We start from the raw sequence: 57,179 nt of genomic DNA, 5'->3' as shown, positions 1-57,179 counted from the left end.
GTTCCACCAAACCTTCGAAATCACCAGAATCGCTGAAGGTGCCCACATGCAGCTCATAAATCAGACCTCCTGGCAGAATCCGGCCCGACCAGGCCGAGTCCTTCCACTTATAGGCACCCAGGTCAACGACCTCGGAGAAACCATGCGGACCATCCGGCTGCGACTGGGAACGCGGATCTGGCAGCGGTATTGTCCAGTCACCGACAGCAGGGGAGGAGCCGTCCCCCGATTCGTCGTCAGGCGCGCCGAATCCCGCATGTGCCCGCAGCGAAAATGCGTAGCGATCCCCCGGTGTACGAGCCACATCAGCTTCAAACCAACCAGAGTTGGCGCCGTAGCCATCGGTGGCGTCAGCGATTGGATGCATATCAAAAATCGCTGGCGCGTCAGGATTGCCCAACAGCAGACGGACTTCGGAAGCGTACGGGGCCCAGACTCGGTAGTTGCTCATGGGCACCATGGTAGGTCAGTCAGCGGATTGGCACAGGGGAACCGTTTTCGAACACCGCGTATTTGAGGTGAGTCCAAGGTGAAGTCGAGATAGTAGCGAGCGACGGTGATTGGGTGTGCACGAAGCCCATACGCAACAATGGACACTATGACCACCGAGCCATCCACTTCGACCGAAGCGACGCAGAAGCAGCGCGACATCGAGCTGATTGTCCCCGCCGGCGGTGACATCGTCACGAATGAAATCGAGATTAAGAAATCTCGCTTCATCACGTGGATCGCGCGTGCTGACGACGAAGACAGCGCCCGAGAGGTCATCAATTTGGCCAAGGCGGAGTACCCGGATGCTCGCCACCACTGCAGCGCATACATTCATGAGGTCGTCGGAGGGAATCGGGTGGAGCGATCCTCAGATGACGGTGAACCTGGCGGCACGGCAGGGCGCCCAATGCTCGATGTGCTCCAGGGCTCTGGAATGACGAATGTCACCGCCGTAGTGATCCGCTATTTTGGCGGCATCAAATTAGGCACGGGTGGGCTTGTGAGGGCCTATTCGGATTCGGTCTCAGAGTGTCTAGAAAAAGTCACGCGCATGCGGCGCGTGCAAAGAGCCTTGAGAGTAGTGAGTGTCTCCGCCGCAGATGCCGGTCGCATCGAAGCGGAATTGCGTGCTCGTGGTTATGAGATCGTGGAAACGCGGTGGGGCCAGAACGTGGAGTTTTCCATCGCGGTGACTGCCGATGGGATTGCCCAGCTTGACGGCGAAATGCAGGCGCTGACTAAGGGAGCTAGCGAGCCGTCTACGGACGGTGGCGAAATCTGGTGGGAGCTGCGCGCTTAACAGCCGCTAACCCTGGTTCGGGGATTCCTCGCCGTTGTGTGCGCCGCGATGGCGCTTGAGAATTTCCACCAGTTCGTCCTTATTTTCCGCAATCTTTTCTGGCCGACCGAAAACGCAGACTGCCGCGACAGTAGCACCGTCTTCCTCCACTGCGATAGAGACACCGTCAACGCCACCGCCTTCGGCAATACCCGGGGCAGCACAGACGCCGGTCTCTGCGATTTCCCCGGCCTGGCGGAGGAAATCATCCACATAGACCTGGTCTTCCGGCCGCGCGGAGTTCAGGTAGGACCACAGTTCGCGCTTTTCAAACCGACTCATCAAAACCCAACCTGCAGAGGTGCGCAACAGCGAGCGCGGCAGGAAGTTCTCCGTCAGGTACTGGTAGCGCATGGATTCACCGACGGTTTTGAGGTAGAAAAGCTTGCCACCAACCGGCAGTGCCAGCACGGTAATCAAGCCAGTTTCGTTGTGAATCGCCTCGAGCTCAGCCGTCGGAACGTTGACCATGCGACGACCGGCCATGACATTGAGCAGAAACGGCGCCATGCCGAGCGTGTAACGCTTGTTGGACTCGTCAAGGTAACCTGTCACAGTCAGACCGTTGACAAGGCCCTGCGTGGTACTGAGCGGATAGTTCAGCGTGTGGGCGATGTCAGTGAGGGTTAGACCTTCGTTAGAGCGCGCAACGAGTTCGAGGATCGCCGCAACGCGGTCGACCATGCGGTGGCGGGGGCGGACAGTTTCTGTCATAGGACTAACACTAGCAATCAACCTACGCCATTGTGTTAATTACCTACCCAAATAGGAATATCTAGCAGGTTTGCTATAGCTGTAGAAATTTTTCCCGAATTGTACGCCCTATCGACCTATGCGATGCGTCAGGGCGACCAGAACGCTCTAATATGTACTCCATGAGCTATCTTCAGCCCCAACCTCAGAACCCCATTGAGCTCCGTAAGAACGCGGTGCGAAAGTACTCCCGCAATGCCGTTGTGTGGGCAGGCAGCGGTGTCGTCGGCGGTGCAGTGCTCGGACTTCTAGCCGGAAGCATGTCCCTATTCCTCATCCTGGCAGTAGTCGGCCTGGTCGGTGGTTTTCTCAATTGGCAAAAGGTTCAGCGGATTGTGAACTACAAGGATCCGCAGTAAATGCCTGCTCAGCAGCAATTGTCTACCGAACCAGTGCGTATCGATGCCTGGATTTGGGCGGTCAGGTTGCTGAAAACTCGCTCATTGGCCGCAGATGCGTGCCGTGGCGGCCACGTCAAAGTCAACGGCGAAGCCGTGAAACCCTCAGTTCTGGTCGTCCCCGGGGACAGAGTGCGACTGTGGGCAAACCACCGCGAACACATTGTTGAGGTCACCAAGACGGTGAAGAAGCGGGTCGGAGCTCCGGTGGCCAGGCAGTGCTATATCGACCACTCTCCGCCACCGCCTCCGAAGGAGATTCTCGCATCGATGCCGACGCGCGACCGCGGTGCCGGGCGGCCTACGAAGCGCGATCGCCGTCAGCTCGATCGTCTTCGGGGACGTCGCTCATAGGCATCCCGGCCTCCGCTAGTTGCTGCAACCGTGCGCGCAAACGGGCTGGTCGACGCTTCGGGTTATGGCTGGTATCCGCAGTGGCCTTGATGTGCTTTTCACCGCGAGCCGCTAGTAATAGGTCATCGATAACACGCACATGACCTGGGTTAAAGCGGTACTTCATGGCCTTGCTTACCGCGCTGAGGCGCTGCGGATTAAGTAGCTCTCGCAGCTGCCCGACAGTGCGGATGCCATTGCGCTCCAGCAGTTCTTCTGCCCAGTCGTAATGCTCTGATTTCGATCGGGGCGCATCTGGAAGCAGCATCGTCAGCACGCCGGGTAGGGTTTCCTCAGTCACCACAATGTCATCGGCTGTGGTCTTTGCCGGAGCTGAGGGCTGTTTGCCCTCTCCCTGCGCGGAATCGTCCGGCGTGGATTCCTCCAGCACGGCAACGACTTGGTCGAACTGCTGATCCGCGAGCTCAATAAGGCCAGCGGCCAGCGCAAAAGCTCGATCAATCCGCGGGTCTGTCGCTCCCTCAGGGGCCTTATAGCGAATATCGTGCTCAAATTCCGCCCACGCATGCTGCAGCACAGTGCGCAGTTGCACCTCAAACTGCATATCCGCATATGGAGCTAGCTCTGACGGCGCCGCCGTCGACACCTTGCAGATCAAGTGCTGGGAGCCGTATCCCAACCGGCCGCTGATTCGTGTCTCCGCGGTTTTGTCAATCCTACGCAGCACAGTCAGCGAATCTCCCAGCGCATCCATGATCGCGGGAATCTCCGTCGAATGGTACGTGGTTACACGCACACCGATGATGTCGTGGATACCGTGCCACGGGTCAGGGTAGACGTAGTTGCCGTCCGCTTCACGACGCAGGGCCTTCTGCCGCAATGAGCGGAAAGACTTCACCCGCGCCGTGACATTGTCAAAGGCCAAACCGGCATCGGAGAGAATCTCTTTAATCGCATCGACAAAGTCCTGCGCGGCGGTGGGGTGCCGAGTTGCCCACGAGTCGTACTTCGACTGCAGTGCACGTGTAACCTCTCGATCCTCCGCCAACTGAGTCTTGCGGGTCTGGTCGCGGGAATCGTCGGGAAGCGAATCCTTCATTCGATTAGTCGTCATCGTCCTCGCGTACCAGCAGTGCTACTGGGAAGGAGCTGAACAGAGAAGCCACGGCGATGGTGCCGGACCAAGTATGGCCAGTGAAACGGTCGGTCCAGAATCCCTTGGGAAGTGTCACTGTAGTGTCGCCCCAACCGCCTTCGCGTTGCAGCCCCAGCGGACGGCGCGTCACCAGCGCGATAACATCTTCCGGCTCGCCCTTCGGTCCACGTGCTGCACCGACCAAATGACGCTCGCCGACACCCACGGCGAATACTGGCTGGTAGGCGCCGCCGACGAAGGACTCCGGGCGTTCCGCACGCAGCTTCACTCCGTGGTGAGTCACCATCAGCTTTGCGACGTCCGCATCGGCATCCGTAAAGTCCTCCGGCAGCTCAGCTGGGTGCTCTGGACTCTTAGTTACCGACGTGACCTCATCGCGAGCAACCTTATCCAGCGCCGCGACGCGCGCATCGTAGTCGACGAACCGGCGGTTGTCAGGATCAACCAGGGAGTCCTCTGTGAACTCCGTCCCCTGGTAGGTATCGGGGATGCCGGGGCCGACAAGCTGGAGGAGCTTGCGCGACAGTGACGTGGTCAGGGCAGCTGGCGCAATGGAGCGGACGAACTCTGTGATGGAGTCGGTCAGGGGGCCGTCGAGAAGCGCGTCAATCCAGCTGCGGATGCCGAGTTCGAACTCCTCGACCGGCTCCGTCCAGGAGGTGTGCACATCTGCCTCGCGGATGGCCTTAATGGCGTAGTCGTGGAGGCGTTCGCGCAGTTCATCGGTAATCACGCCGTCGGTCGGCCAGACTCCGATGATGTTCTGCAGCAGGAAGTAGCCGGTGGCATCGTCCGGGGCGGGGGTGATGGCCATCCAGTTGCGGACATTTTCAGCCCAGTCGCCGGAGACATCGGAGAGCTGGAGAATGCGGGCGCGGACATCTTCGCCGCGCTTGGTGTCGTGCGTGGACAGCGTGGTCATGGTTCGTGGCCAGAGGCGAGCACGTTCCGACTGCAACAGGTGGAACTCCGCCGCAGACATGCCGTAGCGACCGAGATCACCGCCGACTTCGTTTAGGCTGATCAGGCGGCAGGCACGGTAGAAGGTGGTGTCTTCGACACCCTTTGCCATGACCGCACCACAAACCTGAGCGAACCGCGTGGCGGCCTCACCACCGGCTACCAAACCTGCCGAAATGAGGTCGAGGGCAAAGACACGCGAGGGGAAACGCGCTGCCATTTCACCAATGACCGTGGAAGCCACTCGCGACAGGGAGACATAGTCCGAACGGTAGACAGGCATGGCAGCGACCAGCTTGCAGATGGTGTCGATAAGTACCTCATCGCTGACGCTGGTACCGCTGATAGACCAGTTATCGCGGCGCAGGGCACGTGCTAGACGACGGACTTCTGCAGCCAACTCGTGCGCTGCGACATCGTGTTTGAGAGCCTGCGCAGTTGCCTGCACGGCAGTTTTGTCCCAGGTTGAGCCGGACTGCTGCAGAGCCAACATACTCATGGCGTCTCGGGAGTCGCGGTTGACGAAGACATTGTCGAACTCACGCAGGGCGTCGTAACCCGTGGTGCCGTCAACCTGGAGCCTCGGATCCAGTGGCTCTTCGGCACCCAGAATCTTCTCGATAACCAGCCACTTGTCATCGCCGAGTAGACGGCGCAGCTCACTGAGGTATCCGAATGGGTTGCTGAGGCCATCCGGGTGGTCAATGCGGACACCGTCAATGATGTCCGCAGCTAGCAGCTCGCGGATGATGCGGTGTGTGTGCTCGAATACCACCGGGTTTTCCTGGCGGATGCCGGCCAGGCCGTTGACGCTGAAGAATCGACGGTAGCCAATGACCCCGTCCTTCCAGTACATCAGGCGATAGGCCTGGCGATCATGTACTTCCTGCGGGGTGCCGTCCTCGGTGCCGGGGCGCACCGGGAATGTGTTGTCGTAGTAACGCAGAAGTGGCTCGTCGCCAGAGGTGTCGAGCTCCAGCTTGTCGATATCCTCCGGGGATCCCAGAATCGGCAACCCCATCTTGCCGTTGGCACCGTTGTCCTCGTGCCAGTCGATATCGAAGTATGGCTCGAACTGAGAATCCTTGCCATAGGTCAGAACGTCCCACCACCAGGCATTGAGCTTGGGCTCCTCAACACCGAGGTGGTTCGGTACCAGGTCGATAATGATGCCCAGACCGGCCTTGTGCGCCACCTGCGCGAGCTTCTGCAGCTCTTCCATGCCGCCGAGCTCCGGGTTCACTGTCGTCGGATCGATGACATCGTAGCCATGGTTAGACTCCGGTACGGCGGTGAGGATAGGCGACAGATACAGGTGTGAAATTCCGAGGTCTGCCAAGTAGCCGACCTGTTCAGCCGCGTCAGCGAACGTGAAAGCGCGCCCGTTTGGGTCGGCCTTGGGGCCACGGAGTTGGAGACGGTAGGTGGACGTAATTGGTCGGCGACTCATGTTCCCCTTTATACCGCCCACCAGGAAAAGCTGCTGCCTGACCGCTGTGGCAGCAGCTAGCCCCAGAGTCTGCACCCGCCGTCCGAATGCGAATTTTTTCTCGTGAACGTGGCCTAGAAGGGTGGCATTCCGTCATCGCCCGGCAGGGAAGTGGAACCAAACATTGGAACCGACTCACTGGAGTTGTCCCCGGTGCTGGCGCTAGGTGTTCCTTCCGCAGTGTCTCCCGCTTCGGACGCGCCATCCTCTTCCGGATTCAGCCCGAGTGCGGTGAAGAGCTCCTTCTCAGTCCAGATCTGGATTTCCTGGCCTTCGGCCTGCAGCTGTCGAGCCCTCTTCTCCTTCGACGTCACCGAATCCCACGGACCGGCGACCAAAATGGTCGTTTTCTTCGTGACACCCTTATTGATATTCGCACCTGCAAAGGCAATCTTGTCCCACAGAAAGCCCTTGTCATACGGTGCAAAATCACCGGTCAGTGTCACCCGCTGCTGGTACAACAGGCCGCTTGGATCCGCGTCCGGATTCGGGTCTGGAATGGTGTCCGGTGTCTTGGCCGCATCCCATTTCGCATTGCGACGCGGCCGTCGTGACGGCGCGGAACTGCCGGACTGCGCACCAGCACCAGCACCAGTTCCCGCGTTGGTCCCGGCACCAGTGCTGGCGACACCAGCCGGGTCATAGCGCACCATCCGCACTCGTCCACTGCCAATCTGGCCCAAGCTCAGCGAGACCTTCTGGCTCAAATCAGCCACCGATGTTGCGCGCTGCTGCTCCATCAACCACAGCGCTACCTCAGCACATGCGACCGCATCGGCCGTCGCATCATGATGATTCTCCAGCGACGTCCCCGCGGCCTCCGCCAATGTCGGCAGCTTCAAGTTGGGCAGCCCCAACTGCATCTGCCGAGCCCACATATAAGTACACGCAAAATTCAACTTCGGTGCTGGAATGCCTTCCGCCCGGCACGCCCGCGACAGGGCTGTGAAATCAAACCGCGCATTGTGAGCAACTACGTCCAAATCCCCAACGACGTCAACAAACTTCGCCAGCTGCTCCGGAAATGACGGCTCACCGGCCACATCCGCCGCTGTGATGCCATGAATCGCGACATTGGCTTCATCAAAATACTCCAGCCCCTTTGGCGGACGGCACATCCAGGAATAACGATCCGTCACCTTCCCGCCACGCACGACCGCAACACCAAGCTGAATAATCGAGCCGGTGTCTTCGTTCGCTGTCTCTACATCGAACGCCGCAAACGGTGCGATGTCTGACACCGCAACCTCATCCCCAGTAGGAAGCGGTGCAAAAGGCACAGAGTGCTTTACGACGTCGCCCGCGCCCTCAACCACACTCACGCCTTCGGTGACCGCCGCGCGCTGTGCCACCCACGGCATCAACGTGGAAGTAAAAGCATCTGCTGAGTTGTAGAACTCAGGATTCTTGGCTATCTCCGCCACGAGGTCTGCCAGCAACTGCGCTGCTGCCTGACGATGAGGCATCACACGGGCCTTTGGTAAAGCTACCCCGAGGTCTACCGTGCCGGGGAAAAAGCGGTTGGCCGGAGTGTAGACACCGTTTTTACTTGCCGATGCGACCTCGGCAACGTCGGTAAGCGGGAGGGGCTTCGCGGGGGCGGTGCTGGCCGTGTTGATGGTGTGGGTAAGGCGGAGCCCATCTGCGGTAATAGTCACCGTGTCGCCGGTGAGCTCGAAGACGACGGCGGGCTCGGAGGATGGCGTGGTCGTAGTCATGCACTAGATGGTAGCGCCGATGGCGGATTGAGCCCCATAGAGGCTGTGGTACCTGCGGTTCTCGCCGAGTACACGTGGCTTCCGACAATGTGGAAATGCCCACAAAAATAGGAATATTTATGGAGCGTTCGGACAGTGGGGGTGTCTGTACCCCTGAAAACCACATGTTTTGGGGGGTTAAATGTCCGGATGCATTTTGAGCGGGCGCTCCTTATACTTTTCGACGAACGGCGGTAACTGGTCGTTCGAGCTTTCGAGCTCAAGCGAAGGGCAAAGCGGAAACAACGTATGCCAGTGAAGCGATGAAATAAGGAGTAAACATTTTGAGCACGCATCCTGTGCACCCTGGTTCTATCTTGAACGATAATTTCCTCGAGCCGCGACACCTCTCTATCTACCGACTGGCTCTTGCCATCGGCGTGCCAAGCTCAACTCTGGAGCGCTTTCGCACCGGCCGCACTGCGGTCACCACTGACCTCGCAAATCGACTGTCCGACTACTTTGACACCGAGCCGGAGTACTGGTTGAACTCTCAGGCGGAGTTCAATATGCGCGCATCTGCGTAAGAAGACTTCACGCCAGCTCGGCTCCCGCGGTGCTGTGTTGACCCAAACCCTGTTTTGAGTTGAACTCAGAGCCGAAAATCCCCTGTCAGTGGAAGAAAAGTCTTCCGCCGACAGGGGATTTTGTGTAGGAACCAACCCAGGCCCGGGCCCCTACACCCAACGCGGATGCGGCTAGTGCCGCTCGATCAGCACGATGGTAGAACGGGCTGGCACGCGGAGCTCGCCTTCTGGCTCAACGATGCGCTCGCGGGTCGGGCGACCCGTGATCTCTGTGGTGTCGATGATGACTTCCCAGCTGTGTGCGTATTCGGTGCCCGGAATTTGGAACATGATGTCCTCGTGGTGGGCGTTGAAGCACAGCAGGAAGGAGTCATCTTCAATCCTGTGACCTCGGCGATCAGGCTCAGTGATGGCATCGCCGTTGAGCCAGACCATCAACGACTTGCCGAAGTCGAAGTTCCAGTCATCGGTCGTCATGACACGACCCTCATAGGTCAGCCAGGCAATGTCACGATCGTCGGTTTCCGCACCGAGCGGGCCACCGCGCAGGAACCGGCGGCGTCGGAAGACTGGGTGCTCCGCACGCAGCTCAGTCAGGAACTGGGTGTATTCGACCAGTTCAGAGTTGGTACGCGTCTGATTCCAGTCGACCCAGGCCAAACGGTTGTCCTGGCAGTAGACGTTGTTGTTGCCCTTCTGGCCACGTCCCATTTCGTCACCGTGGCTAATCATCGGAGTGCCCTGGGACAGCAGGAGAGTGGTCAGGAAGTTACGACGCTGGCGGGCGCGCAGCGAAATGATGCGCTCGTCGTCGGTCGGGCCTTCCACACCGCAGTTCCACGAACGGTTGTGGGACTCGCCATCGCGGTTGTCCTCGCCGTTGGCCATATTGTGCTTCTCGTTGTAGCTGACCAAGTCGTTGAGGGTGAAACCGTCATGCGCGGTCACGAAGTTAATCGACGCAGTTGGGCGGCGGTCATTGTTTGCATACAGGTCCGAGGAGCCGGTGATACGTGAAGCGAACTCGCCGAGCGTGGATGGCTCACCGCGCCAGAAGTCGCGGATGGTGTCGCGGTACTTACCGTTCCATTCAGTCCACTGCGGTGGGAAGTTACCGACCTGGTAGCCACCTTCGCCGACATCCCACGGTTCTGCGATGAGCTTGACCTGGCTGACAATCGGATCCTGCTGCACCAAGTCAAAGAAGGCGGAGAGGCGATCCACATCGTGGAATTCTCGAGCCAGGGTGGATGCCAAATCGAAGCGGAAGCCGTCGACATGCATCTCGGAGACCCAGTAGCGCAGCGAATCCATAATCAGCTGCAGCGAGTGTGGGTGGCGCACATTCAGGGAGTTACCGGTGCCGGTGTAGTCCATGTAGTGCTGGCGATCGCCTTCGACCAGGCGGTAGTAGGCCTCGTTGTCGATGCCTCGGAAGCAGATGGTTGGGCCCATGTGGTTGCCCTCGGCGGTGTGGTTGTAGACCACGTCGAGGATGACCTCAATGCCGGCATCGTGAAATGCGCGCACCATGCCCTTGAACTCGCTGACTGCTCCGCCTGGCTTTTGGGAAGCCGAGTAGTCCTGGTGTGGTGCTAGGAAACCGAAGGTGTTGTAGCCCCAGTAGTTGCGCAGCCCCTTTTCGCGCAGGTGGTCGTCCTGGAGGAACTGGTGGACCGGCATCAGTTCGATAGCCGTGACACCAAGGTCCTTGAGGTAGTCAATAATTGCCGGATGCGCGAGACCGGCATAGGTACCACGTAGCTCCTCCGGGATATCCGGGTGAGTCATGGTCATACCCTTGACGTGGGCTTCGTAAATCACGGTCTCGTTGTACGGCGTGCGAGGTGCGCGGTCAGCGCCCCAGTCGAAGAATGGGTTGATGACCACGGAGGTCATGGTGTGTCCCAGGCTGTCCTCGGTGTTGCGCTTCGAGTGGTCATGAATGTCATAGTTGAACAGTGATGGGTGACCGTCGAATTCGCCGTCGAAAGCCTTGGCGTATGGGTCGACCAGCAGCTTGTTGGGGTCGCAACGCTTACCGTTGGCCGGATCGAATGGGCCGTGTACGCGGTAGGCGTAGCGCTGGCCCGGCATGATAGACGGGATGTAGCAGTGCCAGATATGCGCATCGACTTCTTCCAACTCAATGCGTGTTTCTTCGCCTTCGGCGCTAATCAGACAAAGCTCAACCTTTTCCGCAACGTCGGAAAAGAGTGCAAAGTTGGTGCCAGCGCCGTCGTAGGTAGATCCGAGCGGGTAAGGCTCACCCGGCCATACTTGATAATCGCCGACTGTATTTGCTTGGTTCATGTGACTACCTTAACCGTTTTGTAAAAAACATGAGCCTTTTTCGGTCCCGTGTGGGCGCGCCATCCGTCCCATCTGTCGAGCGCACTTCGCAAAAACGACCCCCAAGGAAAAATTCGAGTCGAACGGTTAAGAGCATAAACTTCGCGCGAAAATAAGTATTTAACCCTGCAAGTGGGCAATTTGACACTCTAAACGCACCTTGGCGGGCGCCGAATCACCAATATTCGCGGTCACCAACGCGCGAAGATTCCCAAAGGCCTTTACTTTTGGAGTTATGAGTCCACGAACCATTGGTGTAACGGAAGTAGCGTTCCGAGACGCTCATCAGAGCCTCATGGCAACGCGAATGGCTATGGAAGACATGGTCGATGTCTGTGAAGAAATGGACAAGGCCGGTTTTTGGAGTGTGGAGTGCTGGGGCGGCGCAACCTTTGACGCCTGCATCCGCTTCCTTAATGAAGATCCCTGGGAGCGCCTGCGGACATTCCGCAAGCTGATGCCGAATAGTCGCCTGCAGATGCTGCTGCGCGGCCAGAATCTTCTCGGTTACCGCCACTACGAGGACATGGTGGTTGACAAGTTCGTCGAGAAGTCCGCTGAAAACGGTATGGACGTATTCCGTGTTTTCGACGCGCTCAACGACCCACGCAATCTCGAGCACGCCATGCGCGCGGTCAAGAACGTCGACAAGCATGCGCAGGGCACGATCTGCTATACGACGTCTCCGCTTCACGACGTCGACGGGTACGTGAAGCTCGCTGGTCGTCTACTGGATATGGGGGCGGACTCCATTGCGTTGAAGGACATGGCAGCGCTGCTGAAACCCCAGCCGGCTTACGACATCATCCGCGGCATCAAGGAAACGTACGGCGAGGACACCCAGATTAACGTCCACTGTCACTCGACCACCGGTGTCACGATGGTGACTTTGATGAAGGCCATCGAAGCTGGTGCGGATGTCGTGGACACGGCAATTTCGTCGATGTCGCTGGGCCCGGGGCACAACCCGACCGAGTCGCTGGTGGAAATGTTGGAGGGAACCGACTACACCACCGACCTGAACATGGATAACCTCATCACCATTCGTGACCACTTCCGCAAGGTGCGTCCGAAGTACGCAGAGTTCGAGTCGAAAACCCTGGTCAATACCGACATTTTCATGTCGCAGATTCCTGGTGGCATGTTGTCGAACATGGAAAACCAGCTCAAGGCCCAGGGCGCGGGTGACCGCGTCGAAGAGGTCATGCGTGAAGTACCGATTGTCCGAAAGGACGCCGGTTACCCGCCGCTGGTGACTCCGAGCTCGCAGATCGTCGGCACGCAAGCTGTGTTTAACGTGCTGATGGGACGCTACAAGGTTATGACGGCTGAGTTCGCCGACCTCATGCTCGGCTATTACGGGCAGTGTCCTGGTGAGCGCAACCCAGAGCTGATTAAGCAGGCAGCGGAACAGACCAAGAAGGAAGAAATCACGGTTCGCCCGGCTGATCTCCTCGAACCAGAGTGGGACGACCTGGTCAAGCAGGCCAAGGAGCTCGACGGTTACAACGGCACCGCCGAGGACGTCCTGACCAACGCACTGTTCCCATCCGTCGCACCGGGATTCTTCACCACGCGCGGCGAAGGGCCGAAGAACGTCGGTAAGACTGCCGAACAGCTCAAGCGCGAGGCGGAGCAAGCCTCAGGTGCTGCCAATGCCATTCGCGAGCCAATTCGCTACAAGGTCACCGTTGGCGGTCGCTCACAGACCGTCCAGGTGGAACCCGCCTAGGAACATCGGGAGAAGAGATAGCAATGTCGCAAAGTTCAGCAAACCAGCCGAATTCGGCGGATGCCGTCGCGCCGGGCGTCGACGCCTCGATGGCGGAGCGCCTGGATTATTTGGATGCTCAGCGTCGCCGTGTTGAGGCCGGTGGCGGTGAAGCCCGCCAGGCCAAGCAGCACGAACGTGGGAAGATGACTGCCCGCGAGCGTATCGACAACTTCGTCGACGAGGGCACTTTCCGTGAAACCGGCATGTTCATGACTCACCGCACCACCGACTTCGGCATGGATACTGCCGACGCGCCTGCCGACGGTGTGGTCACCGGCACTGCCGCGGTTCTCGGCCGGGCAGTGCACGTGGCCTCCCAGGACTTCACGGTCATGGGTGGCTCCGCTGGTGAAACGCAGTCCCGCAAGGTTGCGGCCACCATGCGCGCTGCTGCCGACAACGGCACTCCGTTCGTGTTTATCAACGACTCCGGTGGTGCTCGCATTCAAGAGGGGATTGACTCTCTGTCGGGCTACGGCCAGGTCTTCTACAACAATGTCTGGCTTTCCGGTCTGGTGCCGCAGATTTCCATCATTGCAGGCCCATGTGCTGGAGGCGCTGCCTACTCGCCAGCGCTGACCGACTTCATTATTCAGACTCGCAAGGCACAGATGTTCATCACCGGCCCGGGCGTTATTAAGTCGGTGACCGGCGAGGAAGTCACCTCCGAGCAGCTCGGTGGCGCTGATGCGCACATGGCCAAGGCCGGCAATATTGACTTCGTTGCCGACGATGACGAGCAGGCCATCCTGATTGCGCAGAAGCTCTTAAGCTTCCTGCCACAGAACAACACGGAAGAGCCACCAATCGTGGATCCGGTATTCGACGCCGAGCCGGATCCAGAGCTCCGCGACATCGTCCCCGTCGATGGCAAGAAGGGCTACGACGTCCGCGAGGTCATAATCCGTATCGCCGACAATGGCGACTTCCTCGAGTGCCAGGCGGGTTTTGCCACCAACCTAGTCGTTGGTTTTGGTCGAGTTTTGGGTCGTACCGTGGGCTTTGTCGCCAACCAACCGAACGTGATGTCCGGTGTGCTGGACATCAATTCCTCGGACAAGGGCGCAAAGTTCATCCGCTTCTGCAATGCCTTTAACATCCCGCTGGTCACCCTGGTTGACGTTCCTGGCTTCATGCCGGGCGTCACCCAGGAGCATGGCGGCATCATCCGCCACGGCGCAAAGATGCTCTACGCATACTCCGCAGCGTCTGTGCCCAAGGTGACCGTCGTCATGCGTAAGGCCTACGGCGGTGCGTACCTGGCGATGTGCTCGAAGGACCTCGGCGCGGACTATGTATTCGCATGGCCGACCGCGGAAATTGCGGTGATGGGCGCAGAGGGTGCGGTCAACGTGGTCTTCCGAAAGGAAATTGCCGCCGCGGGCGACGAGGAAGAGCAGGCGCGCGTGCGCGACGAGCGTATCGCCGAATACAAGACACGCTTCTCGACGCCGTATGTCGCCGCCTCGCGCGGACTGGTCGACGACGTGATTGACCCGGCGGAAACCCGCCTGCGTGTGGCTGACGCACTGTCGGTTCTGCGTAACAAGCGCGAGGTTCGCCCGGCCAAGAAGCACGGATTGGGGCCACAGTAATGTCTGACGGCATCGGTGAGATTAAGGAGCTGCGAGCGCTCGTCGCTGAACTGACCGACCGGTTGGATGCGACCTCGACAAGCTTGCAGAAGGCCACGGCACGACTGAATCAGGCAGAGAGCGAGTTGGCTGAACTGCGCAAACGCGTGGACGCAGATATCCCCGAGGATACTGTCATCGCCATTTCGGCAGCGGTGTCTGCGTACCTGGGCAATCGCGGCAAGGTGAAGGCAATTCGATACAACCGCCATAAGACGTGGGCTGCGCAGGGACGCCAGATCCAGCAGCAGCACAACCTGCGTTAGTTGGAAATTTTCGATAACCGACTTAATTGAGTCTGACTCATTGACTTTTGTTACGTGAGGATTGTTGAGCCATGAAATTGAAAGTGACTGTCGGCGGCATTGCCTACGATGTCGACGTTGAAGTAGTTGAGGAGCCCAAGCGTCTTTCGCCCATCGTGTTGGGTGGATCGTCGAGCGCTTCCGTTGAGCCGGCCACCGCTAGTGTCTCGGGTGTCTCCGCCAATTCGGTGGTGGCGCCACTGGCAGGTTCGGTCAGTAAGATTTTGGTCGAGGAAGGCCAGAAGATTGAGGCTGGGGAGGTGCTGCTCATTCTCGAGGCAATGAAGATGGAAACCGAGATTACGGCCCCGGCTGCAGGCACCGTCGGCTCTATTCATGTTGAAGTCGGCGACGCAGTGCAGGGCGGCCAGGGACTCGTCTCGATTGATTAGCCGCATTAGCCGGGGTGTAAAGATTTTGGGGTGAAATCTTTCTAGCCCCGGTTGCTGGAAATACTTAAGGTTGCCTTAATATTTTCCTTATGAATGCCGTTCTTCTCGCCGTTTTGGTGATGCTAATCCTGGCGGTCTGCCGGGTACACGTTGTGCTAGCGCTGTTTATTGGCGCCTTAGTCGGTGGTCTTTCCGCCGGTATGGGGCTCGATGCCACAATGGTTGCCTTCCAGGAAGGCCTCTCTGGTGGTGCGAAGATTGCCCTGAGCTATGCCATGCTGGGTGCCTTTGCCATGGCAGTGGCATCCTCCGGGCTGCCCAAACTGCTGGCCGATTGGCTGATTGCCAAGATCGGCACGGAGGATGAAGGCGCTAAATCTAAGGCAGAGGCATGGACCAAGTGGGGCATGGTCGCCGGCATTTTGGCCATGGCGATCATGTCGCAGAACCTCATCCCAGTTCACATTGCGTTTATCCCGCTGATTATTCCGCCGCTGTTGCCGGTATTTAACCGCCTCAACATCGACCGTCGAATGATTACCAGTGTGATGACCTTCGGTTTGGTCACCACCTACATGTGGGTTCCGGTCGGATTCGGTTCTATCTTCCTGAACGACATCCTGCTGGGGAACATCGAGAATGCTGGCCTTGATGTTTCCAATATCAACATCATGATGACGATGGGCATCCCGGCTCTCGGCATGCTGGCCGGTCTGGCCATTGCCGTATTTTTCTCCTACCGGAAGCCACGGCATTACGAAGATCGGCCGATTGCCCAGTCCTCACACGCAGAAACCCAGTCTGACGAACCGGTGTCGAAGTACCGAGTTATCGTTGCTCTCGTTGCAATCGTGGTGACTTTCGTCGTCCAGATTGTGATGAATTCTATGGAGACCGATGCCGATCCGTTGCTGATTGGTGCACTCACTGGTCTGGCAATCTTCATGCTCACCGGCGCCGTGCGCTGGCGTGAGGCGGACGACGTGTTCACCGCCGGTATGAAGATGATGGCCCTGATTGGTTTCATCATGATTTCTGCACAGGGCTTCGCCTCGGTGATGTCGGAGTCCGGCCAGATCGAGCCGCTGGTGACCGCTACTGCAGAGCTGTTTGCGGGCAACAAGCCTGCCGCTGCATTCGCCATGCTGGTCGTTGGTCTGGTGGTCACGATGGGTATTGGTTCGTCCTTCTCGACGCTGCCGATTATCGCCATCATCTATGTGCCGTTGTGTGTATCGCTGGGCTTCTCGCCGATGGCTACCGTCGCCATCATTGGTACTGCAGGTGCTCTGGGCGATGCTGGTTCGCCGGCATCGGACTCGACGCTCGGCCCGACGATGGGTCTCAATGCCGACGGGCAGCACGACCACATTCGCGATTCGGTTATTCCGACCTTCCTGCACTTCAACCTGCCGCTGCTGGCAGCTGGTTGGGTAGCAGCTCTGGTGCTCTAGCGCCGGGGCGTGACCGTGAGCGTGATTGTTTCAGCGGGGCTTAGTGACCTGCAATTCCCTTAGTCCCCGCAACCCCCGCAATTCCGGCGATAAAGAGCTCGGTTCCCAGTGCAATGCGCTGGCGGCCGAGCTCTTTTGTCTGTGTAGCCGTATCTTCAGGGGAAGTCGCGACCTCAGCGTCCTTACCGGCGGTGTTCTCGCCACTGGCATCACCATTGTCGGAAACGCCCTTGGCGCCATTTAGATTAAGCGCGATGGCTGTCTGCTGGTCGACTGTCGCACCGAGAATGAAGTACACGAGGACAGACGCGGTATCACCCGCTGATGGGGTGCTGATGGAGGTTTCGGATGCATTCTCCAGGACGTCGGCAAGCAGTTGTTCGGGGCGAATCGTGGCGGTGCCCGTAGCGAGCGCGGCCGAGACGACCTCGGCGCCATCCCGATGAGCGGTGAGGCAGGAGTAGAGCAGCTCGGCGACGGCTTCGATGTCGGCACGCCAATCGCCTGTGGCGGAAAACTCTGTGCAGGGAGCCAAGATGCGGTCAGCGACGGCGCCCAGCAGTGCCTGCTTGGAAGGGTAGTGCCAGTACATTGCGCCAGCGGCGGTACCCAAGTGGCGAGTCAGGCGGCGGATCGTGAGATCGCCGAGTCCGTACTCGTTGAGAATGGTGAGAGCTGCGTCGACAATGATGTCCTTGGTCAATTGCACACTGCCTACCGTAGACGAAAGAAGAATCATCTGGAAGATGTCTCAAGGCTGAAATGGGGAGCGTAAATCCGCGACACGACGGGAATTGAACCCTGTTCGACATTCTGTAGCTGCGGTATTAAGTTTGATAACTGAACAACTTCTGAAACGGTGTTCAAGTTTTATCCCCAGCCTCAAGGAGCATCACCCCCATGACTCAACAGCAGCAGGACATTTTGGAACTCGCCCGAGAAAAGGTGCTCGGCCGCGGTGAGGGGCTGAACTATGAGGAGACCCTGGCAGTTCTGAACCTCGATGACGACAGCATCGAGGATCTGCTGGCACTGGCGCATGAGGTGCGCTTGAAGTGGTGCGGCGAAGAGGTCGAGGTTGAAGGCATTATCTCGCTGAAGACTGGCGGCTGCCCAGAGGACTGCCACTTCTGTTCGCAGTCGGGTCTGTTCGAGTCCCCGGTGCGTTCGGCATGGCTGGATATCCCGGCGCTGGTGGACGCCGCTAAGCAGACCGCAAAGTCGGGTGCGACTGAGTTCTGCATCGTTGCTGCAGTAAAGGGGCCGGACGAGCGACTGCTCAGCCAGATGGAACAGGCTGTCGCCGCCATTCAGGCAGAGGTGGACATTAATGTGGCCGCCTCTATGGGCATTCTGACGCAGGAGCAGGTGGATCGCCTGGCCAAGGCTGGTATTCACCGCTACAACCACAACCTCGAGACCGCCAAGAGCTACTTCCCGCAGGTCGTGACCACCCACACTTGGGAAGAACGTCATGACACCCTGCGTATGGTCGGCGAAGCCGGTATGGAGGTCTGCTGTGGCGGCATCCTGGGTATGGGAGAGACCCTTGAGCAGCGTGCCGAGTTCGCTCAGGACCTGGCGGAGCTCAACCCGACCGAGGTGCCGATGAACTTCCTCGACCCGCGTCCGGGCACTCCGTTCGCCGGTCGCGAGCCGATGCCAGCCAAGGACGCACTGCGTGCCATCGGTGCCTTCCGCTTGGCTCTGCCGAAGACCATCCTGCGTTTTGCTGGTGGTCGTGAGCTCACCCTGGGCGACCTGGGCGCAGAAAAGGGGCTGCTCGGCGGTATCAACGCTGTCATTGTCGGTAATTACCTGACCACGCTGGGCCGTCCGGCGGAGCAGGATCTGGACATGCTTGGCAAGGTACGACTTCCAATTAAGGCCCTCAATGCAACTGTCTAAGCCTCGGACATCTAGCCCGCGTGCGACGCGGGGTAAGAAAGTCGACTCCACGGAGCTGCTCCAGGCCATGGTGCTGGGAGACGATCCCAAGTTCGATCCTTTTACCGGCGCCGACCTCGAAGCTGGTGAAGTGCGCGAACGCTCCTATGGTGCAAAAGCTGGACTGGAGGCGCCTCGATTCTGCCAGCTCTGTGGGCGCCGGATGGTGGTGCAGGTGCGTCCGGACGGCTGGACTGCAAAGTGCTCGCGCCACGGCGAAGTGGACTCCGTTATGTTGGAGCAGCGATAAAAGGCGCTGGTTGTGCTAGTGCGCCATTCGGGCACGCTAGTACTGGATGTGCGCCGTGAGGTAAGTTAGTCAACTATGACCATGAAAAATACCCGAGTCCCGCACGTTGAAAAGCAGAGCGTGGCAATGGCCTCGGGTATTGTTCTCTTCTCCGTTGTAACGGGAACGATAGCCGGAGTGGCCTGGGCATTCCTGCGCCCCAAGCAGCAGGTGCAAATGCTCCCAGATAACCAACTGGCGATTATTCAGGAAACCGTTGACGCTGGTTTTATCGGGCTGCTCTGGTTTGTTGCTGTCACTGCCATCAGCGGCCTGGTGCTGGGAATTACTACCTTCCGAAACCGTGCCATCACGACTCCTGTGCAGATGCTCACGGCAATTGGATGGGCAGGTTTCTCCGCGTTGATGAGCGCAGCAGTGACGTACCTCGTCGGTCAGTCGGTTGCGGCATTGCTCCAGCCGGATCTGGCGGGAATGCAGCCGGGCGATAAGTTCTCGGTGATTCCAGACTTCAAAACCTATGTAGCACTGCTGGTCGCGCCACTGGTTGCCATGCTCGCACTGTGGTCCCGGGTGCTGTTCCAAACGGACTTCACGGAAGGCAACGAGAGCGCTGCAGACAATGCTGCGGACGCAGATTCGGTCACTAAGTGAGACGGTGAGGTTCTGCGCGGGAGCCGTCGTAAAGCACTAATTCCTACTGAACAGGGGTAGTTATTGGGAAATAGGCTTATACAAGCCTTACAATTTTGGGAAATAGGTTCGTCCTCGATGTCAGTATTCGCCCCGATTAGGGGCTTTTTCGATATTGTGTGGCGAGCTTAGGTCTCTTGCACTTGCCCGTTTGAGTCCGCTGCGAATGCCTCCGGGGACCGTTGCCGGTAACGGTGACGGCGTTTTCTCCGGTCGTAGCCACAGCCCATTGAAGTAAGGACGTAGTTTTCCGTGAATACCAGCCTTGCGGCCAATGCTTCCAGCCTGCCGCGCCTTGAATCGGATCTGTACGAATCGGTAGTCGATAAAGATGGCCGCTACGGTGGCGTAATTGCAGATGAGCGCTGGGCCCAGGAGATTAAGCGCCTCGCCCGCGAACGCAATGCCGTAATTCTTGCGCACAACTACCAGCTGCCGGAGATTCAGGATATTGCCGATTACACAGGCGACTCCCTCGGACTTTCCCGCATCGCTGCGGAAACCGATGCCGACGTCATCGTCTTCTGTGGTGTCCACTTCATGGCGGAAACCGCCAAAATTCTGAGCCCAGAGAAGACCGTCCTTATTCCGGACGAGCGCGCCGGCTGCTCCCTGGCGGACTCCATCACCGCAGATGAACTGGCCGAGTGGAAGGCAGAGAATCCCGGCGCACTGGTAGTCAGCTACGTCAACACCACGGCAGACGTAAAGGCTCTGACCGACATCTGCTGTACTTCCTCCAACGCCGTCGACGTGGTCAAGTCCATCCCGGAAGACCAGGAGATCCTGTTCAACCCGGATCAGTTCCTCGGCGCACACGTCCGCCGTGAGACCGGCCGCGACAAGATCAAGGTATGGGCTGGTGAGTGCCACGTCCACGCCAACATCAACGGTGAGGAACTCGCGCACCGCGCGGAAGAGAACGCCGATTCGCAGCTGTTCATTCACCCGGAGTGCGGTTGCGCGAACTCTGCGATTTACCTCGCAGGTGAAGGCACCATCGAGCCCGAGCGCGTGCAGATGCTCTCCACCGGCGAGATGCTGACCGAGGCGCAGAAGCTGAAGGAGAACAAGCCCAACGGCAAGGTGCTCGTGGCCACTGAGGTGGGCATGCTCCACCAGCTGCGCAAGGCCGCGCCGGATGTCGACTTTGAGCCGGTCAACGACCGCGCTTCCTGCTCGTACATGAAGCTCATCACTCCGGCGGCTCTGCTGCGCTGCCTCGTTGAGGGCACTGATGAAGTCGATGTCGAGCCGGATGTCGCCGACAAGGCACGCGCTTCTGTCGAGCGCATGATCGCCATCGGTAACCCAGGCGGAGGCGAGTAACACGTTTGGTCTGCGCCCATCATTCGACAGTTGGACACTGACGTGTGACTTCCTCGTCATCGGCGGGGGAGTCGCAGGGCTCAGTGCTGCGCGTCGGGCCCTTGAGCTCGGCCTCGACGTGCTGGTTATCGACAGCGTCGAGTGGCGCGTCGGTGCCCGCAAACAGCTACGTTTCGCCGATGCGGCCACGAATCTCGCACAGGGCGGGCTCGCGGTCGTCGGGCTTGACGACGACCCCAGCGGCCATGTGGCCAATGGGTTCGATGACACCACTGATTCCCACATCGCGGATACTCTCGATGCCGGTGCCGGCCACTGCGATGAAGGGGCCGTGGCTTCTATCATCCGTGCTGGCGCTGCGGCGACCGAGTGGCTGATAGGGCTAGGCGCTACATTCGACCCGGCGCGGGATAACCCGGCCGTATATTCCCGCACCAAAGAGGGCGGACACCACGCGCGGCGCATCATTCATGCCGGCGGTGACGCCACTGGTGCTGAAATCGAGCGCGCCCTAGAAGCCTCAGTTACCGGCGTGCGAGTACTACAAAACGCCACAGCGCGCCAGCTCATCGTTGGCAAAGACGGCCGCGTGCTGGGGGCGCTGGTAGCGGATCCCCGTGGGGGTGGAGCTATTCGAGCAGGCGCCACTCTGCTGGCTACCGGCGGCGTGGGCCATATTTACCGCGCGACCACGGCCCCCTCGGGTGCCCGCGGTGAGGCTATCGGCATGGCCTCCGATGCTGGCGCGGAGATTCGGGACATGGAGTTTATCCAGTTTCACCCGACGGTGCTCTATGACGAGCGCTCGGCATCAGATGGCACCGGCCGACGCCATCTCATCAGCGAGGCTGTCCGTGGTGAAGGAGCCATTCTCGTCGACTCCCGGGGCAACAGTGTGACCGCCGGCGTTGACCCTCGCGGGGACCTGGCTCCGCGCGATATCGTCTCGCGCGCCATCGCGACTCGCATGCGCGAGCTCGGCGAGGACCACGTCTTCCTCGACGCACGTCACATCGACAACTTCGCCGCCCGCTTTCCGACGATCACAGCGGGCCTGACCGCAGCGGAGATTGATCCGACCAAGGACCTCATTCCCGTGGCCCCGGCGGTCCACTACACCTGTGGTGGTATTGCCGTCGACCCATTCGGTGCAACTAGTGTGCCGGGCCTCTATGCGGCCGGCGAATGCTCCGCAACAGGGCTCCACGGTGCCAACAGGTTGGCCTCCAATTCGTTGCTGGAGGGCCTGGTCGTCGGCAAGCGGGTGGTCGAAAAAGTCGCTGAAACACACGCTGTGCCGGTCGGGGACGAGGAATTCGCAGCGGCCGTTGAAAGCCTGCCTCAGCCACGGTCAGAACTGGAACCACGGCAGCTTTTCCGGTTGCAGACGGCGATGCAGGAAGGCGCTGGTGTAACGCGTAATGAGCAGAGCTTGCGGCAGGCGTTGGCGGTTATCGATCGGCTCCCGCAATCGGTTCAGGTCGTGGCCGCAAGGAAAGTCGTCGAAGCAGCATTGGCACGACCATATACTTTGGGGTGCCACACTTGGTTTGAAAAGGATGGGGATTAGCTAACCATGACTCTTGAGAAGGACACTCTGCGCGGGGTGCTGAACGAAAACATCACCCGTGGCCTCATTCGGACGGCACTACAGGAAGACATGAGCTTCGGGCCGGATGTGACCTCGCTGTCGACAGTCTCGGCATCTGCGCAGGCACTCGCCCGCCTGGTGGCCCGGCAAGAGGGCGTTATCGCGGCAATCGATGCGGTGGAGTGGACGCTGCAGGAGGTCATCTCGGGTGAGTTCACCGTCGAAAAGCACGTTGAAGATGGCACCCTGGTGCGTCCTGGCACAGTGCTGGCAACGATTTCTGCGCCGACTCGGGGGTTGCTGACTGCTGAGCGGACAATGCTGAATATCCTCACGCACGCCAGTGGTGTAGCTACTGCGACGCGCCAGTGGGCTGACGCGATTATCGGCACCGGTGCGCGGGTGCGCGATTCCCGAAAGACGCTGCCGGGGCTGCGCAACCTGGAAAAGTATGCTGTGACCTGCGGCGGCGGAATTAACCACCGCTACGCTTTGGGCGATGAAGCACTGATTAAGGACAATCACGTGGTGGCTGTCGGTTCCGTGTCCGGTGCGTTGAAGAGGGTGCGGGATCAGTACCCGGAGCTGCCGTGTGAGGTGGAAGTCGATACCCTCGCACAGCTCGATGAGATCCTGCCGATGAAGCCGGACATCGTCATGCTGGACAACTTCGAGGTCTGGGAGACCCAGATTGCGGTGCAGCGCCGCTCGCAGATTTCTCCGGCCACGCAGCTTGAGTCCTCTGGTGGACTGACCATCGATGTGGCTCGTGAGTACGCGTCCTGTGGTGTCGATTACCTGGCTGTGGGCGCGCTAACCCACTCGGCCAAGGTGTTCGATGTCGGACTCGACTTCGACGAGCAGTAGCTGAATCAGCCCCCGGTATCGCTTCGCAGCTTCGCCTACAAGCGACGGGCGATTTCCGCGCCAATCTCGCTTAGTGCCGACCCCCAGCGCTCCCGCGATTGCTCATCACAGGTTTCCTGTGCGCGGTAAAGCGCCTTCTCTGCAGCAGCGACATCGCCCAAATGCAGGTGGCACTGTGCAATTTGTGCAAGCAGAGGCACGGCCTGGATATTGAGGTTATCGGACTGGAAAAGTCCCGCCGCCAACTCCAGGTGATCAATGGCGCGCCCTTGATGTCCTCGACGAATCTCTGCCTGGCCGTTCAAGGTGTGCCACATCGCCCAGCGCAAGTGGCGCGGAGGGGTGTCCGCAGTCGGCTCGAAGCCGTCTTTCTCCAGGTTATCCAGCAAATCCAACCAGTCCGCGGCCTTGTCCATCAGCTTCGGTGCAGAGCCACGGATGGGGCGCCCCAGACTGTCGGTCTGCGGAGCATCCGCCTCGTCGCCGAGCTCCTCGAACCCCTGCATCAGAGTTAGGGCTGCTTCCCAGAGGTTGTTTTCCTCAGCCAATGCCGTGGCGGCGTCGAAAAGCTGCTGCGGGCTAGAAGTCGCGGAATCACCAGAAGTAGTCATGACCTAACACTCTACTTTGTGCCACCGCCAGCACCGAAGTGGGCGGGGCGCTAGTATTCGTCGTCAAGCGATTGAATGATGATGACGTCAAGGGCATCGAGAACAGGATGGCCTTCCCACACGTCGCGGGGCAGAAGCTCTTCGACGCGCCGGGCGTAGGCGGCGGCACCGTCGGAATCACCCGCGTCGAGACGGTATCGAACCCCCGCCAGCAGCGCGCGGGCGGCTTCCTCGCCATCGCCGGACTGCAGGTAGCCCTTCGCGGCGGCTTCCACATGGTTGATGGCCAAAGTGTCGCGGCCAGCGGAGTAGAAGACGTAGGCGGCATCGTCGTGCCAGTCGGCGAGTGACCAGTCGTCGGAGATGAGCTTCTGAGAACGCAGCAGAAGGTCCTCAGCCTCGTTGAGCGTGTGGTCAATGACGGCGGAAGCGTCCTCGGAGACGATCTCGGCGGTGAATTCGGAGCCCTCTTCGGAAATGACCAGGTCAATGACATGAATGATGGAACGTGCAGCCTGGCGGTAGGCCTTGGCAGCGCCCTTGGTATCGCCGTTGCGTTCAAGGTGCTCGCCGTGTTCGATGAGCAGCTTTGCCGCCTGGCGGGGATTATTGCCGAGACCCGCGGCTGCGGAGGCAATAGAAAAAGCCGCGTCGGTGCGTTCTTCATCGGCGGTAAATGCTGACCAGTGCGCAACTGGTTCGGCAAAGCGCAGCGCCTCGTCAACCTCGTCGGCGTCGAGGAGACTGCGGGCCAGAACGAGCTGGATATCCATGGTGATGGGGTTGACCGGAATGCCTTCGGCGCTGGCGAGCGCGCGGCGGGCAATTGCGGCGGATTCCGCGAAATCGCCGTGGGCGTTGAGAAGCGCACAGAGCAGACGCACGCTGCGAAGCACCGCGACCGTGAGTCCTGCATCGAGACCAGCCTGCACGATTGGGCGTAGCTGGCGGATTGCCTCCGCTTCCTCACCAGCTTCCAGAGAGAGGAAAGCCAGGAATTGGCGAGCTTCAATCGTCGTGGTGACGGGTTCCGACTGAGGGGCTGCCGCGACGCTGGCTGCGATGCGGGCGGCCCTGCGCAGCTCACCACGGCTGTGCGCGAGCTGCGCCTCCAATAGCTTGCGGTCATCAAAACTGCTTCGCTTTGGTGCCCAGCGTGCGGACCATTCAGAGAGTTGACCGGCGATTTCCGCCCGGCGCGCCAGCGATGCTGCGGCACCAGCAACAGCCGCGCTGACCAGGTAGTAATAGGCCTCCCCGGGCTGTGGAGTGGTGGCGACGATGTCCTTAGTAAGCCTGATCAGCTCGGGGATTTCGGAGTCCTCGGGGCGCCGGCCGGTGATGGCATCACCTGGGTTGGCGTCGATGAAGGCCTCTGCCTCGGCGAATGCTCCGTAGGAGCGTGCGTGCAAGATCGCGGGGCGGATGTTGGCCTCAGTTGCCCAGCGCAGCCACTCGGCGCGTGCAGCAGCGGCTTCTTCTACTAATTCCAGTTGGTCGGCGACTGCGTGCCTGAGTGCGTGGAATTCGCCAACGACATCGGGGGAGTTGGTAGGCGCGTCGGCTAACCAGTGCGTGTGGGCGAACTTGGTGACAGCGCGCCAACTGGTGACGTGGTCGAGCGTGGCACCGGCCCTGCGGGAAATAACCAGCAGCTCCGGAAGTGAGTCCGGTAATGCCTTTAGCGGATTGGGCAGGGGAGGAAAGTCCAGGGGTTCGGACGAGTTCTCCGTTGCTGATGCGTTTTCTGAATTCCCTGACGCGTAGTCGGCCGCGATGCCGGTATCCCAATCGCCAACTTGAATTCCAGACTCAGAGTTTTCTTCTTCCCACCAGACCATTGGACTATCTTCGCCCGTGGCATCGGGAAGATGCAAAAACTGCTTTGTTTTTCAGACCTGTGCAGTCGGGTGCGCTGTTAAGCCGGGTTTGAAAAGCTACGCATTAGTCCACGAACTTCATCGCGCACCGGGTGATCCGGGCCGACTAGGTCGCCGATGCGAACCGCGAACCGGCGGGCGCGTTCCTCATTGTTATCACTAGCAGCAGCACGCACCGCGATGGTCAGTGTGCGGGCGGCGTCGGCAGGGGCGTGGGCTTCTAAGAAAAGCTCGGCAGCTTCGTCGGCGTACTTGTACACGCCGTCGTTGTCCCACACAGACCAGCACAACAGCGCCTGTGCTTCATGCCACTTGGCCGATTCCCAGGACCCAACCACGTAGCCACGTGAGCGTTCCATCAGGTGGTCAGTCAGTTCACTTGTAGCGCCCACGTTACTGAGTGATAGTGCGGCATCCATCAGAGTTTCCGCAGGCGAAATCGGGGACGAGTATCCGGCACGAATATCGGCCAGTGCGTCGAAGAGTACTGCGGCATGCTCAGTATTGCCTTCTTGGACTGCCGATTCCGCCGCAATGGCACAGGAAAAATCAGTACGTGCGGAATCCTGGGTAGGCTCAGACCACTTTGCAACCGACTCCGCTTCCTGGCCGGCATGGTGGAAATCTCCGAGCTCGTACAGTGCCGTTGCCTTCAGCAGCGCGATTTCCATGGTGACTTCACAGTTGGGGTAGTCTGCCGACACATCCTGGGCGCGCTGAGTTAGCTTCAGCATCTCCCCGGCATCGGGCTTGTTGTGTGCCACCTCGAAGTTGATGTCTGCCATCTCACGAACCGCGAGAATATAGTCAGTGTCCAGTCTGTGCTGGTCCGCGACTGCCACGTTGTTTGACAGCATTCGGAACGCGGTATCGCTATTACCTGTCTCTATCGAGTACCGTGCCAAATTCTGCCTCAGCTCAAGGCCCGCGATTACGGAGCGGTTACCGATTGCATTGAGCTGTGAGGCGCAAAGTCGCGCTGCGTCGACGACTTTCCCGGCTCGGTGCAGCAGTGATGCCTCCGTCAGAGTCTTCGCCAGCGCAATCGACTCAAACTTATCCTCATTTGGCAGTGCACGAATCATCTCGTGCAGCTCCCGTGCCAAGTCCTCGCGGTTGACCTTTCGCAGGGCGCTTGCAATCCGAATCAGCGCGTCAGTCAGTGCCGCCCGCTTCTTCCACTGGCGTGGGCTAAACGGCTCCTCCGCTTCTTCGCTTGCCGACGATTCCTGCGGCCGCGGCCCATCCGCATCCGTGGTCACCGCGCTGTGACTGCTGGTTGGGGCATCCAGATCGTCGGCAAGCACGAGTGCCCGGTACGAGGTGATCTCCCTGCTCATGCGTGCGATGAGTGGGATTTCGGTCTCTGCGGCAGCAGAGGTGGGGCCATCGGCGATAAAGGTGGTGTAGCGGCGGGCTTCATCCGCCGCTAGCCGTGCCCGGGCGCGCCAGTACTCCGGGACGTTGTCGTTATCGGATGCCCATACCATCCAGTTCAGGGCGGCATCGTGCGCAGCCGTCATCATGCCGAGCGATTCGGTGACCTCGCGGACTATGCGGTAAAACGCGCCGACGTGTTCGGTAACGCCGTGGGCTTCCGGGTCAGAAAAGAGCTGTGGGTTGTAGAAATGATGCGCGAAAACTGATTCCAGTTGGCGCGTGGCCAGGGAATTGTCGGCTGCGGTCGCGTCTGCATAGGCTGCGACGAGCTCCGGCAAATCCGGGCTGTTTCCTTCCTGGTTCAACAGCTGACCTTTCTACGACTGGTTACTACTTTCCTTAACACTGTAATGGGTCACTGTGGCGGAGCTAACTTGCGCCACAGTATGAGGGGTTAAATGGGGCAATCGGTATGAACCTAACGTGAGAAAGATATGCTTAGTTCATACTCAAGGGTGCCTTTAAGGGCGAATAGTAGCGAAAACCGTGGATAAAGTCTTTGGCTTTGACCCAGATTTTCAATACTTTGTTGTCATTTCTTTGTCACTCTGAAGTGCTCACGTATGAATCCATCGTGCGAATAGGCGGTTACTAATTAATTATGTTGTCCACTATTGATCTTCGCGGTCAGACTCCCACCACCGCCACTCTGCGTCGAGTGTTGCCGCGTGGTGCGGCAGACGTTGATTCGATGATTCCCACGGTCAAGCCCGTTGTCGATGACGTGGCAGTCCGTGGTGTGGAAGCGGCGATGGAGTACTCCGAGAAGTTTGACCGTATTCGTCCGGCATCCATGCGCGTTCCAGCGGAGGTTATCGATGCCGCGGAAGCTGCGCTGGAAGACGATGTCCGCTCTGCTCTGCAGGAGTCCATCGGGCGCGTGCGCGCGTTCCACGCTGCTCAGAAGCCGAATGATAAGACTGTTGAAATTCTGCCCGGCGGCATTGTCCGCGAGAAGTGGATTCCGGTTTCGCGCGTCGGTCTTTACGTCCCCGGGGGCAACGCCGTCTACCCGTCGTCCGTATTGATGAACGTCATCCCAGCTCAGGAAGCTGGTGTGGAGTCCCTCGTCGTCGCCTCTCCGCCGCAGGCCGACAACGACGGCTGGCCGCACCCGACCATCCTGGCTGCCTGCAAGCTGCTTGGCGTGACCGAGGTGTGGGCCGTCGGTGGTGCACAGGCCGTCGCACTGCTCGCATACGGCGATGAAAACGAGAGCCTCGAGCCGGTCGACATGGTCACCGGTCCGGGCAACATCTTCGTTACCGCCGCCAAACGCCTGTGCCGCTCGGTCGTCGGTATCGACGCCGAAGCTGGCCCGACCGAAATTGCCATTCTCGCAGATAACACCGCTGATCCTGTCTCCGTCGCCTACGACCTGATTTCCCAGGCTGAGCACGACGTCATGGCCGCCAGCGTGCTTATCACCGACGACGCCGATTTCGCCGCCACCGTCGACCGCGAGGTCGAAAACCGCTACGAGGTCACCATGAACGCCGACCGCGTTCGCGAGGCGCTCACCGGCGATCAGTCTGGCATCGTGCTTGTCGACGACATGAATATCGGCATCCAGGTTGCAGATGCCTACGCCGCTGAGCACCTGGAGATCCACACCGAAAACGCGCAGGCCGATGCCGAACGCATTACCAATGCCGGCGCAATCTTCATCGGTCGCTTCTCGCCGGTGCCACTGGGCGATTACTCGGCCGGCTCTAACCACGTGTTGCCGACCTCCGGCACCGCCCGCCACGCCTCGGGCCTGTCAACGCACACCTTCCTCAAGTCGGTCCACATGATTGACTACAACGAGGCCGCGTTGAAGGAAGTTGCCGACAGCGTAGTAGTCCTGGCCAACGAAGAACGACTGCCAGCGCACGGCGAGGCCATCCGTGCCCGCTTTGAGACGCTTCTCGGCTCTGAGGACAATGGCGCAGAAAAGGGGAACAACTAATGAGCAACCAGCCTGAGAATCAGCCACAGCCGTCGGTAGCCAAGTTGGCGCTGGCAGATTTGCCACTGCGCGACGAACTGCGCGGCGAGGAAGCCTACGGTGCCCCGCAGCTCGACGTCGATGTTCGCCTGAACACCAACGAAAACCCGTACCCGCCATCCGATGACCTCATCGCCGACCTGGTGGCGCAAGTGGAGAAGGTCGCCTCTGACCTCAACCGCTACCCGGACCGTGACGCAGTAGCACTGCGCAGCGCACTCGCCGATTATGTCACCCGCCAGACCGGCGTGGACATCACCGTCGACCAGGTATGGGCCGCCAACGGCTCCAATGAGATTCTCCAGCAGCTGCTGCAGGCATTTGGCGGGCCGGGGCGCAGCGCAATGGGCTTTGTGCCCAGCTACTCGATGCACCCGATCCTCTCGTCCGGCACGCAGACGGAGTTCATCGGCATCGCCCGCGACCCGGAGACCTTCGACATCGACATGGATAGTGCGCTCGCGGCCATTGCCGAGCACCGTCCTGACGTCATCTTCATCACGACTCCGAACAACCCGACTGGCAATCTGACCACGCTCGCTGACCTGCGCCGCATTATTGAAGCCGCGCCGGGCATCGTCATTGTCGATGAGGCCTACGCCGAGTTCACTGAGGAGCCGTCGGCGACAACGCTGCTGGCTGAGTTCCCGTCGAAGCTGGTTGTCTCCCGTACGATGAGCAAGGCTTTCGACTTCGCCGGAGGCCGCCTCGGCTACTTCGTTGCTAACCCGGCATTTATTGATGCTGTGATGCTCGTACGTCTGCCATACCACCTGTCGACGTTGACGCAGGCCGCTGCCACGGTTGCACTTCGCCACTCGGATGCGACGCTGTCGACCGTCGCAAAGCTTGCCGACGAGCGTGATCGCGTCGTAGCCGCCCTGAACAGCTATGGCTACGACGTGATTGACTCGTACTCCAACTTCGTATTCTTCGGTCGTTTCGCCGATGCCGCGACGGCATGGCAGAGCTTCTTGGATGAGGGAGTACTCATCCGCGATGTTGGCGTGCCCGGTCGTCTCCGTGCCACTATTGGTCTGCCCAGCGAAAATGATGCGCTGCTGGCGGCGGCCAAGAAATTGGCAGCGACCGCGCTGGCTTAAGCGAAATGCTGCCGGTACATCCCACTACAAGGAGAGATCTGACTTATGCACTTCAGTGATAAGGACCATCTGGAGGCAGAGCGCACTGAGCGCGTTGGCCGTGTCGAGCGCGCCACCCGCGAATCGAGCATCGTCTGCTCGGTGAATCTCGATGGCACCGGCAAGACCGATATTTCGACCGGTCTGCCGTTCTTCGACCACATGTTGACCGCTTTCGGCTCCCACGGCAGCTTCGACCTGACTGTGCACGCCAACGGCGACACCGAGGTCGATGCGCACCACACGGTGGAGGATACCGGCATTGTGATGGGGCAGGCCTTCGCCCAGGCGTTGGGGGACAAGTCTGGTATTCGTCGCTTTGGTGACTGCTATATCCCGATGGATGAAACGCTGGCACACGCAGTGGTTGATGTGTCTGGTCGCCCGTACTTCGTTGGCACTGGCGAACCAGAGCAGATGTTGACTGCCGTCATTGGTGGTCACTACGCAACGGTTATCAACGAGCATTTCTTTGAGTCCTTCGCCCTAAATGCCCGTATTGCGCTGCATGTTCGCTGTCTCTACGGGCGCGATCCGCACCACATCACCGAGGCTGAGTACAAGGCTGTGGCCCGTGCCCTGCGTGCTGCCGTCGAGGACGACCCGCGCGTCCACGGTGTGCCGTCGACCAAGGGCACTCTGTAGGTCGCAGCTGAAGTAGACGGCCACTGTAGGAAACCGGAAAATCCGCCTTAGCTGGCATTTTAGGGGAATCGATGGTAACAACGTCTGTAGACGTGCTTTTAGCGCAGGTGTCTACCGCATCGACGCTGAGCACTTATTTTTTGTTCATTGTCGCTGGTCTGCTGGTGGGCGGAACATGGTCACTCTATAAATCCGGATCGAGGGTCGGAACAATTGTCCTTGGTCTCTTATCTGTGATCGCGCTCGCCGGCGCAATTTTGTGGTTGATAGGAGTGATGGAGTAAATGGCGTCCCGGGTGATGGACCGCAGGCAGTTGGACGAACTGGACAGCATGTGGAAAGCGCCCGGACTAGTACCTACGCTAGTCGCCGTGATGGCCGCCTTCGGTGGCTGGTCACTCCTCATGCCTGTCATTCCGCAGGCAATTCTTGACGATGGCGGTGGAACCTCGCTCGCCGGTGCCTACACCGGTGTTTTTATGGCCGCTACCGTTCTCACACAGACGCAGACTCCACGTATGTGTCGCCGTCTTGGCTACGGCATGACCATGCTGATTTCAGGTCTGTTTCTGGGCTTGCCGACGATTCTGCACATCTTTGGCACCGATGCTGCTTTGGTGCTCATCATTGCGGTTCTCCGCGGTATGGGCTTCGGTGCGTTGACTGTCGCCGAGTCCGCATTGATTGCCGAGCTAGTGCCAATGAAATTTCTGGGTAAGGCCTCTGGCGTTCTCGGTGTGGCAGTTGGTTTATCTGAGCTCATTTTCTTGCCACTAGGACTAATCATTGCGGACAAGACGGGTTCTTACACCCCTGTTTATGTCCTGGGCGCCGTCATCTCGCTTGTCGGTTCGTTGATGGCACTCTTTATCCCGAAGATTAAGCCAGCGCCGAAGGAGGGCAAGGGCGGCAAGGAAGACGTCGGCGATCCTGTGCCCGGATCTGCAGCAACTCAGCCGAGCCCCGTTGAGCACGTTGCCACATGGAAGCTGGTGGCCATTCCCGCGCTCGCAATTTGCACGATTGCGATGGGCTTTGGTGGTATTTCCGCATTCCTTGCCCCGGCAGCTCGCGAAATTGATCTGGTCTCCGGTGCGGTTGTGGCTGGCCTGTCGCTGTCTGTTCTCGGTGGCGCGCAGATGGTGTTCCGTTATTTCGCAGGAATCTACGCCGACCGGAAGTCGGAGGCTGGAATTCTGCTGATTCCGGCATTGATCAGTGGTTTTATTGGCCTGCTGATGATGTCCGGCGTGGTTCTCTTTGATTTGTCGGCCTGGCTGCTGCTGGTTGCGGCCGTTTTCTACGGCGCGGGCTTCGGCATAGTGCAAAATGAGGCTCTGCTGCTGATGTTTGCCCGCCTGCCGCGTGACCGTACTGCTGAGGCCAGTGCCTTCTGGAACATGTCCTTTGACTCGGGCACTGGTATCGGCTCGTTCGTTCTGGGAGCCGTAGCTGCGGCCGCACTCCGTCCGTACCCGGCTGTCTTTGCCTTTGCGGCAGCTCTGCTGGCAGTTGGTCTCATTGGTGCGGTGCTCGACCGAATCATCGGAAAGCACCGCGTGGCGGAGTACCAGAACACCCGCGCTACGCTGCGTCGTCTGGGAGATGCCGTCAAGCGTCGTACGCCGGAGGCCGCTGTGCGTGTTGCCCGCCCGGCAAAGAATGCAGTGACGCGTTTGACGGTTCGGGACCGCAAGAAGAAGTAACTACATACAAAGAGACGTTTGAAAAAGACTGGCTGCGCAAGTTCTTGCGCAGCCAGTCTTTTTGGTTAATAAATGCACCCCCGGTGTGGGGTCAGCCGTGCCTGTTTACGCGACGGCGACGTCCATCTCGGTGAAGAGAGCCCGCAGGCGGGTTTCGATATCGTCGATAAGCGACTGGAGCTCATCGTCTGTGAGACTGTCCGGATCTGCGACATCCCATTCCACGTAGCGGTCGCCGGAGACTGCTGGTGTCTCGTCGATGCCCATGAGTACGACAACGTCGGCGCGGTGGGAAACGCGGGGAGTAATCGCCTTTTGGGTGAGGCGTGAGGTGTCCACGCCACGGTCGTGAAGAGCCGCGACGACGCGAGGGTTCAGGCCATCCTCTGGATTGAGGCCGATAGTGCGGATAAAGACTTCGTCACCAACCAGGTGGTAGGCCAGGGCAGTGGCAATCTGGCTACGGCCGGAACCGCGGCTATCGGCAAAGAGAATCTCTTGGCGCGGGGCGAAGTCCTTGCATCCGCTCGCGGCCTTGATGCGTTCGGTGGCCTCGCGTTCGGCGAGGACGGGGAGGAAGTTAGTCACCTTCGCAGAGCTGGACAGCTCTGCAATGACATCGTCGAGGATGGAATCGATAGTCGCAGCATCGCAGGCTGCACCGTAGAGCCGGTGAAGGTCCTCGCGGACAATGGCAAATGATTTACTAAGAACGGATGCGGTAGTCATAGCGTCGGAGCCTCTCTGTGAAAAGTAATCAGGAGTATTAGGGATAAATCAATAACTTAGTTAACCTGTTGTTAACCTTGAGTTTACCAAGGTATTCGGTAGTTGTATACCAGCACTTTTTCCTGTCCAGGCAGTTTTCTTGGGGTAAGTGGCAAACATCGATTCCCAGCGCCTTAAAATGTCCAACTATGGAACAAGTCTCACCTTCGACGAAGACCCCGACCGTTGCCATCCTTGATTACGGCTCCGGTAATTTGCGTTCAGCTGAGCGCGCTGTGGCCACCACGGGTGCCGAGGTTATTGTGACCGCCGATCCGAAGACCGTGATGGAGGCCGATGGTCTGCTCGTTCCCGGCGTCGGCGCCTATGTCGCATGCATGGAGGGTTTGCATCGAGTACAAGGGCCGCGCCTGATCGGCTCTCGACTCGCAGGTGGTCGACCAGTGATGGGAATCTGCGTCGGTATGCAGGTGCTCTTTGACCGCGGCGTCGAGTACGCCGACGGCATCCACGCAGCGGAGACCGACGCATCCGCAGCTGTCACCGGCACCCCGGGTTGTGGTGAATGGCCCGGTACTGTCGAGCGTCTCGAGGCGTCGATTCTGCCGCACATGGGCTGGAACACGGTTGAAGTACCGGAAGGCTCAAAGATGTTTAAGGGACTGGAAGATCAGCGTTTTTACTTCGTCCACTCCTACGGTGTGCGCAAGTGGGACCTTAATACGGATTCTCGCATCGCTCCGCCGCTGGTGACGTGGTCTGCCCACGAATCCGATCGGTTTATCGCAGCCGTGGAAAACGGTCCGCTGTGGGCCACGCAGTTCCACCCTGAGAAGTCTGGTGAAGCAGGGTTGAAGCTGCTGCAGAACTGGGTGGACACGCTGTAGTTGCCCAATCGGTAGTATTTGCCCTAACCGCACTACCTGGTAGGTGACGGAGTTTCGCCACCTAGACCACCTATACTGAGATAACTAGCAACAAGCATCGTTGTGACAATCGCCACAACGCCCAAAAGTCGAAGAGAGTAGAGCCCCCATGAGTTTGACCCTGCTGCCCGCTGTAGACGTAGCCGATGGCCAGGCTGTGCGCCTTGTTCAGGGTGCTGCTGGAACCGAGACTTCCTATGGTGCACCGCTGGAAGCTGCCATGAATTGGCAGAACGCAGGCGCTGAGTGGATCCACCTGGTCGACCTCGATGCCGCGTTCGGTCGCGGTTCGAACTACGACCTGCTTGCCGACGTGGTGGGCAAGCTCGACGTGAAGGTGGAGCTCTCCGGCGGTATCCGTGACAACGCTTCGCTCGAGGCTGCGCTGGCCACCGGCTGTGCCCGCGTCAATATTGGCACCGCCGCACTGGAGAATCCGGAGTGGTGCCGCGAGGTTATCGCCAACTACGGCGACCGTGTAGCCATTGGTCTGGATGTTCTTAACGAAGAGGGGCAGTGGCGCCTGCGCGGCCGCGGCTGGGTCTCCGACGGCGGTGACCTCTGGGAGGTGCTGGAGCGCCTGGATGCTCAGGGTGCATCCCGTTTCGTGGTGACTGACGTCTCCAAGGACGGCACCCTGCAGGGGCCGAATGTGGAACTGCTGCGCGAGGTCGCCGCTGCTACCGATGCTCCAATCGTCGCTTCTGGCGGTGTCAGCAGCCTGGACGACATTGCAGCTATTGCCACACTGGTCGATGAGGGCGTTGACTCCGCAATTGTGGGTAAGGCGCTCTACGCAGGGCGTTTCACCCTGGAAGAGGCCCTGGCAGTAGCTCGCGGCTAAAGAGAACACTTTCGTGGCCGGGCCGGGGAGACGTCGTCAAGCGAAAGCGTTAACGAGCAAACGGCACCCCGGCTGAGACGGCGGATGAAGGATTTAGAAAGTATGGATGCCCTGGAACCGCGGGCGATGCTCGCTATTGCTGAAGCGGCGCTCGATGAGGTCGAAGGCCTGTTCACGCAGCAGGTGGGCGCGGACCCGGTTGTCATGAAGCCGCGCGGAGATTTCGCGACGGAGACTGACCTGGAAATTGAGCGTCGTCTGCGCAAGCTCCTCACGCAGTATTCTGGGCTGCCCGTCTACGGCGAGGAATTCGGTGGCAAAGTCCCCGAGGAACATACCGCCTGGGTCATCGATCCGATTGACGGCACCACGAACTATTCCAACGGTTTTCCGCTGTGTGCCATGCTGCTCACACTCATGCATGAGGGGGAGCCGGTGGTTGGTATTACCTCCATGCCTCTGCTACGCCGGCGTATTACCGCAGCTAAAGGTAGCGGCACGTTCGTCAACGGCCGTCGCGTCAACATCGACGCCGAGGCCGGCCGCCCGGTTTCGATTGCCTTCGGGTCCGTCATCGCGAGTACCGACGGCACACTCCCGCGCAAGTGGCGTCAACTGCTGCTGTCAAAGGTGGGCGAACGCTATCCGACGATCCGAATTACTGGCTCTGTCGGAGTGGACTTGGGTTCCACCGCGATGGGGGCATTCGGCGGCACCGTGACTTTCTCACCGCATGTGTGGGATAACGCAGCTGGTGTACTTCAGATTTCCGAAGCCGGTGGCGTGGTCACAGACTTGGCGGGCAATCCTTGGCGGCATGATTCCGTAGGCGTGCTGGCGGGAACTCGCGATGTTCATGCCACGCTGCGGTCGATTATTGACCAACTGGGTCGTCCGGAGACTTTCCGGAGCTAAACCGTGGGCGACGTCCCGAGCTGGGTGGTTGCGCAAACCGTCGATCCACAACTTTGAGCTAACACGAGGAGAACTTAAAAACTATGTCTCTGGCAGTACGCGTGATTCCTTGCCTGGATGTCAACAATGGGCGGGTCGTCAAGGGGGTTAACTTTGAGAATCTCCGTGATGCCGGCGATCCGGTGGAGCTGGCTCGCCGCTATGGCGAGGAGGGCGCTGATGAGCTGACCTTCCTGGATGTCACGGCTTCCAAGGATGGCCGTGGCACCATGCTCGACGTGGTGCGTCGCACCGCAAGTGAGGTCTTCATTCCGCTGACGGTCGGCGGTGGCGTGCGCAGCGTCGAGGATGTCGATCAGCTGCTCCGCGCCGGAGCTGACAAGGTCAGTGTCAATACCGCTGCGATCGCACGTCCAGAACTGCTCAGCGAGCTGTCGCGCCGCTTCGGTGCGCAGTGTGTCGTCCTGTCGGTGGATGCCCGCCGCGTTCCCGAGGGAGGCACGCCGCAGCCGTCGGGCTTCGAGGTGACGACGCACGGTGGTTCACGCTCGGCCGGGATTGACGCCGTCGAGTGGGCACGCCGTGGCGAGGAGCTCGGGGTCGGCGAGATTCTGCTGAACTCCATGGATGGCGACGGCACCAAGGATGGCTTCGACCTGGAGCTGCTGGAGAGAGTCCGCGCTGCCGTCGACGTCCCGGTGATCGCCTCTGGCGGTGCGGGCAAGGCAGAGCACTTCCCCCCGGCAGTGCGCGCCGGTGCCAACGCGGTTTTGGCCGCATCCATTTTCCACTTCGGCGAGGTCAGCATTGCTGAGGTTAAGGAAGAGATGGCCCGCGAGGGGATCGAGGTGCGCCAGTGACTGGTCTAGCCCCGGGCGCTGCAGCTCACGGCGCCGGAGACGATCCGCGTGAGTACACGCTCCCAGCAGATATCGCGAACATCGCCAAGTTCAACGCTGACGGCTTGATTCCGGCCATTGTGCAGGAAGAATCCACTGGTCGCGTGCTCATGATGGCATGGATGGATTCCCACGCGCTGGCGTACACCATCGCTACCAAGCGCGGCACTTACTGGTCGCGCTCCCGGTCCGAGTACTGGATTAAGGGGCTTACTAGTGGCCATTTCCAGACCGTGACATCGCTGGCGTTGGACTGTGATGGCGATACCGTGCTGATGCAGGTAGTGCAGGACGGCGCGGCATGCCACACTGGCTCGCATAGCTGCTTTGACGTGCATCCCGTGTTCGAGGGCTAATCAGTCGATCCGGGTTGCCGAGGTGGGGATTTCGTCGTCAAGCGCGCCCACCTCCGGTGAAGTCCGGGGTTAAGTGATGTGCAATCCGGGGTGCGTGGCACAATAGCGGCTATGACTCGTATCACCATGACCACGCGTGAGCGCTTTCGTGAACTGGCTGCACACCATCGGGTCGTGCCCGTGGTTCGCAAGGTTTTGGCGGACGGCGAAACGGCGCTGTCGGCCTACCGCAAGCTCGCGGCCGATCGTCCCGGCACTTTCTTGCTGGAGTCCTCCGATGTGGGGCAGTCGTGGTCGCGCTGGTCATTTATCGGTTGCGGCAGTCGTGCTGCGCTGACGGTGGATGATGCGGGGGAGGCAACCTGGATTGGTAATGCGCCGTCGGGTGCGCCAGAGGGCGGAAATCCGTTGGATGCTCTGCGTCGCACGCTGGAGCTGCTGCACACGGAGCTTCCGCTTGCCGACGATGCCTCGGTACCCAAGCTCACCTCTGGTCTCGTTGGCTACTTCGGGCATGACATTGTCCGCTACATCGAGCCACAGCTGCCGGATACCACTGACAATGATTTGCAGATTCCGGAGCTCATGCAGCTGCTGGTGGAGGATCTGGCTGCTTTTGACCACCACGAGGGCGTGCTGTGGCTGATTTCCAATGCTGTCAACTGGGACGGCTCGGATGAGCGGATTGACCAGGCGTATGACACCGCCTGTGACCGTGTCAATGCGATGGTGGAGCGGTTGTCAGAGCCTTCTGATCTGCGTCCGGCGGAAATTAGCTTCCCAGAGCCGGTGATTCGTCGCCAGCGCGCCGCCGACGACCACATGGATCGTATTGAGCGTTGTAAGGACCACATCCGAGCTGGTGATGCGTTCCAGATTGTGCTCTCGCAGCGGTTCGAGATGGACACGCAGGCGTCAGCTTTTGATATCTACCGCATCCTGCGGGTTTCCAATCCGTCGCCCTACATGTTCCTGGTCAACGTTCCAACCAAGGACTTCTCCGCTACCGCTTTTCAAATTGTCGGTTCCTCCCCGGAATCACTCGTGGCAGTTCAGGGCAGTGAGGTCATCACCAATCCCATCGCGGGCACACGTCCGCGCGGTGCCACGGTGGAGCAGGACAATGCGCTGGAAGCTGATTTGCTGGCAGACGAGAAGGAAAATAGTGAGCATCTGATGCTCGTTGATCTTGGCCGCAATGACCTCGGACGTGTCTGCCGCCCGGGCAGTGTAGTTGTGCACGACTTCCGTCATATTGAGCGCTACAGTCACGTTATGCATCTGGTCTCTACGGTCACCGGCGAGCTTTCCAGCGACGCCACTGCCGTCGACGCGTTCGCGGCCACCTTCCCAGCGGGAACGCTGTCGGGTGCGCCGAAGCCTTCCGCGCTGAGCATTATCGACAAGTTCGAAGACACGCGTCGGGGTGTTTACGGCGGCACTGTTGGATACTTTGACTTCCGGGGCAATACCGATCAGGCAATTGCCATCCGCACAGGTGTGAAGAAGGGCGATACGGTCTATGTTCAGGCTGGCGGCGGAATTGTCAGTGACTCTGACCCGGTGGCAGAGGATGAGGAGACCCGCAACAAGGCCGCGGCCGTGCTGCGAGCTGTCGCGGCAGCTGAGACACTAGTCCCAGCGGAAAGGAGCTAGGTTTTCGATGAAGTCGACAACGATGCTCTCCGGTGGCCTCATTGGTGTGGCCGCAGCGGGAATGTGGTTGTGCAGCCGAAGTGCGTGGCTGACGGTCGATACTGTTGATGACAAGTCCGGTCCAGCGACCACAGATTTGGTGGGCGCAGTCTGGGCTCCAGAGTTGACGTCGATTGCGCTGGCAATGGTGGCTGCACTGTTTGCCACCACCATTTTGGGCTCACTGGGGCGCCGTATTGTCGGTGGCCTCGCGGCGCTGCTCGCAGTTGCGGCGTCGTGGACTCCGATGACTCTGCTTGCCAGCGGAGAAGACGGGGTGGATTCCCAGCGGGCACTGGATTTGTTGACGTCGGGAAGCGCCTCACAGCGCGCCAGTGATGCGGTGACTGTGGCAGACTGGGCGCAGATCTCAGCGATTGAAGTGCATGCGATGGGGCCATCCCTGGCCTTGCTGTGCTGCGCATTGGCGCTGGTCGGGGCGGTATTGTTGGTGCGTCGACCGGGTACTGTGAAGAAGCAGAAGTCCAGCGCGTATGAGACCCCGGAGGTACGCCGTCAGCGTATCGCCGAGGACCTGGAGGAAGACCCACAGTCGGGTCGAGTTCTGTGGGATGCTTTGGATGCCGGTGTAGATCCTACGGATCTGGATAAGGAGTAAGGCCGTGGCTAACGTTCTGGACAAGATTATTGAGGGCGTGCGGGAAGATCTCGCTGCTCGGGAAGCCAAGATTTCCTACGGTGAAATCAAGGAGCTCTCGCTGAAGGCGCCGTCGCCAATTGATGCCGTGGCGGCACTGGCTAAGCCCGGGGTGCAGGTGATTGCAGAGGTCAAGCGTGCCTCTCCGTCGAAGGGAGAGCTGGCTGACATCCCTTCGCCGGAAGTTTTGGCCGCAGAGTACGAGCAGGGTGGCGCGGCTGTCATTTCCTGTCTGACTGAGGAGCGACGCTTCCGCGGTTCGCTCGCCGACCTCGATGCCGTGCGCCGCGCGGTGAACATTCCGGTGCTCCGCAAGGACTTCATCGTCACTCCGTACCAGGTCCATGAGGCCCGCGCACACGGTGCCGACCTGGTGCTGCTGATGTGCTCCGCTTTGGATCAGCCGACGCTGGAGTCCCTGCTGGATCGCACCGAGTCGCTTGGCATGAACGCTCTGGTTGAGGCGCACACCGCAGAAGAGGTCGAGCGTGCCGAGGCCGCTGGTGCCAAGATCCTCGGCATCAACGCTCGCAATCTAAAGACGCTCGACGTGGACCTCTCCGTGTACGAACGTCTTGCGCCGATGCTGCCGGATCATGTTGTGAAGGTGGCGGAGTCCGGTGTTAAGGGGCCGGAGGAACTGCGCTACTACGCCTCTCACGGTGCCGACGCGGTGCTGGTGGGCGAGGGCCTGGTTACTGCGGGCAAGCCGGGTGAGGCTTGCCGACGTCTCGTTGCCGCCGGTGTCCACCCGACTCTCCGCAGCGAGTAGTGGTGGTCCGCGGTTGCGATAAGCAGCTGCATCGCACCGCGAACTCCGCCTCTTTGGTTGCCAGCCACACCTGTTGTGTTGGCACGCCACAGTTTCTTAGGCCTTATGTCCCCGCAACGGGTGGGGATAGTCCACAATAGATAACTGTGAGTGACCAAGATTTCAAGAATCATGATGCCCGCGGTGACCGCCTGCCCACGATGGGTGAGGTAATCGCGGAGACAACGAACCACGAGTCAGATGCCATTGGGCACTGGGGTAAGTGGGGCGGCCAGTTTGTGCCGGAGGCGCTGATGGCCGTTATCGGTGAGGTCACCGATGGCTACGCGAAGGCCCGCGTTGATCAGGATTTTCTCGATGAGCTTGACCGGCTGCAGCGTACTTATGTCGGACGTCCCTCGCCGCTGTACTATGCGGAGAAGTTCTCCGCTGATATCGGCGCTGACGTCTGGCTTAAGCGCGAGGATTTGAACCACACCGGTAGCCACAAGATTAATAACGTCTTGGGTCAGGTTCTGCTTGCTAAGCGCATGGGTAAGAAGAACATTATTGCCGAGACCGGTGCCGGCCAGCACGGTGTCGCAACCGCGACTGCCTGTGCGCTGCTCGGCCTTAACTGCCGTATCTACATGGGCAAGGTCGACGCAATCCGCCAGCGCCTTAATATCGCTCGCATGCGTTTGCTTGGTGCCGAGGTTATCGAGGTCGAGATTGGCTCGAAGACTCTCAAAGACGCAATCAATGAGGCCATGCGTTTTTGGGTTTCACACGCCGATGACACCTACTACTGCTTCGGCACTGCAGCCGGTCCGCACCCGTTCCCAACAATGGTGCGCGACTTCCAGCGCATCATCAGCGCCGAGGCACGCCAGCAGATCCTCGCGGAAACCGGCTCGCTTCCCGACGCTGTCGTGGCCTGTGTCGGCGGCGGTTCTAATGCAATCGGCGCGTTCCACCACTTCATCGATGATGAATCGGTTCGCCTGATTGGCGCTGAAGCTGGCGGTGACGGTGTTGAGACCGGTCGCCATGCAGCACCGATTTCGGCCGCCGGTAATCCGGGTGTGTTCCAGGGCTCCTTCGCCGCCCTGATGCAGAACGAGGATGGCCAGATTACGGAGTCCCACTCGATTTCCGCCGGTCTGGATTACCCGGGCGTGGGGCCAGAGCACTCGTACCTGGCTGATATTGATCGCGCGTCCTACCTGCCGGTGACCGATACCCAGGCGATGCAGGCATTCCAGGATCTGACTCGGATGGAGGGCATCCTGCCCGCTATCGAGTCCGCACACGCGGTGGCTGCCGCCCGACTCATCAGCGGTGATCTAAATGAAGAGCTGGGCCGTAAGCCGCTGATTATCGTCAATGTTTCCGGTCGCGGTGACAAGGATGTCGACACCGCTGCTAAGTGGTTTGATCTGATGGAGGAGTCCTAAATGAGTCTGAGTGACGTCTTTGACAAGGTCCGTGAGGACAACCGCGCAGCATTTATCGGCTATTACCCAGCGGGTTTCCCGACCACCGATAAGTCGATTGAGAACATCAAGGCGATTGTCGACGCTGGCGCCGACATCATCGAGGTTGGCCTGCCTTTCTCCGACCCGATGATGGATGGCCCAACCATTCAGGATGCCGCCAACGTGGCTCTGGATGCGGGCTTCCGCACCCGTGAGATTATGCGCGTGGTCCGCGAAGTCACCGAGCACGGCGGTACCTGTGTGGTTATGAGCTACTGGAACCCGATTCTCCAGTATGGTCCGGAGCGTTTCGCCGAGGACTTGGCCGCCGCTGGTGGTCGTGGCACCATTATCCCGGATCTCATCCCGGAGGAGGCCGGCCAATGGCAGCGTGCAGCTGAGGCCAATGGTCTGTCCAACATCATGTTGGTGGCCCCGTCATCGACCAACGAGCGTCTGCAGCTAACTGCCACTGCGTCGACCGGCTTCGTCTACGCCACCAGCCACATGGGTGTCACAGGTGCCCAGGCCAGCGTCGACTCGGCCGCAGGCAAGTTGGTTGCCCGCACGCGCGAGGTCACCGATACACCGGTGTGCGTCGGTTTGGGGGTCTCCAATGGAGAACAGGCCGCGGAGATTGCCGAGTTTGCAGATGGCGTAATCGTTGGCTCGGCACTGATCAAGGCCGCGATGAAGAGCACCGATGACCTGGTAACGCTCGCCCGTGAACTCGCCGCGGGCGTACGAGGAGAGAGCTAGCGCATTTATGAGTTCCACCCTTGTTCTCGCCGAGACTGCAACCACGTATCTGGCCAACATTCCCTCTCCGCCGCAGGGGGTGTGGCAGTTAGGGCCGCTACCACTGCGCGGTTACGCGATTTCCATCTTGATTGGCGTACTCGTCGGCATTTACTGGATGCAGCGCCGCTACGCGGCCAGGGGTGGAGACCCGGAGTTGGTCCTCGACATTGCCATTGCGGTCATTCCTGCGGGCATTATCGGCGGCCGTCTCTACCACGTCGCCACCGACTGGGAGAAGTACTTCGGCCCCGGCGCCAATCCCGCCGATGCACTGAAAATCACCAATGGTGGCCTCGGCATCTGGGGAGCGGTGGCGCTGGGGGTGCTGGCCGCGTGGGCGGTCGCCAAGTGGCGGAAGGTACCGTTTGTGCCAGTTCTTGACGCGGCCGCACCCGCAATCATCCTTGGACAGGCGATTGGGCGTCTGGGCAATTGGTTCAACCAGGAACTCTACGGTGGCCCAACGTCACTTCCGTGGGGCCTGGAAATCTACCAACGAGTTGATGAGTTTGGACGGGTTGCCCCTGTCACCGGAACGTCGACAGGCGAAGTGCTGGCCGTGGTGCATCCAACGTTTCTCTACGAGATGGTGTGGAACGTCCTCGCCTGTCTGGTCATTGTGTGGGCGGACCGAAAGTTCAAGATGGGCGGAGGACGCGTCTTTGCGCTCTATGTCGCGGCCTACACTTTGGGGCGTTTCTTCATTGAACTCATGCGCGTCGATGACGCAACGCTGATATTCGGTGTGCGTATTAATAACATCACGTCGCTCGTGGTCTTTTTCTGCGCTGTCATTGCTTTGTGGATTCTGCGGTCCAAGAGCCGCGAAACCGCAGCTGAAGTCAGGGGAGAGCGCGAGGCTGCTGAAGCTCACAGTGCTTCCAACTGACGCATAGCCCGTTAAGGGACTAGGCTGGAGGCCGTGCTTAGACGAACGAAGATTGTATGTACCCTCGGTCCAGCAGTTGCTTCGCTGGAGGGGATTACCGGGCTGGTCAACGCCGGCATGGATGTTGCCCGCCTGAATTTCTCTCACGGTGAGCATGAGGACCACGCTCAGAACTACCACTGGGTGCGTGAAGCATCCGACGCTACGGGACATGCCGTCGGTATTCTCGCCGACTTGCAGGGACCAAAGATTCGCCTCGGTCGTTTTAAGGAAGGCTCGACGTATTGGGCTGACGGCGAGATTGTCCGCATCACCGTCGACGATGTCGAAGGCACGCACGACCGCGTCTCCACCACGTACAAGAATCTCGCTGACGATGCCCGTCCGGGCGATCGCCTGCTTGTCGACGATGGCAAGGTGGGCCTGGAGTGCATCGAGGTAGATGGCAACGATGTGGTGTGCCGTGTCATCGAGGGCGGTCCGGTCTCGAACAACAAGGGTGTTTCCCTGCCGGGGATGAACATCTCGGTGCCGGCTCTGTCAGAGAAGGATATCGCCGACCTGCGCTTCGCTCTGAAGCTGGGAGTCGACTTCATCGCGCTGTCCTTCGTCCGTTCGCCTTCCGACGTCGAACTGGTCCATGCGGTCATGGATGAGGTTGGCCGTCGTGTCCCGATTATCGCCAAGCTGGAGAAGCCAGAGGCAGTCGAGTCTCTCGAGGCCATCATCCTGGCTTTCGATGCCGTGATGGTCGCCCGTGGTGACCTTGGTGTTGAGGTGCCGTTGGAAGATGTTCCGCTGGTTCAGAAGCGCGCTATTCAGATTGCCCGCGAGAACGCCAAGCCGGTCATCGTCGCCACCCAGATGCTCGACTCCATGATTTCGAACTCGCGCCCGACTCGTGCGGAGGCCTCCGACGTGGCCAACGCTGTGCTCGATGGCGCAGATGCCGTGATGCTCTCGGGTGAGACCTCGGTTGGTAAGTACCCGCAGTCCACGGTTAAGACCATGGCTCGCATCGTCACCGCCGCTGAGCGCGAGGGGGAAGTTCCTGCGCTGACCCACATGCCTCGCACGAAGCGTGGTGTGATTTCCTACGCAGCTCGCGATATCGGTGAGCGCTTGAATGCCCGCGCTATGGTTGCTTTCACCACCTCGGGTGATACCGCTCGCCGTGTGGCACGCTTGCACTCTCGCCTGCCGCTGCTGGTATTCACTCCGAATCAGCAGGTTCGTTCGCAGCTTGCGCTGACGTGGGGTGCGGAGACCTTCTTGGTGCGCGAGGTTAACAGCACGGATGAGATCATGCAGGTCATCGATGAGCAGCTCTTGACCATGGAAAACTACAACGCTGGCGACACGCTGGTCGTTGTTGCTGGTACCCCTCCAGGAAATGAGGGCAATACCAACATGATTCACGTCCACGTTATTGGCGAGGACGCTCGCTAGCTCTCTGGCGCGTTAGGAAAAGCCGGTAAGCCCTTTTGGGGCTTACCGGCTTTTTGCTTGGAGCCTTTCGACCTGGGGGGTTAAGTAGCAAAACTGACAACCCGAAAACTGAGCTGTCTTTTTTGGCGCGGTGCGCGGTGGCAAGCGGCCGGCACGCAGCCCTTACTTTGCCAAGTAGGACAGTACGGCGGCAGCGGCGGCAGAAGTCGCGGAGGTAGCCGTCGGCTCGAAGTCCGGCAGGAATGTCGGCATGTGATTCGACGGTACGTCTTCGACCACGCGGTCGGCAGCAACGGCGGCTTCCCACGTATCCCGAGGTGTGGCGCCAACAGTCCAGTAGACATATGGGCAGTTCAGCCCACGCGGCAGGTCTGAGAAGTCCTCCGACGCGGTCCACGGCACAGCATCGGTGGAATCGTCGCCGAGCACAGCGTCCATGACCGGGCGAATCGTGGCAAACGCCTCCGGATCATTGTCAGTGACTTCGCCGTGATCGGAGTACTCAATCACAGGCTCAACCTCAGTGCCGGAAGCCAGGCACTCGCCACGAACAACGCGCTCAATGCCCGCAACGAGCTTCGCGCGCACATCGTTGGAGTAGTAGCGAATATTCAGCACAATCTTGGCCTGGCCGGGGATTGTGTTATTCGAATTGCCGGACTGCAGCGTGCCGACGGACAAAACACCAAACTCGTGGGGAGGAATCTCGCGCCCCACAATTCCTTGCAAGCGCAGAACGATTGCGGCAGCCAAGTACGTCGGGTCAATGGCGTTGTGCGGCATAGATCCATGTGCGGAGCGACCTGTCAGCGTGATGCTAATGGTGTCACAGCCAGCAAGTGCCGGGCCGGGCATGGTCATTACCTGACCTGCGGGGCCGGGAACAATGTGCTGGCCGAAGCACACATCTGGGGTGGGGATGAGGTCTGCCAGGCCGTCGTCAATCATAGCCTGTGCACCACAGGCTAGTTCCTCGGCGGGCTGGAACAGGGCAATGAAAGTACCCGACCACTCAGACTTAGTTGCTGCCATCAGGCTAGCCAGACCAAGACCGGCCGTCATGTGCATGTCATGGCCACAGGCGTGCATGACGGCGGTGGCAGAACCATCGCGGGCGGTACCGGTGGCAGAGGAAGCGAAATCCACACCTGTTTCCTCGAACACCGGAAGCGCATCGATATCAGCGCGGAACAGCACGGTAGGGCCGGGGCCATTTTCCATGACACCAACGAGGCCGTGACCACCGATTCCCTCATACACCGTGTAAGTGCCCATGTCGCGAAGAGCACCGGCCAGATACGCGGCAGTTTTCTCCTCCGCCTGAGATAGCTCCGGGTGCTGGTGCAGGTAACGGTAGATTTCCCACTGCCTGTCCAATGGCACTCGATGAGTGGCGATGAGGTCGCGAATGCGGCTCAGTCGTGCTTCATTGTTGCTCACCTGGATTAAGACTCCTAACTTCTCTCTACTCTGTGCCAGAGAACTACAGTCGCGACCCGTCTTCGACGAGCGGGTTGTACTTCAGCGAGTTTGGCTGGCACTGGCACTCGGTCGCAATGTGAATGCTGTCCGAAATCTTTCCGGTCTCCCGTAAACGGTACATCTCCGGGACAACGCGGTCGCGCAGATCCCATGGGGAGATGGTGTTCAGATAAATCTTGGTGCCACCTTCAAAACCGGCCAAATTTGAGGTGCGCCACTTAATCATTACGCGCCACGGCATGCGGGCATCCAAATCGACAGGGCGGTGGTGCCATTCCTCGTTACACGGAATGGTGGGCCCGGCAGCGGCATGACATGCGTGAATCAGGTCCGACATTGCGTCTATCTCAGCCCGGGTTTGCAGCCACGGTTCGCAGACATCCGACTTCGAGAAGATCTCCAGCGTCGGGTAGCGGTGTCCGAATCCTGCGAAAGCCACCGCGTGCTCGTTTTCCGCAATAACCAGGTTGTGGCGGGCCGCATAGTCCACTGCGTATTCGTTGTAGATATTCGGGTTCTTGCGCACCGCCTGCACTTCGCGCTTGAGCTGCTCGCCGTGCTCATCGATGGCCACAAGCTGCTTGTGCAAGTGATCGAAGCTTGCGCCTGCCGGTTTCAGCCAGTTTTGGAAAGCGGCCACATAACGCACGTAGCGGTTCCGTCGGTACAGGTCAGCAATCGACTCGACGGTAAACGCAATGAGTGCGCGGTGCTCGGCAACGCTCAATGTGCCAGAAGAAGCCAGCTGGTTATCGTGGGTAGCGGCGTCGACAAAGTGGCGACGGGCAACAATCACATCGTGGCCGCCGGCGAAATAGCTTGGGGCGCGGCGCAGCAATTCCTCGTCGGAAAGCGCGTTGATTTCCTCTTCACTGCGTCCAGCGGCGCGGTATCGCGTGCGAATGATGTTGAGCACGTGCTCGCGGCCCTTCGGGTCATCGAGGTAGGCCTCCATGCGTTGCTGAGTTTCGCGGTCGGGCTCGAAGCCGTAGTTTTCCGACCAATAGTCATAGGAGACGATCTCGAACAGGTTGGGCACGCGACGGAACTCCGCAGTGGTGTCGAAGAGCTGGTCGGGCAGTACTCCGGTCACCGTGCTGTAGCCGCCGAATACCGATTCGTCGAGGACAACACGGGCCTTCTCAGGCGGGGTTTGCAGCAGGTTGTTCCAGCCAAAGGAGTCGCGGGATCCAAAATCCTCCTCGCTCAATGGCTGCGGATCCGTGTGCTTAATTCCCAACGGCCGATTGCCACGACCTGGGACTGTCCACACCTGGGTACCGGAAAAAGGATTGACTTGCTTCACCGTGCCGTCGGCAAGCGTGATGAGGGGATTGCTGAAAGCCTGCATAAGTCCAACACTACGTCTTTGCTGCCGGTCGGCGCGCCAACGTAGGGGGACAGGGGCTTGACGACGGTTAGCTATTGTCTGGCCGTCTCGCGTGGCTTAGCCTGTGAAGTTATGTCGAAGATTGTTTTTCACTGCCTGGTGAAGCCGACCGAATCGGAGGCGCTGGCCGAGGCATTTCGTACCAAGTTGAGTGAGTTTGACCGCGCCGGGCGAGTTAGTGACGTGGATGTTTCGGTGGCGTCGGCGGACACGGACGCGCAGTTGGTGGAGCAGTGGGAGCGTGAGAACCCGAAGGAGCCGTTGGGGGATAGGAAGGTATTCCGTTATCTCTTGAGCTTCGATCAGCACGGTGGTTCTCTCAATGAACTCGCTATGGACCTCTCTGAGCTACTGACTCCGCGTGCAGAATTGCCCCCGGACCCAGTGCTGCGTGAGTTCGACGAAATGCTCGAATCTGTTGCGACGTATCCCTGGAATGTTGCCGTATTTAGGTAATTTCCTACCTAATTCGTGAAAAGTGTAAGCCTCCACAGAGTCAGTGATTGGCTTGGCCAACGGGTGTAGCGCAAATCGCTACGAGTTTTCCCAGCAATATGCCGTTGTATAATTATGTCCGCTTCAATATCTACAGTTGCCCAGTCCTTGTGCACACAACCTGTGCCACCGAGTTACGGCAACCGGGAAGTGGTCTACAACCGCTGACGGTTTGTTCTTCGTGGGCGCCATAATGGTTTCGCAGAGAGGTTTATTTTGAATATCGAGCAGAAGGTTTCGGGACTCTATGACCAGATTCTCACCCGAAACGCCGGTGAGCCGGAGTTCCACCAGGCAGTGGCAGAAGTTCTGGAGTCGCTGAAGGTCGTCCTGGAAAAGGACCCGCACTATGGTGACTACGGCTTGGTTCAGCGTCTGTGTGAGCCGGAGCGTCAGATTATTTTCCGCGTGCCGTGGGTCGATGACCAGGGGCAGGTCCAGGTCAACCGTGGCTTCCGTGTTCAGTTCAACTCTGTGCTGGGCCCGTACAAGGGCGGTCTGCGCTTCCACCCGAGCGTGAACCTCGGCATCATTAAGTTCCTGGGCTTCGAGCAGATCTTCAAGAACTCCCTGACCGGCCTGCCGATCGGTGGCGGCAAGGGTGGCTCCGACTTTGATCCGAAGGGCAAGTCCGAGCTGGAAATCATGCGCTTCTGCCAGTCGTTCATGACTGAGCTGCACCGCCACATCGGTGAGTACCGTGACGTCCCGGCCGGTGACATCGGCGTCGGTGGCCGCGAGATTGGCTACCTGTTCGGTCAGTACCGCCGTATGGCCAACCAGCACGAGTCCGGCGTTCTCACCGGTAAGGGCCTGACCTGGGGCGGTTCCCTGGTTCGTACCGAGGCCACCGGTTACGGCTGTGTCTACTTCACTGAAGAGATGATGAAGGCCAACGGTGCTGACATCAACGGTGCCAAGGTCATCGTTTCCGGTTCCGGTAACGTCGCCATCTACGCCATTAAGAAGGCTCAGGAGCTCGGCGCTACCGTCGTCGGTTTCTCTGACTCTTCCGGTTACGTCTCCACCCCGAACGGTGTCGACGTCGAGCTGCTGAAGGAAATCAAGGAAGTTCGTCGTGCTCGCGTCTCCGAGTACGTCGCTGAGGCTGAGGGCGCTGAGTTCCACGAGGGTGGCAACATCTGGGAGCTCAAGGCTGATGTCGCACTGCCGTGTGCAACTCAGAATGAGCTCAATGGCGAGTCCGCCAAGCTGCTGGTCGACAACGGCTGCCGCTTCGTTGCTGAGGGCGCAAACATGCCGTCCACCCCGGAGGCTATCGAGGTCTTCAAGGCCAACGGTGTCCACTTTGCGCCGGGCAAGGCTGCCAATGCCGGTGGTGTTGCTACCTCCGCTCTGGAGATGCAGCAGAACGCTACCCGCGATTCCTGGTCCTTCTCCTACACCGATGAGCGCCTGAAGCGCATCATGACCAACATCTTCAAGAACTGCGAAACCACCGCCGCTGAGTACGATCACGAGGGTAACTACGTGCTCGGTGCCAACATCGCAGGCTTCAAGAAGGTCGCTAACGCAATGCTGGCTCAGGGCGTCATCTAGTCTGCTAACGTTTCCGCTTTACGACGGATCCTCGGCGACCCCGCCCGTCGAAAAGCCAAAAAGCCCACGCTGTAAACTCCCTCCTATGGAGTTATCAGTGTGGGCTTTTGTCTTTATCGTGGCAACGATTTTCATCGGGGCTCTGATGCAGCGAATAGCCGGTATGGGACTCGGACTGTTGGGAGGTCCGGTCCTCTCACTGGTTGCAGGTCCCGTAGCAGGAATTTTGATTATTAACGTGCTCGCATCGGTCAATGCGATCATGCAGACCATCTCGGTGCGAGAGAACGTCGATTGGAAGAAGTTCTGGCTGATTGGCCCGGTGATGGCCTTAGGTGCGCTGCCAGGCGCCTGGGTGGTTCACAACACGCCCAGTGGGCCGCTCCAGGTGTTGGTCGGTGGGCTCGTGCTACTCGCGCTGCTGGTGACATCGTTTATGCCTCAGCGCATGCGTGTCGACGGCCCACAGTACGCCGTCGCCTCTGGTGTTGCCGGCGGTTTTATGAATACCCTGGCCGGCATTGCAGGACCTGCCATTACCGTTTACGCGCAGGCTTCCCGTTGGCCAGCGCAGACCTTTGCGGCCACCCTGCAACCGCTCTTCTTTGTTTCCGGCGCGTTGTCCTTGCTGTTCAAGGAAGTCAGCGGTGACGTATCTGTCTTCGCCACCACACCGGTTGTGCTCTGGCCGCTGTGTTTGATTGCCATGATTGTGGGTATATTTTTGGGCACCCGCGTTTCTCGACGAGTGCCCATTGTGCAAGCCCGAAAGCTCGCGGTCATTCTGGCGACTACCGGCGCGGCAGTCACTATGTTTCGTGGAATCTCCGCAACTTTTGGCGCTTAGGCTTGCTGTTCCGCTTGCCAGCCTCTCCTTGCTGTTACTTCAACAGCGAAGACAGGAAGTTGCGGGTGCGCTCGTGCTGCGGATTACCCAGCACCTCATCCGGGGTGCCCTTTTCCACGACCACGCCGTCAGCCATAAACACGACCTGGTCGGCGACTTCACGGGCAAAGCCCATCTCGTGCGTCACGACGACCATGGTCATGCCCTTATCGGCCAGACCACGCATGACGTTGAGAACCTCACCGACGAGCTCGGGGTCAAGAGCGGAAGTCGGCTCATCGAAGAGCATTAGCTTCGGCTCCATGGCCAGGGCTCGAGCAATGGCAACACGCTGCTGCTGGCCGCCCGAGAGCTGAACAGGGTAGGCGTCGGCCTTGTGAGCCAGACCAACAGTCTCCAGCAGCTCCATGGCACGCTTTTCAGCCTGCTCCTGGGAGACACCCTTTACCAGCACTGGTGCCTCGGTGATATTTCCCAGCACCGTGCGGTGCGGGAACAGGTTGAAGTTCTGGAATACCATGCCAATGTCGCGACGCTGGCGCGCAGCTTCTGCGGCGGAGATTTCGTAGAGGCTACCGTTCTTTTCGCGGTAGCCAATCAGGGAACCATCGACGTAGAGACGGCCTGCATTGACCTTCTCCAGGTGGTTGATACAGCGCAGCAGTGTGGACTTGCCGGAGCCCGAAGGGCCAATGAGGCAGGTAACCGTACCGCGTGGAACCTCCAGGTCGATGCCCTTGAGGACCTCGAGACGGCCGAAGTTCTTTCGAACCCTTTGCGCCTCAACCATCAAATCTTTGGTAGTCATTTACTGCGGATCCTCTCGGTAGAAGTGCTCTTCGTCCTTATCGACAACGCGAGCATTTGCAAGCGGCACACCTTCGGCGTCGGCAAGCGCGGCCAGCTGGCGGGCGGTGAGCTGACGGGTAGCGCCGCGGGCGAAGTAGCGCTCAAGGTAGAACTGGCCGACCATCAGAATCGATGTGATGACCAAGTACCAGGTGGCGGCGACCAGCAGCATCGGCACCGGCAGGAATAGAGCATTGGCGATATCCGTGGAGCGGCCGTAGAGTTCCAGCGAGAACGGCACTGCGATGACCAGCGAAGTGGTCTTCAGCAGGGAGATGAACTCGTTGCCCGTCGGCGGGATGATGATGCGCATAGCCTGCGGCAGGATAGTGCGGCGGACGGTCTGCCACCAGCTCATACCCAATGCCTTCGATGCCTCGGTCTGCCCCTCTGGGACAGCTTGAATGCCGGCACGGACAATTTCAGCCATGTATGCGGACTCGTTCAAGCCGAGACCGACGAATGCCAGCACGAAGGTATTGGAGAGAATGGTGCTTAAATCAACCTCGGTCACGCCCAGGTCAATCGTCGAGTAGATAGTGCCGAGGAGACCCCAAAAGACCAGCTGCACGTAGACCGGCGTTCCTCGGAAAACCCACAGGTAGAACCAAGCAACTGTGGACAGCACGGGGTTTTCCGACATGCGGAGCACTGCGACGATGGCACCGCCGATGATGCCGATGAGCATGGCTAGGACCGTAAGAGCAATGGTCCAGCCAGCGGCAGCGGCGATTCGTGTGTCGAACAGGTACTGGAAGTAAACATCCCAGTGGTAGGCCTCATTGCGGGCGGCACCGATGATGAACCACAGGAAGAGCACCAGCAGCACTGCTGCGGTAATCCAGCGCCCCGGGTGTGGCAGCGGTTTGGCCTTAATTTCTTCGTTGAGTTCCGCCTGTGTGGCCTCGTAGCGGGCGCCAGACGCAGATGAGTCGCTCACTTAAAGTTCCTCTCCGTTAATAGTGGCGCGTTCCAAAGCACCGTCTTCCAAACCCCATGTGGTCAGGATTTCCTTGTACTGGCCGTTGTCGATGAGGTACTGCAGTGCCTGCTGCAGCACTGGGCCGAGTTCTGAATCCTTCGGAATAGCGAAGCCGAACGGGGCACCATCGTAGATATCTCCGGCAAGTTCGAGTTTGCCCTCGGAGCGATTGACCGCGTAGGCACTGACTGGTGAGTCAGCTGCCAGCGCGTCAGCACGCCCCAGCACCACGGTGGTAGCTGCGGTACCAGCATCCTGGTAGGCCAACTTGTTAATTGGTGGCAAACCACGATCCAGACAATCCTGATTCTTTACCGGCAGGTCCTCCATGTCAGCGACGGTGTTACGCTGAACGGCGACAAATTTGCCACAGTAGTTGTCGGAGCTGGCGTCGCTGCCCGGGCGACGTGCCCACTGCAGGCCGGTATCCAGATAGTCGACGAAGTCGTAAGTCTTGCGGCGCTCCTCGTTTGAGGTGAATCCGGATGCGCCAACATCGACTGCGCCGGCCGACAGGGCCGGCAGAATCAGTGCGAAATCCTGTTCTTGGATTTCAATCTTCAGGTCCAAGACACTGGCCATGGCTCGGATGAGATCGATGTCGAAGCCAATGATGGAACCGGCGGAATCCTTAAACTCTGCCGGGGCGAATGTTGGGTTGGTGCCGATGCGCAATACTTCGCGCTTACGAAGATCTGCTGGGACCTGTTTCGCCAGTTCGGGGACCGCTGCCGGTTTGATTTCTGACCAGCCCTCGGGGTTACCGCTTTCGTCATTGGTGACGCAGCCTGTAAGCCCTAAGAACAAGGTCGCAGTCAGCGTGGCAGCCGCCAATGCGATGGGTCTTTTCATATCTGAATATGTTACCTAGGCGCAGTAATACCTTAAATTCGGTACCCCTATTCAGCTGCGCCTTGGGCTGGTGCAGGAAAACCACACACTTTTCAGGCTTCCCAGAGGATAGGCAGTGTCGGTTTTCTAGTTAGCTTCAGCTGCGGCAAAGCCATTGCCAGTGACATCGAGCGCGCCGACCGCGCCGGAGGCCGGGTCGCTCAGCGCAGCATCGCGGACAGCCTTCGCCACGGCCGGCATGACGCGCGGGTCCAGCGCTGACGGAATAATGCGGTGGGCACTCAGGTCTTCTACGCCGACACTTGCAATGGCTTGGGTAGCGGCCAGCTTCATGGTCTCGGTGATGCGCTTGGCGCCCGCCTCCAGCGCGCCACGGAACAGGCCCGGGAAGGCCAGCACATTATTAATCTGGTTCGGGTGATCCGAGCGGCCGGTGGCCACGACGGCTCCGTACTTGCGGGCGACCTCCATCGGAATCTCCGGAATCGGGTTGGCCAGCGAGAATAGAATCGGGTCAGCGGCCATCTGGCTAATCGCATCCTCGCCGATACGGCCGGCAGAGACGCCGATGAACACGTTAGCGTCGACAAGCGCATCGTTGATCGAGCCGGTGATGCCGCGTGGGTTGGTCATGCCGGCGACCCACTGCTTGATGTCGCTCAGCGGCTCGCGGTTCGGGTGGATGATGCCGCGCGAATCGACGACGATGATGTCGGACACGCCAGCGGACAGCAGCATCTTTGTCGCAGCGACACCAGCGGCACCAGCGCCGGAGATGACCACGCGGAGATCCCGGAAGCTGCGGCCGGTCAGCTTGCAGGCGTTGATTAGTCCGGCGGCGATGACGATGGCGGTGCCGTGCTGGTCGTCGTGGAAAATGGGAATGTCGAGCTCTTGGTCGAGACGCTGCTCAATCTCGAAGCAGCGAGGCGCGGAGATGTCTTCGAGGTTCACGCCGCCAAACGATGGTGCCAGCGCCTTGACCGTCTGGATGATTTCCTCCGTGTCGAGGGTATCCAGGACGATTGGCACTGCGGAGATACCGGCGAACTGCTCGAAGAGTTGGGCCTTTCCTTCCATAACTGGCAGTGCAGCCTTGGGTCCGATGTCGCCAAGACCAAGCACTGCGGTGCCGTCGGAAACCACTGCGACGTTCTGGCCGGTCCAGGTGTAGGTGCGTGCCAGGGCCGGATCTTCGTGGATGGCCTCACAGACGCGGGCGACGCCTGGGGTGTAGCCGATGGAGAGGTCGCGAATCGTCTCGAGCTTCATGGTCGAGTGCGAGCGGAGCTTACCGCCGCGGTGTGCCTCGAAGATTTCCGCATCTGTGATGGACGACGGATCTGTGGGGGCGGTGTCCTCCGGCACGACGTGAAGCGGCGTCTTAGGGGAGTTCGCGTTCGCAGTGTGGTCGGAGGAGCTAGAGGAAGAATTCGCAGCAGGCATGATGACAGTCCAAAACGTGTTGAGTACTGAGTACTTTGTACTTTGAGAAAACTCGACCGCGGCGTGAGCTGCTGGTGGGCAGTGCGTAAAGCCGGGAGCAAAGCCTGGCAGGTGATACGTAGTGGTGTGCGTAAAACTAAACCAGTCTTGCCATACGGGATTGGTATCTCATTATATGGACGGTGGGGTGGAAAATAAAATCTTAGCGGTTGGGGGAGCGGGGATTTGGGAAGTGTCGTGGGGCTGGCGGCCGCGGGCGTGATGCCGGAACCCCGGCTTTTGCCGAGTTCGACGAGTCCTGCCATGGCATCGTTTGTGTTAAGGGCTACTCAGCTGCGTCGTTTGTGATGAAGGTGTGCATCGAGCTTGCTCGGAAGCATCTTTGTTAGGAAGTGCCTTCGGTGGGGTGTCTATGTGCTGTCGGGTTCCATATGGGCGGCTGTCGTTGGAGGGGCTCCATGCCTTGGCCGCTTTTGGCCTTCTATTGGTTTGGAAAATGTTGGCGATATTATTTGCCGATATTGAGTAAGCGCTGGCCGGGGTTGAAGGTTAGTTTTTAAAGAGATTAACCAGTTCCAAGCCCTGTTCTATGGGGTAGAGGCCTGGTTTTTTCTTACCTTCAGTGGTGCCTTATGGTTCGCGAATCGAAAATATTTGTGTAGTGCGGAAAGTTGAATCCGGAGTTCCTGGGATAGTTCCAACTGACGACAGAGAGCTGTTCGTTTATTGCAACTTCTACGCAGGAGGCTTCTTACGATGTCCGATTCCACTTTCCCCCAGAACCCGCAGAGTCCACAGAACCCGTATGGCTCCCAGAATCCGTACGGCTCCCAGAATCCGCAGGATTCGCTGGGGCAGCAGTCCTACCAGCACAGCCCGCAGGATCCGCTCGGCCAGCAGCCCTACCCGCAGGGTCCGTCGGCAGCGGGGCAGATGCCTCCGGCTCCGAAAGAAAAGAAGAAGGGTGGCTGCTTCAAATGGGGTGGTATTGCCGCGGGCGCTGTCGTGGTCCTCGCTGTGGCGGCCAGCTTGACTGGTGGCGGTGACACTGAGTCGGGTTCCGATTCTGAAGCTGCATCTCTCTTTGGTTCGGAGACTGCCGTTGCGGCTGATTCTGGGACTGTTGAGAATGCCGATTTCGCTGAGTCTTCCGAGGCAGGTGTAGATGAGCAGCAAGGTCAGACGGGGGAGCAGCAAAAGCAGGATGAGAAGGTCCCGACCGAATACAAGAATGCTCTCCGCAAGGCAGAGATTTACGCGAATCGCATGCACATGTCGAAGGCCGGTATTTATGATCAGCTGACCTCGGAGTATGGCGAGAAGTTCTCACCGGAGGCAGCCCAGTATGCAATGGATAACCTTGAAGCGGACTGGAATAAGAACGCACTGGAAAAGGCGAGAATCTATCAGGATTCGATGGCAATGTCCCCGGATGCTGTTTACGAGCAGCTGACGTCGGAATACGGCGAGCAGTTTACTCCGGAGGAAGCTCAGTACGCGGTGGATAACCTGTAGCAGCGGGCTTCGTTTGTTGATGACGCCAATTGGCCAGAGTCCAGTTGGATGCCTGCTGCAAAAGGACGGCTTCCGCTTCACCAGAATGCATTTGCTGCACACTGAACGGCTGTTGGTGAAGCGGAAATCGTCTTGGCCGTTTTAATGCGTGACCGGGCAGTTGAGCGAGTGTCTGCAGCACAACTTCGGCGCGGTACAGATCGTGCCGTTTATCAACCGCGCCCGTATCGGCGACCGCGGCGGCAAATCAGAAGTAACCGCGACACTGCGCCGCTACGCAGACGCAGCCACCTATCTTGCAGAAGACATCGCTGAGTTTTGAGTCTCCATCATAGAAGAGCAGCGGCAAGCTTTGTTGAGTGGGATGTCCGAGTACGTCGATGGCGATGAAGAAGTTTTCAGAGCGTATGCTCGCCTGTTGAAATCAACGGACTCAAAAGCCATGGAGTAGCCACATTCGCGGGGTGCGAGTCCCCGCCATGGCACTGCCCCGTTCACTCAATCGGTAGTGGCGGGGTTTTCTTATGCCCAAAAACAGATTCACCCAGGAGTTAACGCAGGATTCAGCAGGCAATACGTGGCTCTTTTTTGGCTCATTTTTGGTGCAAAATACCCGTGAAAGTACGTGAAAGTGCGTGAAAAAGA

General features: G+C 59.3%; 53 protein-coding genes (1 of these 53 running past the window's edge). 36 read left to right on the top strand and 17 right to left on the bottom strand.

Going from position 1 to position 57,179, the window contains the following annotated elements; translation table 11 throughout:
• Window positions 1-460, bottom strand: the 5' portion of a protein-coding gene (gene treZ, locus CRD18_RS05445) for a malto-oligosyltrehalose trehalohydrolase (protein ID WP_070429574.1). The gene continues 1,457 nt to the left of window position 1, outside the view; the window shows 460 of its 1,917 coding nt (coding positions 1-460); it begins with the start codon at window positions 458-460; its stop codon lies beyond the left edge, outside the window.
• A 129-nt stretch (window positions 461-589) separates the two neighbouring features.
• Between treZ and CRD18_RS05440 the strand changes: the two genes are divergently transcribed.
• Window positions 590-1,291, top strand: a complete 702-nt coding sequence (locus CRD18_RS05440) for a YigZ family protein (RefSeq protein ID WP_370449640.1) — start codon at window positions 590-592, stop codon at window positions 1,289-1,291.
• Between the two features lie 6 nt (window positions 1,292-1,297).
• Here the strand turns inward: CRD18_RS05440 and CRD18_RS05435 are convergent, their stop codons facing one another.
• Window positions 1,298-2,044 carry a helix-turn-helix domain-containing protein gene (locus CRD18_RS05435; protein WP_016422973.1) on the bottom strand — a complete coding sequence of 249 codons (747 nt, stop codon included), beginning with the start codon at window positions 2,042-2,044 and terminating at the stop codon, window positions 1,298-1,300.
• Window positions 2,045-2,196: 152 nt separating this feature from the next.
• Between CRD18_RS05435 and CRD18_RS05430 the strand changes: the two genes are divergently transcribed.
• On the top strand, window positions 2,197-2,442 hold the full coding sequence (locus CRD18_RS05430) for a hypothetical protein (RefSeq protein ID WP_005510313.1): 246 nt from the start codon (window positions 2,197-2,199) through the stop codon (window positions 2,440-2,442).
• Window positions 2,443-2,835: an RNA-binding S4 domain-containing protein gene (locus CRD18_RS05425; protein WP_083304802.1), complete on the top strand. Its 393-nt coding sequence runs from the start codon at window positions 2,443-2,445 to the stop codon at window positions 2,833-2,835.
• Here CRD18_RS05425 and CRD18_RS05420 read toward each other — a convergent pair.
• From CRD18_RS05420 to CRD18_RS05410, 3 genes are all read right to left on the bottom strand, one after another.
• Window positions 2,783-3,949 (bottom strand): GTP pyrophosphokinase family protein, encoded by a 1,167-nt coding sequence (locus tag CRD18_RS05420; protein ID WP_070827222.1) that lies wholly within the window; start codon window positions 3,947-3,949, stop codon window positions 2,783-2,785. The two genes, CRD18_RS05425 and CRD18_RS05420, sit on opposite strands and share 53 nt — an antisense overlap.
• A complete protein-coding gene (gene treY, locus CRD18_RS05415) occupies window positions 3,939-6,401 on the bottom strand; it encodes a malto-oligosyltrehalose synthase (protein ID WP_016422970.1) in 2,463 nt (820 codons plus the stop codon). Before treY ends, CRD18_RS05420 begins: the two co-directional genes overlap by 11 nt.
• 113 nt (window positions 6,402-6,514) lie before the next feature.
• A complete protein-coding gene (locus CRD18_RS05410) occupies window positions 6,515-8,158 on the bottom strand; it encodes an exonuclease domain-containing protein (protein WP_070595599.1) in 1,644 nt (547 codons plus the stop codon).
• A 323-nt stretch (window positions 8,159-8,481) separates the two neighbouring features.
• On the opposite strand from CRD18_RS05410, the gene CRD18_RS05405 reads away from it, so the two are divergent.
• The gene (locus CRD18_RS05405; protein WP_005510305.1) at window positions 8,482-8,724 is read left to right on the top strand and encodes a HigA family addiction module antitoxin; all 243 of its coding nucleotides are present in this window, start codon (window positions 8,482-8,484) and stop codon (window positions 8,722-8,724) included.
• A 171-nt stretch (window positions 8,725-8,895) separates the two neighbouring features.
• Here CRD18_RS05405 and glgX read toward each other — a convergent pair whose 3' ends face one another.
• The gene (gene glgX / locus CRD18_RS05400) at window positions 8,896-11,037 is read right to left on the bottom strand and encodes a glycogen debranching protein GlgX (protein WP_049193987.1); all 2,142 of its coding nucleotides are present in this window, start codon (window positions 11,035-11,037) and stop codon (window positions 8,896-8,898) included.
• A 274-nt stretch (window positions 11,038-11,311) separates the two neighbouring features.
• Between glgX and CRD18_RS05395 the strand changes: the two genes are divergently transcribed.
• From CRD18_RS05395 to CRD18_RS05375, 5 genes are all read left to right on the top strand, one after another.
• On the top strand, window positions 11,312-12,808 hold the full coding sequence (locus tag CRD18_RS05395) for a methylmalonyl-CoA carboxytransferase subunit 5S (protein WP_049170291.1): 1,497 nt from the start codon (window positions 11,312-11,314) through the stop codon (window positions 12,806-12,808).
• 23 nt (window positions 12,809-12,831) lie between these two features.
• A complete protein-coding gene (locus CRD18_RS05390) occupies window positions 12,832-14,445 on the top strand; it encodes an acyl-CoA carboxylase subunit beta (RefSeq protein WP_049193986.1) in 1,614 nt (537 codons plus the stop codon).
• Window positions 14,445-14,750, top strand: coding sequence for a hypothetical protein (locus CRD18_RS05385; protein ID WP_048734709.1), 306 nt, complete (start codon window positions 14,445-14,447; stop codon window positions 14,748-14,750). Before CRD18_RS05390 ends, CRD18_RS05385 begins: the two co-directional genes overlap by 1 nt.
• A gap of 71 nt (window positions 14,751-14,821) precedes the next feature.
• Window positions 14,822-15,181, top strand: coding sequence for a biotin/lipoyl-containing protein (locus CRD18_RS05380; RefSeq protein WP_016422964.1), 360 nt, complete (start codon window positions 14,822-14,824; stop codon window positions 15,179-15,181).
• A gap of 89 nt (window positions 15,182-15,270) precedes the next feature.
• Entirely contained in the window at window positions 15,271-16,635 is a 1,365-nt protein-coding gene (locus CRD18_RS05375; RefSeq protein ID WP_016422963.1) for a Na+/H+ antiporter family protein, read from the top strand.
• 40 nt (window positions 16,636-16,675) lie between these two features.
• Here CRD18_RS05375 and CRD18_RS05370 read toward each other — a convergent pair whose 3' ends face one another.
• Window positions 16,676-17,344, bottom strand: a complete 669-nt coding sequence (locus CRD18_RS05370) for a TetR family transcriptional regulator (RefSeq protein ID WP_224784224.1) — start codon at window positions 17,342-17,344, stop codon at window positions 16,676-16,678.
• A 191-nt stretch (window positions 17,345-17,535) separates the two neighbouring features.
• On the opposite strand from CRD18_RS05370, the gene bioB reads away from it, so the two are divergent.
• The 6 genes from bioB to nadC all read left to right on the top strand — a co-directional run bounded on the left by bioB (window position 17,536) and on the right by nadC (window position 23,312).
• Window positions 17,536-18,543 (top strand): biotin synthase BioB, encoded by a 1,008-nt coding sequence (gene bioB / locus CRD18_RS05365; RefSeq protein ID WP_016422961.1) that lies wholly within the window; start codon window positions 17,536-17,538, stop codon window positions 18,541-18,543.
• The gene (locus CRD18_RS05360; protein ID WP_048734678.1) at window positions 18,530-18,832 is read left to right on the top strand and encodes a hypothetical protein; all 303 of its coding nucleotides are present in this window, start codon (window positions 18,530-18,532) and stop codon (window positions 18,830-18,832) included. Before bioB ends, CRD18_RS05360 begins: the two co-directional genes overlap by 14 nt.
• A gap of 75 nt (window positions 18,833-18,907) precedes the next feature.
• Complete coding sequence (locus CRD18_RS05355; protein ID WP_048734676.1) at window positions 18,908-19,486, top strand: hypothetical protein; 579 nt, start codon at window positions 18,908-18,910, stop codon at window positions 19,484-19,486.
• Window positions 19,487-19,777: 291 nt separating this feature from the next.
• Window positions 19,778-20,854: a quinolinate synthase NadA gene (gene nadA / locus CRD18_RS05350; protein WP_049170297.1), complete on the top strand. Its 1,077-nt coding sequence runs from the start codon at window positions 19,778-19,780 to the stop codon at window positions 20,852-20,854.
• Between the two features lie 10 nt (window positions 20,855-20,864).
• On the top strand, window positions 20,865-22,424 hold the full coding sequence (nadB, locus tag CRD18_RS05345; RefSeq protein WP_049170299.1) for an L-aspartate oxidase: 1,560 nt from the start codon (window positions 20,865-20,867) through the stop codon (window positions 22,422-22,424).
• A gap of 6 nt (window positions 22,425-22,430) precedes the next feature.
• Window positions 22,431-23,312, top strand: coding sequence for a carboxylating nicotinate-nucleotide diphosphorylase (gene nadC, locus CRD18_RS05340; protein WP_016422956.1), 882 nt, complete (start codon window positions 22,431-22,433; stop codon window positions 23,310-23,312).
• A gap of 35 nt (window positions 23,313-23,347) precedes the next feature.
• On the opposite strand, the gene CRD18_RS05335 is transcribed toward nadC, so the two are convergent.
• The 3 genes from CRD18_RS05335 to CRD18_RS05325 all read right to left on the bottom strand — a co-directional run bounded on the left by CRD18_RS05335 (window position 23,348) and on the right by CRD18_RS05325 (window position 27,548).
• Window positions 23,348-23,923 (bottom strand): hypothetical protein, encoded by a 576-nt coding sequence (locus CRD18_RS05335; RefSeq protein ID WP_016422955.1) that lies wholly within the window; start codon window positions 23,921-23,923, stop codon window positions 23,348-23,350.
• A gap of 50 nt (window positions 23,924-23,973) precedes the next feature.
• Entirely contained in the window at window positions 23,974-25,764 is a 1,791-nt protein-coding gene (locus tag CRD18_RS05330; protein WP_016422954.1) for a hypothetical protein, read from the bottom strand.
• A gap of 77 nt (window positions 25,765-25,841) precedes the next feature.
• Window positions 25,842-27,548, bottom strand: a complete 1,707-nt coding sequence (locus CRD18_RS05325; protein ID WP_016422953.1) for a hypothetical protein — start codon at window positions 27,546-27,548, stop codon at window positions 25,842-25,844.
• 296 nt (window positions 27,549-27,844) lie between these two features.
• Here CRD18_RS05325 and hisD point away from each other — a divergent pair, with 296 nt between their 5' ends.
• The 4 genes from hisD (at window position 27,845) to CRD18_RS05305 (ending at window position 32,726) form a co-directional block, all read left to right on the top strand.
• Window positions 27,845-29,194, top strand: coding sequence for a histidinol dehydrogenase (gene hisD / locus CRD18_RS05320; protein ID WP_016422952.1), 1,350 nt, complete (start codon window positions 27,845-27,847; stop codon window positions 29,192-29,194).
• Window positions 29,194-30,336 carry a histidinol-phosphate transaminase gene (locus CRD18_RS05315; protein ID WP_016422951.1) on the top strand — a complete coding sequence of 381 codons (1,143 nt, stop codon included), beginning with the start codon at window positions 29,194-29,196 and terminating at the stop codon, window positions 30,334-30,336. The genes hisD and CRD18_RS05315 overlap by 1 nt, the downstream gene beginning before the upstream one ends.
• Before the next feature lie 45 nt (window positions 30,337-30,381).
• Window positions 30,382-31,020: an imidazoleglycerol-phosphate dehydratase HisB gene (hisB, locus tag CRD18_RS05310; protein WP_005510321.1), complete on the top strand. Its 639-nt coding sequence runs from the start codon at window positions 30,382-30,384 to the stop codon at window positions 31,018-31,020.
• A 284-nt stretch (window positions 31,021-31,304) separates the two neighbouring features.
• Window positions 31,305-32,726, top strand: a complete 1,422-nt coding sequence (locus CRD18_RS05305) for an MFS transporter (RefSeq protein ID WP_016422949.1) — start codon at window positions 31,305-31,307, stop codon at window positions 32,724-32,726.
• A 105-nt stretch (window positions 32,727-32,831) separates the two neighbouring features.
• Here CRD18_RS05305 and CRD18_RS05300 read toward each other — a convergent pair whose 3' ends face one another.
• Entirely contained in the window at window positions 32,832-33,455 is a 624-nt protein-coding gene (locus CRD18_RS05300) for a low molecular weight phosphatase family protein (protein ID WP_187406576.1), read from the bottom strand.
• Between the two features lie 188 nt (window positions 33,456-33,643).
• Between CRD18_RS05300 and hisH the strand changes: the two genes are divergently transcribed.
• The 12 genes from hisH to pyk all read left to right on the top strand — a co-directional run bounded on the left by hisH (window position 33,644) and on the right by pyk (window position 45,116).
• Window positions 33,644-34,342: an imidazole glycerol phosphate synthase subunit HisH gene (gene hisH, locus CRD18_RS05295; RefSeq protein ID WP_187406575.1), complete on the top strand. Its 699-nt coding sequence runs from the start codon at window positions 33,644-33,646 to the stop codon at window positions 34,340-34,342.
• A gap of 148 nt (window positions 34,343-34,490) precedes the next feature.
• Window positions 34,491-35,225 carry a bifunctional 1-(5-phosphoribosyl)-5-((5-phosphoribosylamino)methylideneamino)imidazole-4-carboxamide isomerase/phosphoribosylanthranilate isomerase PriA gene (gene priA, locus CRD18_RS05290; protein ID WP_016422946.1) on the top strand — a complete coding sequence of 245 codons (735 nt, stop codon included), beginning with the start codon at window positions 34,491-34,493 and terminating at the stop codon, window positions 35,223-35,225.
• Between the two features lie 102 nt (window positions 35,226-35,327).
• Window positions 35,328-36,140 carry an inositol monophosphatase gene (locus CRD18_RS05285; RefSeq protein ID WP_049170313.1) on the top strand — a complete coding sequence of 271 codons (813 nt, stop codon included), beginning with the start codon at window positions 35,328-35,330 and terminating at the stop codon, window positions 36,138-36,140.
• Between the two features lie 83 nt (window positions 36,141-36,223).
• Window positions 36,224-37,000: an imidazole glycerol phosphate synthase subunit HisF gene (hisF, locus tag CRD18_RS05280; protein ID WP_070429588.1), complete on the top strand. Its 777-nt coding sequence runs from the start codon at window positions 36,224-36,226 to the stop codon at window positions 36,998-37,000.
• The gene (gene hisI, locus CRD18_RS05275; RefSeq protein WP_048734633.1) at window positions 36,997-37,395 is read left to right on the top strand and encodes a phosphoribosyl-AMP cyclohydrolase; all 399 of its coding nucleotides are present in this window, start codon (window positions 36,997-36,999) and stop codon (window positions 37,393-37,395) included. The genes hisF and hisI overlap by 4 nt, the downstream gene beginning before the upstream one ends.
• A 111-nt stretch (window positions 37,396-37,506) precedes the next feature.
• The gene (locus CRD18_RS05270; protein ID WP_049193970.1) at window positions 37,507-39,051 is read left to right on the top strand and encodes an anthranilate synthase component I; all 1,545 of its coding nucleotides are present in this window, start codon (window positions 37,507-37,509) and stop codon (window positions 39,049-39,051) included.
• Between the two features lie 7 nt (window positions 39,052-39,058).
• Window positions 39,059-39,709: a TIGR02234 family membrane protein gene (locus CRD18_RS05265; RefSeq protein ID WP_049182100.1), complete on the top strand. Its 651-nt coding sequence runs from the start codon at window positions 39,059-39,061 to the stop codon at window positions 39,707-39,709.
• 4 nt (window positions 39,710-39,713) lie between these two features.
• Window positions 39,714-40,520: an indole-3-glycerol phosphate synthase TrpC gene (trpC, locus tag CRD18_RS05260; protein WP_049170320.1), complete on the top strand. Its 807-nt coding sequence runs from the start codon at window positions 39,714-39,716 to the stop codon at window positions 40,518-40,520.
• Window positions 40,521-40,666: 146 nt separating this feature from the next.
• On the top strand, window positions 40,667-41,956 hold the full coding sequence (gene trpB, locus CRD18_RS05255) for a tryptophan synthase subunit beta (RefSeq protein WP_005510336.1): 1,290 nt from the start codon (window positions 40,667-40,669) through the stop codon (window positions 41,954-41,956).
• A complete protein-coding gene (gene trpA, locus CRD18_RS05250) occupies window positions 41,957-42,736 on the top strand; it encodes a tryptophan synthase subunit alpha (RefSeq protein ID WP_005510360.1) in 780 nt (259 codons plus the stop codon).
• 7 nt (window positions 42,737-42,743) lie between these two features.
• Window positions 42,744-43,667: a prolipoprotein diacylglyceryl transferase gene (lgt, locus tag CRD18_RS05245; protein WP_070545576.1), complete on the top strand. Its 924-nt coding sequence runs from the start codon at window positions 42,744-42,746 to the stop codon at window positions 43,665-43,667.
• 33 nt (window positions 43,668-43,700) lie between these two features.
• Complete coding sequence (pyk, locus tag CRD18_RS05240; protein ID WP_016422938.1) at window positions 43,701-45,116, top strand: pyruvate kinase; 1,416 nt, start codon at window positions 43,701-43,703, stop codon at window positions 45,114-45,116.
• A 162-nt stretch (window positions 45,117-45,278) separates the two neighbouring features.
• Here the strand turns inward: pyk and CRD18_RS05235 are convergent, their stop codons facing one another.
• Together CRD18_RS05235 and CRD18_RS05230 are read right to left on the bottom strand one after the other, a co-directional pair.
• Window positions 45,279-46,556, bottom strand: coding sequence for an amidohydrolase (locus CRD18_RS05235; protein WP_070545573.1), 1,278 nt, complete (start codon window positions 46,554-46,556; stop codon window positions 45,279-45,281).
• Window positions 46,557-46,599: 43 nt separating this feature from the next.
• Window positions 46,600-47,949 carry a DUF4921 family protein gene (locus tag CRD18_RS05230; RefSeq protein WP_070429591.1) on the bottom strand — a complete coding sequence of 450 codons (1,350 nt, stop codon included), beginning with the start codon at window positions 47,947-47,949 and terminating at the stop codon, window positions 46,600-46,602.
• 111 nt (window positions 47,950-48,060) lie between these two features.
• On the opposite strand from CRD18_RS05230, the gene CRD18_RS05225 reads away from it, so the two are divergent.
• The 3 genes from CRD18_RS05225 to CRD18_RS05215 all read left to right on the top strand — a co-directional run bounded on the left by CRD18_RS05225 (window position 48,061) and on the right by CRD18_RS05215 (window position 50,890).
• Complete coding sequence (locus tag CRD18_RS05225; protein ID WP_049193965.1) at window positions 48,061-48,444, top strand: hypothetical protein; 384 nt, start codon at window positions 48,061-48,063, stop codon at window positions 48,442-48,444.
• Window positions 48,445-48,699: 255 nt separating this feature from the next.
• The gene (gene gdhA, locus CRD18_RS05220; protein ID WP_069359159.1) at window positions 48,700-50,043 is read left to right on the top strand and encodes an NADP-specific glutamate dehydrogenase; all 1,344 of its coding nucleotides are present in this window, start codon (window positions 48,700-48,702) and stop codon (window positions 50,041-50,043) included.
• An 85-nt stretch (window positions 50,044-50,128) separates the two neighbouring features.
• Window positions 50,129-50,890, top strand: a complete 762-nt coding sequence (locus CRD18_RS05215; RefSeq protein ID WP_070652782.1) for a sulfite exporter TauE/SafE family protein — start codon at window positions 50,129-50,131, stop codon at window positions 50,888-50,890.
• A gap of 34 nt (window positions 50,891-50,924) precedes the next feature.
• On the opposite strand, the gene ehuA is transcribed toward CRD18_RS05215, so the two are convergent.
• The 4 genes from ehuA to CRD18_RS05195 form a co-directional block, all read right to left on the bottom strand.
• Window positions 50,925-51,698, bottom strand: coding sequence for an ectoine/hydroxyectoine ABC transporter ATP-binding protein EhuA (gene ehuA, locus CRD18_RS05210; protein ID WP_115598647.1), 774 nt, complete (start codon window positions 51,696-51,698; stop codon window positions 50,925-50,927).
• Complete coding sequence (locus CRD18_RS05205) at window positions 51,699-52,616, bottom strand: amino acid ABC transporter permease (protein WP_370551012.1); 918 nt, start codon at window positions 52,614-52,616, stop codon at window positions 51,699-51,701.
• A gap of 63 nt (window positions 52,617-52,679) precedes the next feature.
• Window positions 52,680-53,573: an ABC transporter substrate-binding protein gene (locus CRD18_RS05200; RefSeq protein ID WP_187406574.1), complete on the bottom strand. Its 894-nt coding sequence runs from the start codon at window positions 53,571-53,573 to the stop codon at window positions 52,680-52,682.
• Between the two features lie 126 nt (window positions 53,574-53,699).
• Window positions 53,700-55,019, bottom strand: coding sequence for an NADP-dependent malic enzyme (locus tag CRD18_RS05195; RefSeq protein WP_187406573.1), 1,320 nt, complete (start codon window positions 55,017-55,019; stop codon window positions 53,700-53,702).
• A gap of 756 nt (window positions 55,020-55,775) precedes the next feature.
• On the opposite strand from CRD18_RS05195, the gene CRD18_RS05190 reads away from it, so the two are divergent.
• Window positions 55,776-56,534, top strand: a complete 759-nt coding sequence (locus CRD18_RS05190; RefSeq protein ID WP_083310804.1) for an Ltp family lipoprotein — start codon at window positions 55,776-55,778, stop codon at window positions 56,532-56,534.
• A 148-nt stretch (window positions 56,535-56,682) separates the two neighbouring features.
• The gene (locus CRD18_RS05185) at window positions 56,683-56,856 is read left to right on the top strand and encodes a hypothetical protein (protein WP_168165341.1); all 174 of its coding nucleotides are present in this window, start codon (window positions 56,683-56,685) and stop codon (window positions 56,854-56,856) included.
• Window positions 56,857-57,179: the final 323 nt, after the last annotated feature.

This window comes from Corynebacterium sp. LK31 (assembly GCF_014335015.1).
Lineage (GTDB): Bacteria > Actinomycetota > Actinomycetes > Mycobacteriales > Mycobacteriaceae > Corynebacterium > Corynebacterium jeikeium_D.
The sequence above is the reverse complement of the archived record's forward strand: the minus strand, read 5'-3'. Positions and strand labels throughout refer to the sequence as shown.

What these genes read in the sequence shown, in the direction of transcription:
- nadC (WP_016422956.1), top strand. Translation starts at nt 22,431, where the DNA reads ATGACTCTTGAGAAGGACACTCTGCGCGGGGTGCTGAACGAAAACATC.
- CRD18_RS05410 (WP_070595599.1), bottom strand. Translation starts at nt 8,158, where the DNA reads ATGACTACGACCACGCCATCCTCCGAGCCCGCCGTCGTCTTCGAGCTC.
- CRD18_RS05230 (WP_070429591.1), bottom strand. Translation starts at nt 47,949, where the DNA reads ATGCAGGCTTTCAGCAATCCCCTCATCACGCTTGCCGACGGCACGGTG.
- CRD18_RS05385 (WP_048734709.1), top strand. Translation starts at nt 14,445, where the DNA reads ATGTCTGACGGCATCGGTGAGATTAAGGAGCTGCGAGCGCTCGTCGCT.
- CRD18_RS05430 (WP_005510313.1), top strand. Translation starts at nt 2,197, where the DNA reads ATGTACTCCATGAGCTATCTTCAGCCCCAACCTCAGAACCCCATTGAG.
- CRD18_RS05300 (WP_187406576.1), bottom strand. Translation starts at nt 33,455, where the DNA reads ATGACTACCGCATCCGTTCTTAGTAAATCATTTGCCATTGTCCGCGAG.
- hisB (WP_005510321.1), top strand. Translation starts at nt 30,382, where the DNA reads ATGCACTTCAGTGATAAGGACCATCTGGAGGCAGAGCGCACTGAGCGC.
- CRD18_RS05380 (WP_016422964.1), top strand. Translation starts at nt 14,822, where the DNA reads ATGAAATTGAAAGTGACTGTCGGCGGCATTGCCTACGATGTCGACGTT.
- CRD18_RS05440 (WP_370449640.1), top strand. Translation starts at nt 590, where the DNA reads ATGGACACTATGACCACCGAGCCATCCACTTCGACCGAAGCGACGCAG.
- bioB (WP_016422961.1), top strand. Translation starts at nt 17,536, where the DNA reads ATGACTCAACAGCAGCAGGACATTTTGGAACTCGCCCGAGAAAAGGTG.
- hisD (WP_016422952.1), top strand. Translation starts at nt 27,845, where the DNA reads ATGTTGTCCACTATTGATCTTCGCGGTCAGACTCCCACCACCGCCACT.
- hisF (WP_070429588.1), top strand. Translation starts at nt 36,224, where the DNA reads ATGTCTCTGGCAGTACGCGTGATTCCTTGCCTGGATGTCAACAATGGG.
- CRD18_RS05215 (WP_070652782.1), top strand. Translation starts at nt 50,129, where the DNA reads ATGGAGTTATCAGTGTGGGCTTTTGTCTTTATCGTGGCAACGATTTTC.
- CRD18_RS05225 (WP_049193965.1), top strand. Translation starts at nt 48,061, where the DNA reads ATGTCGAAGATTGTTTTTCACTGCCTGGTGAAGCCGACCGAATCGGAG.
- glgX (WP_049193987.1), bottom strand. Translation starts at nt 11,037, where the DNA reads ATGAACCAAGCAAATACAGTCGGCGATTATCAAGTATGGCCGGGTGAG.
- CRD18_RS05330 (WP_016422954.1), bottom strand. Translation starts at nt 25,764, where the DNA reads ATGGTCTGGTGGGAAGAAGAAAACTCTGAGTCTGGAATTCAAGTTGGC.
- CRD18_RS05265 (WP_049182100.1), top strand. Translation starts at nt 39,059, where the DNA reads ATGAAGTCGACAACGATGCTCTCCGGTGGCCTCATTGGTGTGGCCGCA.
- CRD18_RS05305 (WP_016422949.1), top strand. Translation starts at nt 31,305, where the DNA reads ATGGCGTCCCGGGTGATGGACCGCAGGCAGTTGGACGAACTGGACAGC.
- CRD18_RS05190 (WP_083310804.1), top strand. Translation starts at nt 55,776, where the DNA reads ATGTCCGATTCCACTTTCCCCCAGAACCCGCAGAGTCCACAGAACCCG.
- CRD18_RS05315 (WP_016422951.1), top strand. Translation starts at nt 29,194, where the DNA reads ATGAGCAACCAGCCTGAGAATCAGCCACAGCCGTCGGTAGCCAAGTTG.
- CRD18_RS05355 (WP_048734676.1), top strand. Translation starts at nt 18,908, where the DNA reads ATGACCATGAAAAATACCCGAGTCCCGCACGTTGAAAAGCAGAGCGTG.
- ehuA (WP_115598647.1), bottom strand. Translation starts at nt 51,698, where the DNA reads ATGACTACCAAAGATTTGATGGTTGAGGCGCAAAGGGTTCGAAAGAAC.
- lgt (WP_070545576.1), top strand. Translation starts at nt 42,744, where the DNA reads ATGAGTTCCACCCTTGTTCTCGCCGAGACTGCAACCACGTATCTGGCC.
- CRD18_RS05335 (WP_016422955.1), bottom strand. Translation starts at nt 23,923, where the DNA reads ATGACTACTTCTGGTGATTCCGCGACTTCTAGCCCGCAGCAGCTTTTC.
- hisH (WP_187406575.1), top strand. Translation starts at nt 33,644, where the DNA reads ATGGAACAAGTCTCACCTTCGACGAAGACCCCGACCGTTGCCATCCTT.
- CRD18_RS05270 (WP_049193970.1), top strand. Translation starts at nt 37,507, where the DNA reads ATGACTCGTATCACCATGACCACGCGTGAGCGCTTTCGTGAACTGGCT.
- treY (WP_016422970.1), bottom strand. Translation starts at nt 6,401, where the DNA reads ATGAGTCGCCGACCAATTACGTCCACCTACCGTCTCCAACTCCGTGGC.
- CRD18_RS05195 (WP_187406573.1), bottom strand. Translation starts at nt 55,019, where the DNA reads ATGCCTGCTGCGAATTCTTCCTCTAGCTCCTCCGACCACACTGCGAAC.
- CRD18_RS05395 (WP_049170291.1), top strand. Translation starts at nt 11,312, where the DNA reads ATGAGTCCACGAACCATTGGTGTAACGGAAGTAGCGTTCCGAGACGCT.
- CRD18_RS05200 (WP_187406574.1), bottom strand. Translation starts at nt 53,573, where the DNA reads ATGAAAAGACCCATCGCATTGGCGGCTGCCACGCTGACTGCGACCTTG.
- CRD18_RS05425 (WP_083304802.1), top strand. Translation starts at nt 2,443, where the DNA reads ATGCCTGCTCAGCAGCAATTGTCTACCGAACCAGTGCGTATCGATGCC.
- trpA (WP_005510360.1), top strand. Translation starts at nt 41,957, where the DNA reads ATGAGTCTGAGTGACGTCTTTGACAAGGTCCGTGAGGACAACCGCGCA.
- CRD18_RS05285 (WP_049170313.1), top strand. Translation starts at nt 35,328, where the DNA reads ATGGATGCCCTGGAACCGCGGGCGATGCTCGCTATTGCTGAAGCGGCG.
- CRD18_RS05375 (WP_016422963.1), top strand. Translation starts at nt 15,271, where the DNA reads ATGAATGCCGTTCTTCTCGCCGTTTTGGTGATGCTAATCCTGGCGGTC.
- CRD18_RS05435 (WP_016422973.1), bottom strand. Translation starts at nt 2,044, where the DNA reads ATGACAGAAACTGTCCGCCCCCGCCACCGCATGGTCGACCGCGTTGCG.
- CRD18_RS05390 (WP_049193986.1), top strand. Translation starts at nt 12,832, where the DNA reads ATGTCGCAAAGTTCAGCAAACCAGCCGAATTCGGCGGATGCCGTCGCG.
- priA (WP_016422946.1), top strand. Translation starts at nt 34,491, where the DNA reads ATGAGTTTGACCCTGCTGCCCGCTGTAGACGTAGCCGATGGCCAGGCT.
- CRD18_RS05360 (WP_048734678.1), top strand. Translation starts at nt 18,530, where the DNA reads ATGCAACTGTCTAAGCCTCGGACATCTAGCCCGCGTGCGACGCGGGGT.
- CRD18_RS05420 (WP_070827222.1), bottom strand. Translation starts at nt 3,949, where the DNA reads ATGACGACTAATCGAATGAAGGATTCGCTTCCCGACGATTCCCGCGAC.